The organism is Nocardia sp. NPDC004604 (genome assembly GCF_040609795.1).
GTDB lineage: Bacteria > Actinomycetota > Actinomycetes > Mycobacteriales > Mycobacteriaceae > Nocardia.
Map to the genome: position 1 here is coordinate 1 of NZ_JBEXLC010000073.1, position 43038 is coordinate 43038.

A 43038-nucleotide genomic window follows, 5' to 3' on the forward strand; every position below is an offset into this window, starting at 1 on the left:
GATCAGTGCCTGGCGGGACTATTTCGACCTGAACCAGTTCACCAGCCGGATGGGATGACTCCGGTTGGCTGCCCGAACTCCGTTGGATTTTCGGTGATTGCTACCGAGACCCCGAGGTACCACCTGTAGCAAAGGATTGCTACGGACAACGTCCCGTATTCGGCATGAGCGCGCATCGCCAGCGAACGCGCGCTACGCGGCTACAGGATGTGGTCTTTCATGGGGCCGCGTCTGCCCAAGCGGGTCTCGCTCGAGCATGGGATGCGGTACGAGGACGCCGCGCGTCGGCTTCATCTCCACCCCAACACGCTCCGACACCGCCTTCACCGCTTCGAACTGGTCACCGGTGGCAGCCTGCGCGACATGTCCACTCTCGCGGAACCGTGGTGGGCACTTGCCTGTTCGGGTGATGAGCGTTCGTATTACCTGCGGCCGAAATCCAGATTTCGTTCATGCTGTCGGCTTGTCGGCCCACCCTGAGGCGTCCAGGATGTCGTGCCAGGTGACCTTGGGGGCGTGGTCGGGGTATTGCAGCTGGTACACGTGCGCGGGAAAGCTCATCGGGGAGGCCATCTTCGCGGGGTTCGCGTGTATCTGGTTGGCGATCGTCTCGGAGAGGGCGTAGCCCAGGTTGTAGCGGGGATATGCCGCGTGCACACGGTCGGCGTATTCCGGTGAGAGTTTGTCGCGGAAGCGGCCGATGATGTCGGCTCCGATCCCCATCTGGGTCACTGCTTCGGTGGGCCCAAAGCGGTGGCACAGACCGTCGCTGGTGTGCAGCGCGATGGCATTCCATACAGGCTTCACGCGGTCTGGGGCCATGCCTCGGCCGGTGAGGAACTCCGCGGCGGCGTCGGCGCCGTCCACCTCGAAACGCTGGTTGCCGTTGGCATGCTCGGTCGCGCCCAGGTCGTGCAGGATGGAGGCAAGGAATACGAGTTCGTCGTCGTAGTCGGTACCGGCCCGCATTCCCATCGCGGCTGCGATCTCGCGACCGAACAGGTAGCCGCGCATCGCGTGGTTGTAGATGAACTCCGGTGACACCGATCGGGCCAGTTCATCGGCGGCGACTGCCAATCCCGTTGTCGGCACGCTGAATTCCGATCGCGCGTCAGCGTCGATGGTCATGTTTTCCTCAGATGTCAGTGGTTGAAGAACGGGTGGTCGACTGCGTAGAGCCATTGACCGTCGGGCTGGCGGCGAGCGACCTCCGTGGTCGTCGTGACCAGCGGCTGTTCACCGAAACCGACCACCGTGGCGTCGCTCGACATCAGCGCGATGTCCTCGATCACTGCGATCCTGCGCAGGTCGAGGGTGATCCGAGCACCGGCACTGACATAGTCGGCCAGCTGCTCGCGGATCGCGGCGTTGCCGCGGACCTCGGTCGCTGGGTTCGGCGCGAACAGTGCCCCAGCTTCGTAGAGCTCGACCAATCCGTCGAGGTCGCCGGCGGCCAGGCGTTCGACAAAAAGTTCCGCGAGCTGTTGCGGCGTGTCGGCGAACTTCGCGGTGGGTGCACTGTTCGCGGTGTGTTGACCTGTCACGTGAAGGCTCCTTTTCCGTTCGGTATCCCCGATTCTGGTGCGATCGACAGCGCCTCGACAGTGGCCAGAAAGACTAATATCGCTATGATCTGGCCATGAAGATCGTGGCGGTTCTCGCGCTCGACGAGGTGGTCGGCTTCGAGCTCGCTGTCCCCGGCCAGGTGTTCGGCGCCGCCAGTCTCCTCGCGGCAGTACCCACCTACGAAGTCCGTATCGTCGCCGCGGGACGCCGGGCACGCACCGATTCCCTTTTCGGCGCAGTCGATTTGCGCACCGACTGGGACTTGGACGCGCTCACCGAGGCGCACACCATCGTCGTTCCCGGCCGCGCGCCCACCCACGCCGATCCGCCGCCGAAGGTGCTGGACGCGCTGCGCGATGCGCACGCGCGCGGCGCGCGCATCGCGTCGGTGTGTACCGGCGCCTTCATCTTGGCCGCCGCCGGTCTGCTCGACGGCCGCCGCGCCACCACGCATTGGGAACACGCCGACACATTGGCGCAGCGATACCCACAGGTCGATGTCGATCCCGCGGTGCTCTATGTCGAAGACGGCACGCTGTGTACATCCGCGGGCGTGGCCGCAGGACTCGACCTGTGCCTGCAGCTCGTACGCCGCGATCTCGGCGCCGCGGCCGCCACCGATACCGCACGTCACACTGTCATGCCACCCCAACGCCAAGGCGGGCAGGCGCAGTTCATCGCCCACCCCGCCCCGGCCAACACCGACGTTCTACTCGGCGACACCCTGCAATGGATGAACGCCAACCTGCACCGTCCCCTTACCCTCGCCGACATCGCCGACCACGCGGCACTCAGCGTGCGAAGCCTCAACCGACACTTCCGATCCCACTTCGGGACCACCCCGCTGCAGTGGCTGCTCAATGCGCGGGTGCGCTATGCCCGCGAGCTGCTCGAAACCACGGACACCACCGTCGAAATCGTCGCTCGCCATGCGGGATTCGCCAACGCCACCGCCATGCGCCCCCACTTCGTACGCCAGACCGGCGTGCCACCGCTGAGCTATCGAGCGAATTTTCGGGCCGCGCATCCGGCCGCTCCGACGTCAGCACAGGAACCCGCCCTCACCGTACCCCCGATCACCGCAGACCCTACGTGGACCCGACGGGCCAGCCACCCGGGAAAGCGATGACATGCGTTGCGGCCCTGGGCAATCTTTCTGTTCTCGCTACTCCGAGACGACCTGGCGAGTCCACGCATCCTGCTGGACCTGCTTGATGAGCTCCTCGGTCGCCAGGGGCCACACGTTGCGATAGTTGCCCTTGTCCGCACCAATGACTTCGATCATCTTGTCGATCATGACCTGCGGATCGTATTGGCCCTGCATGATCTCGGAGAACACCTTCTCGATCGAGGACCTGGAGATGAAGTTCACCCTGTCGTCCTGCCAGTGGAAGGTGCTGTCGCCCAGTCGATCGTTGAATCCGGTGTCGTACGCGCCCGGATTGATGGTCTGCACCGTGATGCCGGTACCGCCTTGCGCCAATTCGTCACGCAAGGTCGCCGCGATGCCCTCGAGGGCATGTTTGCTCGAGCAGTAGGCACCCAGCCCATAGGCAGTGACCATGCCGCCCATCGAACTCACGATCACGATGCGGCCGCGGGTTCCCGCATCGACGAACTTGCGGATTGCCCGCTGCATCAGATTCAGATTCGAGAACACATTGGTTTCGAATGTCTCCCGTACCAGATCGACCGGAATCTCGGCCAATGGGCCACCGAAACCGGTGCCAGCGTTGCTGACGAGGGTATCGAAGTCGTACTGCATGGCACTCTCGACATCACGCTGATCGAGGATATCCAGCTTGTCCACGGTGAGGCGATCCGCCAAACCGAGTTCCCCGACCTGCGCACGCAACTCGGACACCTGCGGCCAGATCTGCGTGGTCGCGATCACCGTATGGCCCGCCCGTGCAAGCCCGATCGCTGTCCCCTTGCCCAAACCGCTTCCCGCACCGGTTATCAGGACCTTCTTCATCACTGGACCTCCTGGAAAAGTCGGGCAACGCCGGCCCTGGCGACGTCACCGTCTTGGACCGGCATCCCGCCGGACACGCCGATCGCCCCGAGCAAGGCACCGTCCTCGTCGTTGATCGCCACACCACCGGCGTACGGAACGAGACCACCGTTGGTGAGTTCGGTGGCAGGCGCGGGCCCGCCCGGCTTGCAGAATTCCCACAGGTTTTCACTGGGGCCGTTGAAGAGAACCGACGTCTTCGCTTTCGTCAGCGCAATATCGATCGAGCCGAGAATCGCACGGTCCATGCGCGCGAACGCGAGCAAATGACCGCCGCCATCCACCACCGCGATATTCATCGGCACACCGATCTCCCGCGCCCGCTCCTCGGCAGCGGCCACAATCGCCTGTGCCTGCTCGAGTCCAATAGGCACTGCATTCTCCAATTCTGTTCGCGCCCAACTTCTTCGATTGGGATACTTTCGATTTTGCGAGAGATCTCACCCACCGAGAAGCGGCTAAAACGCCCGATGCCGCTAGGATCTGGCCAGTCCAGAATCTGAGCGACACCGCTTGCGCGCCATCACGCCTCGCCTGGCGTGGTGTCCTTCGTCTCACGCGGCGCAGTTAGCGCTCTCGCCTTGGCCGCCACGCAGTCGCTCAGGCCGGAGATGCCGTGAACGGCACTCGGCGTAGAAAAGCTGACCATCAGGGGTGTTCGTTCGGCCCGCACCAGCGGCCGATTGCGGGACGACCAGGCACGCTCTACACGGCATGATGGTGCGTTCCTGAGGCTGAGATGATCTCGGCGCGTTGATCTTCGGCCGCACCGTGTTGGCCGATTCGAACCGCGCGGATGCGGCAGATTACAGCGTTTCGTGTAATCCCGGCGAGTTCTGCAAAAACGACGGGCGTCACCCCCGAACGGAGACGGGACCCTCAGGTCACCATGCCGAAGACGCCCCAGGCATGGCCGTTGACCATGTTCGTGGGTTTCAGTGCCACAGCTGCTTCGACCAGTCACCCCGAGGGCGATAATCACGGCCATCGCCGACCTGCTTCATCCCGCCGGGAACAACGTCCCCATGGTATGGATACTGTTCCGTCACCGCCGCCAGCAGGAACTCCAGGAAGCCGCCCTCGAACAGGTCCCACTCCCGCATCGAGTCGAACTTGGCGGCGACCGGCCACCGGTCCGGGTCCGGGCCGCGCATCAGCCAGAAGAACTGGTCGGCGTTCCAGTTGTTGCCCCACTTCAAGAGCCCGCCCTCGGCCGGGAACAGCGGATACGGGCACTCGTCGTAGTCCCCGCGTTGGTAGGCCTGGGCCAGCATGGCGCAGTATCCGTAGGGGTCCGTCGTGGCGTACAGGAATCCCTCGAAACCCGGCGGCTCCCCGATCTGGGGACTGAGCGCTGCTGATGGTGTGTAGATGTGCAGCTCGTCGCTGATGCTCACCATCCCGTACCGGTCGACGAACGCCCGGTAGTCCGCGGGCAGTTGGAAACCGATCGCCTCGGGCCCGAGCTCCCACGGAACCGGGACCACTCCGCCCACCAGCGGCGGCCCGATCACCAAGCCGAGCCTGTCCAGCATTTCCTCGATGTTCATGTCCGCTCCCATCAGCGGTCCATTCTCGCTGGAGGCCATCCATTTCCCAGAGTCGGAAACCCGGGGACAGGTTCCGCTCACCCAGATGGTCGCTGGTCAGCTCGCTCATCGGCATGTGCGTGTGTCGAGCTGTCATGTGCCCGAGGCCATGTAGGCGGCGAGGATGTAATTTGGATGCCGGTCGAGATTGGTCCGAGCACGGTCATAGCGCATCGTGGTACGCGGGTCGGCGTGGCGGGCAGCTATCTGAACATCGCGGAGGTCGACTCCGGCATCGAGCATGGTGGTGACGAAGGTGTGGCGCAGCATGTGCGGATGCATGCATGGCAGCCGCATCGCTGAATCCTGGGCCAGGCGCCGCAGTCGTCTTGTGGCGCAATGACGGTCCATGCGCCGTCCTCGGGTGTTGAGCAGGATCGGCCCGTGATCGCGGTCGCCGGTGGCGCGGTCGATCGCCCGTCCGACCGCCGGAGGTAGCGGGATCAGAACAAGCTTGGAGCCTTTGCCGACCACCCGTAGTACGCGGTGGCCGTGTTCCTCGCCGATATCGTCGGCATCGGACTTACATGCCTCGAAGATCCTCAGCCCGAGTAGACCGAGCATAGCTACGAGCGTGAAGTCGAAGCGGTTGGCTGAATCACGAGCCGCGGTGAGTAGCGCTTCGAACTGCAAATGTGAAAGTCCGAGTGTCGGTGACTCGTTCGATACCCGTGGACGGCGGACGTACTCGGCCGGCGAGTGGTCTATGACGCCGTCGATGACGCAGGTTCGATAGAACCCGGTGACTACTGCGGTGCGGCGGGCGACGGTGGAGGGTTTGTACCGGCGGGTCTCCTGCATCCATCGCACATACCGTTCGATCTCGGCCCGCACCGCCGTTAGCGGCAGGAGGTGATGTTCGCTGCACCAGCGGAAGTACAGGCGTAGGTCGGATCCGCAGTGCGTACGAGAGCTCCCGGTGAATCGAGCCAGATAGGCCGCGCAGGCCAGCCGCAGTACGAGATCGTCACCGGCGAAGGTGACGTCGATATCCGATGAGGCACCCATGCCCCACGATGCCGACAGAACCAGGCAATTGCACCCTGGTCGCGGCATGAGTGGACGCTACTGCCAGCCAAAGCTTGTGCCGGCAAGGGCTGACAGGTACCGAAATAAACCGTGATCGGCGCGGCGGCAGAGCTGGGCAATCGGAATCGGTCACCGAACCGGCAACCTCCTGACAGACATGGGATTTTGTGACGGCCTCGATTAGCATCGCCCGGCATTCGCACTCAACGACAGGGGTACCACCTCGTGACCAAACCCGCCTACCTCGCCCTCGGCCTACTCGCGGTCGCGCTCACCGGCTGCTCGACGCATCCCAACACCTCACCGATAGCAGCCCCGATATCCACGACGACGACCGCGGCCAAGTTTGGCGCACCAACCACCACCGCGACCGCGCCAGCCGACGACAGCCACGCCGGACCCGCCCACATCCCCACGTACGTATGCGATGAGGCCATCGTCGTGCCACCGCTGGGGTACAAGGATGGAGACACCGTCGTGATCACCGGCCGAGGCGACTGCCAACCTACTGAAGGCACTGTCGGACAAGACAACACGATGAGAGGTCCCTGGCAGATCACCCAACGCAGCCCGACACCGATCACTTACAACTGCGGAAAGCAACCTCCAGCGCTCATTGGCCTCGACGGCAAACCCATCGAGTTCGTCACCATCTCCGGCAACATCGCGAATGCTCCGGCCTACGTCAACGGCTACGACTGCATCCCGTAAGCGATCACACGCCGACCGGTTCGGTCAGCGCGATCAGCGGCATTATGCTGCGTCGGCCGAGGTGGCCTCCGGAGCAGGCATCGGTGTCAGAGGTTGATGTGATGATCGGACGATGCACGTTAGCCCCATTGAAGAGTCCTGGCGACGGATCGACTCCTGGCTCGCCACGCATGCGCCGCATACCTTCTCATCTCTGCGCCCACCCGCCTCGCAGGAGGCCATCAGCGCCGCGGCTACCGAGCTGGGGGTGGAGTTCCCCGCGGATCTGGTCGCGTATCTACGGCACCACGACGGAGTCTCCCCCGGGGAGCGGGGTTTCGTCTCCCCCGAGGAGGGAGGTTTCAGCTTCCCCGGCTTCGAGCCCTACACCCTCGCCCAGATCCTCTCCTCGGGCCGGAGCCACCAGGAGTCGTGGGCCAGGCACGAAGGGGACCCGCTGATGGAGGGCTTCTGGCACCACGATTTCGTACCCTTCGCCCGCAATTACAGTGCCGACGGGCTGGTCGTGGACTGCCGTCAAGGTGAGTCGTTCGGCGCGGTGGGCCACCAGCATGAGGCCGAGGGCGTGAGCTTCGGGGAATGGGGAAGTCTCGCGGCCTTCCTGGAGCAGGTCGCCGACTCCTTGGAGGGCGGAACCGTCATGACGGTGGGGCTATCGTATGTGCCTGTCGTCGACGACGGGATGCTGCTGTGGGAGTACGCGCCCGAACGGCGAGTCGAACCTCGGTCCCTGTTCGACCTCGCGCTCGCCGACCCGGTCACCGCCGCGCCACGCCGGACGACTTCCCACGCCACGCCGAACAAGCCCTGGCCCAGCAGCGGGTACGACAATTTCTGCCTGACCTTCGCGCAGGACTTGGACGAGACCGAACTCCTGCGCCGGTTCGGCGCGTTGCCCGAGACCCGGCACCCACGGTGGAGGGAGGAGAAAGAAATTCCAGACCACCAGCGGCAGGACCCTCGCGTGCTGCTGCCGGTGGTCCGCGTGGGAACCCACGGCGGTTGGGCGTTCGGCATCGAGGAAGGTCTTCATCTTTTCGAGGGCACACGCGAGGAGGTACTTCGCCGTGCCTCCCGCGGCACCCGCGCGGTGTCGGTCACCATGCAGGGTGAAAGCGGCCCTATCGCGGTGTCCCTTTTCGACAACGGCGAACTGGTGACGAGGTACGACACCCGATCGGTCGTCCCCCACGGCCCGCGCGACCCGTTCGAGGTCTTCCCCGGTCTGCCGACACCGCCCGGTCAGGAACCCACGCCACAGCAGTGGCAGGAACGGCTGATGGCGGTGTGTGACGCGCTCGTTCGCCGCTGTGGCATCCCACTGCCACCGCCCGGCCTGGACGGGGAACTCGACAGCGCGCGGATCCTTCCCCTGCTCCCGGACAACAACTTCGGGCTCCCGGAGCACAACTTCAAGACACCCGTGCCTGACCGGTTTGCCTCCCTCGTCGACGCCGCGACGCCCGAGCGCCTGCGCCGCGTACTCGCCAAACAGATGTCGTCCCTGGCCGCCGAGACCGGACTCGACACCTATGACGAGGTCACTGCCGCACTCTCCCTGCTGAGCGCGGGGGCTCACCCCGGCATTACCGACGATTCCGCCCTCGACCTGCGGCTGCGCCGCGTGCACGCCGAGGCGCAGGTGATATTCGCCGAATGGAAGGACCGGTCGGTCTGGCAGGACCGCGCCATGGCCGCACGCGCCCTGGCCGACGCGCTCAACCTGTCGGCCCGGGAATCTCTAGGCTTGGTCGTGGGCTGCCGTCAGGCCCCCCGTTGGCGGCAGGAGTTCCGCAAGCAGCTGACCAGCGACTGATTCCTGCACGATCCTCGGTCCAGTCGGGCAGGGACCGCGACGATCTTTCATCGGAGGGTAGCGCGCTGCCGGCCGTCCCGAGGATCGCGCCCGCGAGCGAATCGGCGGCGCGCAGCAGATTATGCGCGATCGTCGCGCACCGCACCGAGGCGGAGTTCGCGGCGCGCATTATCGAGCGGTCGCAGGTGATCTCCGCACCGGGGCGTACACCTGGTGACCAGCCAGATCCTGCCAAGAGGTTGACGCAGGACAGTTTTCCCGCGTCAGACGGACCGGACCCGCTGCCGTGGTACATCCACAGCCGGGTCCGGTCGCCGCAGACCAACGGCGTGATCTAGCGATTCTTCGGAACTTTGCGGTACGAGCACCTGTTCCGCGCGCCTCGGGGTATGGGTCAGGAGAGTTCGGCCAGGGCCGCGGTGATCACGCCGGTGACCTCATCGGGATGTGTCTGCATGACCAGGTGGGGGGCGTCGAGTTCGACAACCTTGCGCAGATCGGCGCGACGGTAGCCGAAGCGTTCCACCTCCGGATTGATGGTGTGGTCGGCGGTCGAGACAATTCCCCAGCCGGGCTTGGTCTGCCACGCCGCCGCCGACGCCGGCTCGGTGAAGGCGAACGCCGACAGCGGGCGTTGGGATACGGCGAATACCCGGGCTCGAGCAGGATCCACACCGGCGGCGAAAATAGCAGGGAACGCGTCGATCTCGACCGACACATCGGTACCGGGTTCGCCGCCCTCGACGGGATACGGGGCATACACCAGGTGGGCCGCGAGATCAGAATCCGGGAATCCGCCCTGCAGCTGGCCGAGACTCTCGCCTTCTTCCAGCGCGTATCCGGCGACGTAGACCAAGCCGATCACATTGTCGGCCATACCGGCGACGGTGATGACCGCGCCGCCGTAGGAGTGGCCGGCCAGCAGCACCGGGCCGTCGATCCGCTCCACGACCGCGCGGATGGCAGCGGCGTCGGCGGAAAGGCTCCGGTTGTAGACCGGCGGAACCAGTACCGGAACATCCTGTGCGAGAAGACGTTCGGTCACCGGGGACCAGCTGGCAGCATCGGCGAACGCGCCGTGGACCAGGACGATAGTTGGCTGGGCCGAGGCGGCCATAGCTTCCCCTTTTCATTGGGCGGAGTGGTCAATGGATGAGTCCGTGCACCAATGAGTTTCGGCCGACGATGCGCGACGCGCCCCTCGCTGCGGGCCGCGAATCCCGCGGATCAGGACACCGCCGCGTCGGCATCGGTCTCGAATGTGGTCGACCCGGTAGAGCGGAATCGCTGCTGATACTTCTGTGGCGAGACGCCGAGGCGCGTGACAAATGCCCGGCGCAGGGCCTCGCTATTGCCGAATCCGGCGGATATGGCGGCCTCGGTCACCGTGTGCCCGGCGTGCAGGAGATCTCGTGCGGCGCAGAAGCGGATGAACCCGACGTACTCCGCCGGTGCGCGTTCCAGCTCGGTGCGGAACAGCCGGGTCAGGTGGCGTGGGCTGATGTGGGCGTGGGCGGCCAGCGTTTGCACAGTGTGCGGGAAGGCCGGATCCGCACAGATCAGATCCACTACTCGCCGTACCAGTGCGCTGCGTGGCGCGGGTCCGGTCAGCGACGCCGAGAACTGTGATCGGCCGCCCGCGCGCTGCGTGTCGACGACCAGTGACTGTGCCACCCGCCGCGCGGCCTCCGAGCCATGGTCCTGCTCAACCAGCGCGAGCGCGAGATCGACCCCGGCCACTACCCCGGCCGAGCTGTACAGGTTCCCGTCGCGCACGAAGATCGCGTCCGGCTGCACGTCGATCTGCGGATAGTTGCGTGCCAGGGCCGGTACGAATTTCCAGTGGGTGGTGGCCTGCCTGCCGTTGAGCAGTCCGAGTTCGGCCAGCACGAACGCGCCGCTGCAGATCGAGGCGAGTCGGCGGGTGTTGGCCGCGAGGACGCGGGTGGCGGCCAGCACCTTGTCGGTGACGAATTGTGCGGGTGGCAACTCGCTGCCAGGGACCATGACCGTGTCGAATCGCCCAGCGTCGCCCGCCGCGCCGCTCACCTCGATGGGGCCGCCGATCGAGGTCCGCACGCTGGCGCCGTCGGGCGAGACCAGCACCACTTCATAGTCCGGAATCGACTGATTCGCTTCCACGAAGACCTCGGCCGGACCGACGAAGTCGAGCATCTTGATGCCGTCGTAGATCAGGATGCCGATGCGGCGGGGGGACTTTGCTGTGGGCGAGTATGACACGTCCACCAGTATTCTGGAGGAGTCCTGGTACCGCAGATGCCGGAAGGGCCTACACGCGCTGGCCGCCCATTCGCCGGTGTCCTTATTTCAGGGATTTGTGGCCCCACGAGCGGGGCGATCGTTGTCCCCTCCGCCAAAACTGATCGTGTGCACGTCGACCCGGCCAGATCCCGCTGGACCGATTGCTGTGCACGACAACGGAAACCGAGGAGAGTGGAAATGACAACGTCTGAGACAACGTTCGACCCTGCCCGGTATGAAATCGTCACCTCCGACGCGATCCAGCACGGACAACACTGATGGGTGCATTACGCCGAACCGTGGCCGATGATTTGCTCGAGGTACTCGTCCAGGCCGGGGTACAACGGATTTACGGGCTGGTCGGGGACAGTCTGAATGCGTTCAGTGACGCGGTGCGCCGCGACGGCCGCGTCGAATGGGTGCACGTGCACAATGAGGAGGCCGCGGCTTTCGCCGCCTCGGCCGAAGCGCAACTGACCGGTCGCCTCGCGGTGTGTGCGGGTAGCTGCGGGCCCGGCAACACCCACCTGATCCAGGGCGTGATGGACGCGCACCGCTCCGGAGCTCCGGTGCTGGCCTTGGCATCGCACATCGCCAGCCGCCAGATCGGCACCGGCTACTTCCAGGAAACCAAACCCGAGGCGCTGTTCGCCCAGACCAGCCACTACTGCGAGACGGTCGCCCACCCCAACCAGGTGGTTCGCCTGGCCCGCAGCGCAATTCAAAGTGCCGTCCTGGACCGCGGCGCCGCGGTACTGGTGCTGCCGGGTGACATTCTGGCCGATCATTCCAGCGGCCGACCCGCCGGGAACGTGACGATCGTGGCAGGGTCGCGGCGGGTCCCCGACGAGGGGGCCATCACCGAGCTCGTCGAACGCATCGGGAACGCCGAGCGCATCGCGATCTTCGGCGGCATCGGTTGCGCCGACGCCCGCGAACGCGTGCTGCGCTTGGCCGAGCGGTTGTGCGCCCCGATCGGGCACACGCTGCGCGGCAAGGAGATCCTGCAATACGACAACCCCTATGACGTGGGGATGACCGGCCTGCTCGGCTACGGCGCCTGCTACGAGGCATTGCACGCCGCGGACCTGGTGCTGTTGCTGGGCACCGACTTTCCCTACGACGATTTCCTACCCGAGCACAACAACATTCAGATCGACCTGGCCGCGGTGCGGCTGGGTCGGCGCGCGCCGCTGGCCCAGGGCATCGTCGCCGATATCGGCGCGGCCCTGGACGCGCTGCTGCCTCGTCTGCCGCAGCGCACCGACCGCACCTTCCTCGACGAGATGCTGCACGCTCATCATCGCGCGCTGCGGCACAGCATCGACACCTACAGCACCCACATCGCCACCCACCGTCCCATTCACCCCGAGCACCTCGCCGCACTCGTCGACGAATTCGCCGCTGCCGATGCGGTTTTCACCGTCGACACCGGTATGTGCTGTACCTGGGCGGCCCGCTACCTCACACCCAACGGCCGACGCCGGCTGATCGGCTCGTTCGTGCACGGTTCGATGGCCAATGCGCTGCCGATGGCCATCGGCGCGCAGGTCTCTCATCCCGGCAGGCAGGTCGTCTCGCTCTCCGGTGATGGGGGGCTGGCGATGCTGCTGGGTGAGCTGCTCACCGTCAAGACCCACCGGCTGCCGGTGAAGGTCGTGGTGTTCAACAACTCCAGTCTCGCCATGGTGCGACTGGAGATGATGGTCGCCGGTGACCCGCCGTTCGAAACCGATCACGACGAAGTCGACTATGCGGCGATCGCCGCTGCCGCAGGTTTCTACACCCGCCGCGTCACCGAACCCGGCGAGCTGCGCGCGGCCGTGCGAGCCGTGTTCGAGCACGACGGCCCCGCGCTGCTGGACGTGGTCACCACCCCGGACGCACTGGAAGTTCCCTCGCACCTCACCGTCGAAGAGGCACGCGGGTTCGCCCTCACCCTCGGCAAGACCGTACTGTCCGGTGGCATCGGAGAAGTCGTCGAGATGGCGCAACTGAACCTGCGAAACATCCCCCGCCCCTGATTGATTCGCGCGCTGCCGAGCAGAATTCGGCGCTTGACCTCGAAGCCATCGGCCGTGTTCCGGCGACCGGCCGATGCGCCACCGACAGGACTGGTTATGCGGAAATGCTCACCGCCGGAAAATGATTCACTGACCGAACGGTTAGTCAACTGTAGTTGGCTTGTGGGGTGGGTTTCGGCTATCGGGTTCGGTGTAGGGCGCGCAGGGTGTGGGTGAGTGCTTCGAGTGCGGCCGGGTAGGCGTGTTCGGGTGGTGTGCTGTAGCCGAGGACGATGCCCTGGGGGTGGTTGCCCGGGGTGTGCCAGCGGTCGCCGAGATATCCGACGGCTAGGTCGAATTCGGCGGTGACGCGTTTGGTCTGGTGTTCGGTGAGTTCGCTGGAGTCGAAGCGGACCAGCGTTTTGAGTCCGGCGGCGATGCCGTGGATCGAGAGGGTGCTGCGCGGTCCGGTTGACCATGGTCGCAGACAGTCGAGCAGCAGGTCGCGGCGTCGGCGGTAGCGTAGGCGGGATGCGCGGATGTGCCGGTCGTAGGCGTGGGTGGTGATGAGTTCGGTCAGGGTCAGCTGTCCGAGTGATTCGGTGTGCCGGTCGGCGTGACGTTTGGCTTCGATGACTGGTTCGAGGAGTCGTGGTGGCGTCACGATCCAGCCCAGGCGTAGTGCCGGACCCAGTGTTTTGGAGACGGTGCCGACGTAGGCGACGTGGTCGGGCGCGGTGCCTTGGATCGCTCCTACCGGTTGGCGGTCGTAGCGGAATTCGCCGTCGTAGTCGTTTTCGATGATCAGGCCGCCCCGGGATCGAGCCCATGCGACCAACAGGTGGCGGCGCTGTGGGTGCAGCGTCGCGCCGGTCGGGTATTGGTGTGCCGCAGTGACTTCCACAGCATCGATGGTTGTGAACTCGGGATCGGTGAGCAGGTCCGTCCGGGCGCCGTGTTCATCGACGGGAAGCGGGACGATCACAGCTCCGTGGTGGCGGGCGATTGCGCGGTGAAAGTCGGCTCCGGGGTCCTCCATAGCGATGGTAGGTGTGCTGTTTTCACCGAGTGCCGTGGTGAGCAGTGCCAGCGCTTGGGTGTAGCCGTTGGTGATCACGATGTGGTCCGGATGTGCGAGCACTCCTCGGCTGCGTCCGAGATATTCGGTCAGTGCGGTGCGCAGTTCGATGCGTCCGCGCGGATCGTCGTAGCGGTAGATGTCGGCGGGCAGGCTGGTCAATGCCCGACGGGCGGCGCGCAGCCAGGCCGTGGTGGGGAAGGCACACGCGTCGGGCCCGCCTGGACGCAGATCGTGGCGAATCCTGTCCGACACGGGGCCGGGGTGCGGCGGGTCTTGTTGGTGCATGGGAAGACGAGCGACCGTGGTGCCTGATCCTTGGCGGGCGGTCAGGTAGCCCTCGGCAATGAGCTGGTCGTAGGCCGCTCGCACGGTTCCACGGGACAGTCCCAGTTCGGTCGCGAGCTTGCGTGTTGCCGGCAGCCTCGACTCCGCGGCCAGCCGCCCGCTGCGGATGGCGGTACGAAGCGCATTCTCCAGGCCGGATTGCCGCCCCGTTGTCGCGTTGAGCTCCAAGTGTAGATCTACACCGGAATTGGGCCAATGTTCCGACATCACAATGGATCTTATCGGTAGACCAATCTCTTCCTAGGGTCGCCACCGTGAACGTGCTCGCACTCCTACCCCGAACACGATCGTGGGCCGACCGGTCGGTGACGCGGCCGACGATCCCGCTGGTGGCCTTCGCCTATAGCCTCACGATCGCCAACCTGTACTACTGCCAGCCACTGCTGCCGCAGATGTCGCGGTCGTTCGCGGCGGGATCCGCGACGGCGATGCTGCCCGCCCTCGGGCAGATCGGGTATCTGGTCGGGCTGGTGCTGGTCGTACCGCTGGGCGATATCGTGCGCCGCCGCAGGCTGATCTGTGCGCTGCTGTGTCTGGACGCAGCGGCATTGCTGGCCACGGCCACCGCTCCGGACGTCACGGTGGCCCTCGCCGCGGGCACGATGATCGGTCTCACCAGCGCCAGCGTGGTCAACGTTCTGGTGTCCTATGCCGCGGGCCTGGTCGACGACCAGCATCGTGGGCGGGCCGTGGTCACAGTCCTCAGCAGCGGCATGACCGGGGTGCTGCTGTCACGCACCGTCGCGGGCCTGATCGCCGAGCTGACCAGCTGGCGTACCGTGTTCCTACTCGCCGCCGCGACAACGGTGACCCTGTCCGGGGTACTGGCCCGGGCCATGGCACCAGAACCGGCCGAGCTGACGATCGGATACCGCAACCAACTCCGGACCACGATCCAACTCGCCTGCCACGAGCCCGTCCTGCGCCACCGAGCACTGATCGGCGGGTGTGTGTTCGCGGCATCCATGGCGTGCTGGGCGACCGTAGCGTTCCTGCTGGCCGGGCCGCCCTACAACTACAGTGCGTCGGTGATCGGGCTGTTCGGACTATTCGGGGCCACCGGGATCCTCTCATCGAAGCTGATCGGCCACATCGCAGACCGCGGATGGCAGCAACCAGCCACCGGCGTGCTGCTCACCGCCGGTATGGCCGCGTTCATCGTGCTGTGGGTCGCAGGACACCACCTGGGCTGGCTCATCGCCGGAATCCTCATCCTGGACGTGGCTGTTCGCGGCACCCACCTGCTCAACGCCAGCGTCGTCTACCGGCTGACAGAACATGCCCGATCACGCCTCGCCTCCACATATATGACCGTCTACACATTCGGTGGCATCCTCGGAGCCGCTGTCGGCGCGGCCGGATACCGCGAATCCGGTTGGGCCGCAGTATCGGCAACCGGAGCAATAGCCATGACAATCGGACTCGGCATCTGGGCCTACCAGCTGCGACGCGCACCCCGGCCGGTCACCACCTGACACCGTCGATTCGGCAAAGTGAACCGTCACGGCTGGAGGTCGGAGCGTCGCGAGCTTGCCGTGGTTGGTAACAACGGCGGATCATCCAACGACTACGCAGGGGTACCGTACAGCCGTCAAAATTCACCAGACCCATTGCATGTCTGTCCTTTTCAGGCAAGGCGGCAGGCGCAGGAGGAGAGTTCGTGGGGATCACGCAGATGTTGGGTAGGGGCCGCCGATGGCGCGTCGGCACCGGACTGGCGCTGGGCGTCGTGGCGCCCGTGCTGATCGTGACCGCGTGCACGGCTGACAAGCAGGATTCCGCCGCACCGGGCTCCAGCACTGTGACGGTCACCTCGATCAGTGCATCGCGGACAACGCCCCCGGCCACCACCGCGGCACCGGGCAACTCTGGCGACACCGGCGGACATCAGGGCAGTGCGGGTGGAGCAGGCACTGGACCGACGGCCGCCGGGCAGCCTGTCACCTCGGGTGGCGTCGACAACTGCGGAATCGACTACTGCGGCGCACCCACCGAAACCCAGCCGGCACCAGGTGGCACGGACACCTGTGGCGTGACCTTCTGCGGCACAACGAGCAATCCCGCTCCGACGCCCGGCGGCACCGATGTCAAGTGCACCGACAAGATCAACTACGCGGGCGATCCGCGGTCCAACGCCGAGATCAACAGCATCGGCGAACGAGACGGCAAGTGTCCCGAACCGATTCATCCGACGACAACCAGCAGTGCGGCACCCCCGCTCACGACCACGCTGGCGCCAACGACTGCTCCGTCGCCGACTACGACCCTTACGACGACAACGGCAACGCAGTAGTAGAAGGGCAGGTCTGGTGCCCGATGCCCAGTGCGCGGGCAGCGGGCACCAGACCGGTGCCGATTACGCGCACTCCGGCGCGTCGGCATCCTCGAACAGCGGCTTGCCGGTGGGTGGGGCGTAGACGACGTCGAGTACGAGCGGGTCGGGGCCGAGATTGCGGCCGATGTGCACGTTCCAGGCACCCTCGGGTTCGTAGATGAAGTCGCCGGTATGGAAGACCGGAGCCACGCAGTCGGGGCCGGGATGGGTGAGGGTGCCCGAGCGGACGAAGCCGAAGACCGGACCGTAGTGAAAGTGCCAGCCGGTGGAACCGCCTGGGGCAATGGTGATTTCGCGGACGACGAGGTCGGTGCCCGCGACGAAGGGCAGCAGTCCGGCCGGGATCTGGGCCTGGCCGAGGGTGACCGCGGTGATATCGGTGCCGGGCGTCGCGTTAGCGGTCGTCGCGCCGAGAATCGAACCGACCGACACGAGCGCCGCGATGGCCCCGCGCGCAAATGGCGTCATTGCGGCAGCTTATCCACCGCGACGCGGTCAGAAAAGGGCCTCGCGCCGCTGCCGGTTCGAGATCGCCACTGCCGCTGCGGCATTCGTTCGTTTTGTACTGCTTGCCCGGATCCGTGCGATTACCTGGCCCCGGGCTCGGACCGGAGTTCATGAATTGTTCGCGCCTGGGAAGCAGGGTCGAGTTGCGGGATGCGCTGTGGCCGTAGAGCATCGGATGCCGTGCCGTCCAATGCGCTGAACCCAGCTGGCGATCTACCCGATACCGGAATTCCCGCCGCCCTGGCCGCCCAGATGACCATGGCCGAGCAGCACGAGTGGCACCGGAACTATCTGCGCCGCCATGCCGTCTCGCGGCGCAATGTCCTGCGCGGTGCGGCCGCGGCCGCGGCGGTCGCGGCGGTCGGAACCTCGCCGTTCGGCAGGCGCGCCTATGCCGAGGACGCGCAGCTCGCGGTCGGCGGCCGGCATGTCGGGTACGGACCGGACGCGGCCAGCCAGCTCCGGTTCGCCGGTCAGCTTTCCCGGCCACCGGCCGGTACCAAGGTCTATCTGGACCACGGGCCGACACCCGCGCTCGGCGGCACCATCGAGGCCGAGGTGCGCAATCTGCTGACCCAGGTGCCCGCCGCCGACGGCGGAGTGCTCGCCGCCGAACAGTTCTACGTACACGCGCCGGTCGATGGTCTGCCCGGGCGACTGCCGCACTTCTATCGGTGGCGCACCTCCGACGGGTTCACCGGCGATATCCGCGCCGCCGCACCGGCCATGCCGAGTTCGCGCAGTGCGATCCTGCCCTTCCGATTCACCATGATGGGCGATCAGGGCACCGACAACACCCCGGCGCTGCCGCAGGGCACGGTGCCCGGCGATTACGACGACAAGTACTACAAGGCCGATAACGATCCGACCGCACCGCACGCGACCAATGTGCTGCGCCAGATCGCCGCCGCCAAACCGGATTTCCACGTTCTGGCCGGTGATATCGCGTACGCCGATCCGTCCGGTGCTGGCAAGCCGGGCGAATTCGTCGCACACGACGCGAAGGTCGACTCCGGCTTCGACAAGTACAACCCGTATGTCTGGGATGTCTACTTCGGCGCCATCGAAGTCAGCGCCGCCCAGACGCCGTGGATGTTCGCCACCGGCAACCACGATATGGAAGCGACCTACGGTCAGCACGGTTACGGCGGACATCTGGCGCGGCTGGACTTCCCCGGCAACGGGCCCGCTGGCTGCCCCTCGGCGTACTCGTTCACCTACGGCAATGTCGCGGTGCTCTCGCTCGACGCCAATGACGTCAGCTATGAGATCAAGGCCAATACTGGATATTCCGGTGGGGCACAGACGAGTTGGGTGGAGCGCACCCTTGCGGCCTATCGCGCGGATCCGGATATCGACTTCCTGGTCTGCTTCTTCCACCACTGCGCGTATTCGACCACCGACTCACATGCCAGCGACGGCGGCCTGCGCGATGCCTGGACCGCACTGTTCGACAGGTATCAGGTGGATCTGGTGCTGCAGGGGCACAATCACGTCTTCGAGCGCACGGATCCGATCCGCGCTGGCGCCGCGACCAGGGTCGCCGGTGACAATTCGATCGTCTACCCGGAGACCGACGGCACCGTCTATTACACCGTCGGCGGTGGTGGTCGCCCGCGCTACGACTTCCGGCCCGGCTCGCAGGAATCGTTCCGTGGCCACGAATTGCCGGACACCACGGTCCCGAACAGCTACGTCTGGACCTCCTCCGGAGAGAAGCAAGACGAGGCCGCACCGTGGTCGCGAGTGCGGTTCCGCAACTACTCGTTCCTGCGCGTCGATGTCCGGCCAGGCATCTTCGCCAGCGAAATGGATGTGGTGGCGGTGGACGAATACGGCCGGGAATTCGACAAACTCACCTTCCGCCGCCTCGTCCGCTGAACCGCTACTTCTGCTTCGGTGGGAGCGAGCGCGCGTAGCTCACCCCGCGGTCGATCCATTCGTCGAGTGCGTCATCGTCGGTGATCGCCGCGCCGTCGACGCGCAGCCAGTTGTGCATTTCCCGACCGCCCATCACCATCGTGCCGACGTAGTCGCGGGCGAGCAGTGCGGTGCTCTCCTGCGGGTCGACACGCACCAGTAGACCGCCCTTGCCGCTGGCCGCGACCGCCATATTGCCGCCGACCAGGAAGGCCAGACCGCCGAACATCTTCTTCTCGACCACGTCGGGTGCGGGTTCGATCAGCTCCCGGATCCGATCGGCGAGTTCCTTGTCATACGCCATACCGCATTGTCGACCAGGGCACCGACAACTTCGCGGCAAACAGCCGCTACGCGCCGATCGCGGCGGCGCACAGCGGCCAGGATTCGTGCAGGTCATGCTGCCAATAGGCCCAGCGGTGGGTGCCCCGACGCAATTTCACCGTGACGGGCACGCCAGCGGCGGCCGGCCGCCGAAGACGCGAGCTCGGAGTGCGCATAGGCATCGGCGGCGGGGTCACTGGTAGCGGCCAGCCGCTATAGGAACCCACCGAATTGCCGCCCGCCCAATGGACGAACCTCGATGGGAATTGTCGCGGCGCAGACCGCGAACAGGAACACCAGGCATCGAATGAGAGAGCGCAGCGAGCGAATCATCGGCACGGTGCCCATCGGGCGGGCCGCATGTGCGCAAGGCGTGGGCACGAGCCGGTACATGGGTCGAATTCCTATCACGGCCGCAGGTGTGGTCTCGGGATACGACGGGCGTGTTTGCTGGGAAATGACACGGCCCCGCCCTCCCGGTGCGGGAGGACGGGGCCGCGGGGCATCGGGTGAGAGGACCCGAACTCGGGGTCAGCGCCAGGTTTCGGGCGTGACGGGGGCGTCCCAGGCGCGGGCGTAGCGGCGCTTGTCCGGGGCGTTGGATTCCTTGGCGCGGTAGACGATGTAGGGGCGGGTCAGGTAGCCGACGGGAGCGCTGAACATGTGGACCAGGCGGGTGTAGGGCCAGATCGCGATGAGGGTCAGTACGACGAGTCCGTGGACCTGGAAGGTCCACGGGGTGCCCACCATCAGCTCGGGCTGCGGGTGCAGGGTGAAAAGGCTGCGAAACCAAGGGGATACGGTTTCGCGGTAGTTATAGGTGCCCCACAGCAGGTTGCTGCCCCAGGTATTGAGCAGGCCGGTGCTCAGGGCGGCGGCCAGCAGTGCGTACATGAGCCGGTCGTTGCGGGTGGTGGCCCTGCGGACGGCGGGGACGGTGATGCGGCGGTAGAGCAGGATGCCGATGCCGAGGATGACCGCGAGTCCGGCGACCGAACCCGCCGCCACCGCGACCAGGTGGTAGGTGTGTTCGGAGATGCCGACCGCCGTGGTCCAGGATTCCGGGATCAGCACGCCGAGCACATGGCCGCCGATGACACCGAGCATGCCGAAGTGGAACAGCGGGCTGCCCAGGCGCAGCAGGCGGCTCTCGTAGATCTGCGATGACCTTGTGGTCCAGCCGAATTGGTCATTGCGGTAGCGCCACAGGTGGCCGAGCACGAACGAGGTGAAGGCCACGTACGGCAGGGTCATCCAGCAGGTGGTGGTCATCGGCGGGCTTCCGATCCGTCGAGGAGGGCAGGGTCCATGGCGAAGGGGTCGAGGCCGACCTCCTCCTCAGGAGGTCCCTGCGCGGCGAGTTCGGCGATCCGGCGGCGGTCCGCGGTGGTCAGCGGCGGCAGGGTGGCGACCACCGCGGCGACCAATCCCGCGTAGGGGGATCCGTTGTCCGCCAACGACAGTCGCAGCAGTTCGAGCACCGGGACGTGTTCGCCCAGCAGGCGTTCGCCGCCGATCGGGTCGACGGTGGCGGCGAATTCCAGCAGCACCGGCAGGTGGTCGGGCAACTCCTCGTCGCCGAGTTCGACTCCGGCATGCCGGTAGGCGTGCTTGAACCGCAGCAGTGCCATGCCGCGCTTGCGGGTGTCGCCGTAGGCGTAGAACGTCAGGTGCATGCTGGAACGCCGCCGCATATCGAAGGTTTCGACATACTGCTCGGCCAGTGTGATCGGTGGGGTGGCGCGCAGGTGATGGACAAATTCCAGCAGGTGCGCACCCACCTCGTCCGGCAATTGCATTGCGGCATCGTCGATCTGGTCGATGGTCACCAGCATCTGCTCGCTCGGATAGTCGAGCAGCAGGGCGGCTATCCGCCACACCAGACGGCAATCGCGCTCGGACAGCCGGGCGACGGGCTCCGGCCTGCGGCGTACCTTCAGCAGTGCCATGACACGCCTCCGACGGCGGCTCGACCGGTGGCGTTCATTGGGCTGCTCGGGTGGGCGTAGGTGCGGCGGAACCGTTCGTCGCCGCCGAGCCATTCGTGCCGTTGGCCGAGCCATTCTTGGGCGCAACGCTTTTCGTCGAACCGTTGGTCCCGTGCCCATTGGCGCCATTGCCACTGGTCGCGGCGGGCACCAGTCCCTCGGTGCTGCGCCCATCCCAGTTCAACAGGTTGATCCGTGTCGACTTCTGTTCCGGCGTCGCATCATTGGCATCGGTGAGATGAAACTTCTCCACCATCGTGTCGAAGGCCGTCATACCCGGCCCGCCATCGGTATCGAGGCTGCATCCGGTGGCGAGCGAATCCAGCTCGTGTGCCTGGGACGTCGCGCCCTGCGGAATCACATACCGGTGTTCGTATTTCGCGATGGCCAGCAGCCGGTACATCGCCTCGATCTCCTCGGGCGCCAAGCGCACCGACGGCGCGATCGAGGGATCGGGTTCCATACCGAGATTCACCGACCGCATGAACGACCGCATCGCCGCCAGCCGCTGCAGCGCCGCTCGCACTGGTCCGATCTCACCGGCGGTGAACAGTTCGGCCAGGTACTCGACCGGAATCCGCAGTGCGTCGATGGCGCCGAACAGATTCGACGCGTCCTCGGCATCGTGGCCGGTCTCCGACAGCACATCCACCACCGGCGACAGCGGCGGCACGTACCAGACCATCGGCATGGTGCGGTATTCCGGATGCAGCGGCAGCGCGATCTGGTAGTCGACGATCAGCCGGTAGACCGGCGAGTTCTGCGCGGCCTCGAGCCATTCGGGCGAGATACCGGCGCGTTCGGCCTCCGCGATCACCCGGGGATCATGCGGATTGAGGAACACCCCGAGCTGTGCTGGATACAGGTCCTCGGTATCGGTGACCGAGGCCGCCGCCTGCACCGCATCCGCGTCGTAGAGCATGACGCCGATGTAGCGCAGCCGCCCGACGCAGGTTTCCGAACAGACCGTCGGGATGCCGACCTCCACGCGCGGGTAGCAGAATGTGCACTTCTCCGCCTTGCCCGTCTTGTGGTTGAAGTAGATCTTCTTGTACGGGCAGCCGCTGACGCACTGCCGCCAGCCGCGGCATTTGTCCTGGTCGACGAGCACGATTCCGTCCTCGGACCGTTTGTAGATCGCACCCGACGGGCAGGAGGCCACACACGACGGATTCAGGCAGTGCTCGCAGATGCGCGGCAGGTAGAACATGAAGGTCTGCTCGAACTCCAGCTTCACCTGATCGGAGAGCCTGGCCAACAGCGGATCCTTGCCGACCTGCTCCGGTCCGGAGCCCAGGTCGTCATCCCAGTTGGCGCCCCAGGTGATCTTCGTATCCTGGCCGGTGATCAGCGATTTCGGCCGCGCGACCGGGCTGGTGTCCAGCGCGGGCGCCGACAGCAGATTGTCGTAGTCGTAGCTCCACGGCTCGTAGTAATCCGAGACCGTCGGCAGATCGGGATTGGCGAAGATATTGAGCAGCCGCTTCAGCCGCGAACCGGATTTCAGGGTGAGCTTGCCGCGCTTGGTGAGCGTCCAGCCGCCGTTCCATTTGTCCTGATCCTGGTACTGGCGCGGATAGCCCTGTCCCGGACGGGTTTCCACATTGTTGAACCACATGTACTCGGTGCCGCCGCGGTTGGTCCACGCCTGCTTGCAGGTGACACTGCAGGTGTGACAGCCGATGCACTTGTCCAGGTTCATCACCATGGCCAGCTGTGCCATGACACGCATGTCAGTACTCCACTTCCTGCGAGCGGCGACGAATGGTAGTGACCTCGTCGCGCTGATTTCCGGTGGGCCCGTGGTAGTTCAGTGCGAAGGACTGCTGCGCATAACCGCCGATGAGATGCGATGGCTTGATCATGATGCGGGTGAGTGCGTTGTGGATGCCGCCGCGCTTACCCTTACCTGGCTGCTGATCCGGTGCGGCCCAGTCGAATCCGTTTCCGTTGCCGTTCGAAGTCGGCAGTCCCTCGATGCGCGGCACGTCCACCGCCCGGTCCTGGGCGTGGTACATGAATACCGTGCCCTCGGGCATCCGGTGGCTGACGATCGCCCGCGCGACGACCACACCGTTGCGGTTGACCGCCTCGATCCAATCGTTGTCCGCCACACCGATCTTCGCGGCGTCCCTATCCGACAGCCAGATCGACTGCCCGCCGCGCGAGAGCGTCAGCATGTGCAGGTTGTCCTGGTACGCCGAGTGGATCGACCACTTCGAATGCGGTGTGAGGTACCGAACGGTGACGCCATTGTCACCGACGGACCCCACCCCCGGCTCACTGAACAGCGCAGTCATATCGAGCGGCGGCCGGAAGATCGGCAGCTGCTCTCCGAGTTCGGCCATCCAGTCGTGGTCGAGGTAGAAGTGCTGGCGCCCGGTCAGGGTGTGCCAGGGCTTGAGTCGTTCGGTATTGATGGTGAACGGCGAGTACCGCCGTCCGCCGGTCTCGCTACCCGACCACTCCGGCGAGGTGATCACCGGAACCGGCCGGGATTGGGTGTCGGCGAAGGTGATTCGCTTGCCCTCGTGTTCGGCGGCGAGATCGGCGAGCTGGGTTCCGGTGCGCCGCTCCAGCGCCTGGAACCCTTCGACCGCGAGCCTGCCATTGGTGGTGCCCGAGAGCGCCAGGATCGCCTCGGCCGCGTGGGTGTCCTTGGCCAGCGACGGACGCCCCTGGGCCACACCGGAAACCACGGTGCCGTTCACACCGGCGAGGTAGGCCACCTCTTCGTCCGGATGGGTGGTGACGCCCTTGGTGGTGACGCCGAGCGTATCGATCAGCGGTCCGAGCGCGGCCATCTTCTCCGCGAGCTTGGGGTAGTCCCGCTCGACCACCACCAACTTCGGCATCGTCCTGCCCGGAATCGGTTCGCATTCACCGGTTTTCCAGTCGAGTACGCGTCCACCCGCCTGTGCCAGGGCATCCGGCGAATCGTGCTGCAGCGGAACCGCGACAATGTCCTTGCGCTTGCCGAGGTGCTTCTCGGCCATCCAGGAGAATCCGCGCGCGATCCGGTGGAACGCCTCGAAATCCGTCTTGGCCTCCCATGGCGGGGAGATGGCGGGGGAGAAGGCGTGCACGAACGGGTGCATATCGGTGGAGGACAGGTCGTGTTTCTCGTACCAGGTGGCGGCGGGCAGCACGATATCGGAGAACAGTGTGGTGCTGGTCATCCGGAAGTCCAGTGACAGTAGCAGATCCAGCTTTCCGGTCGGCGCCTCCGCGCGCCAGACCAGCTCCTGCGGGCGCACCCCCTCGGCATCGGTGGTCTGCAGATTGGAATCCGCGCCGAGCAGATGCTTGTGGAAGTATTCGTTGCCCTTCCCGGAGGACCCGAGCAGATTCGCCCGCCATACGGTCAGGCAGCGCGGAAAGTTCTCCGGCGCATCCGGATCCTCACAGGCGAAGCGCAGGTCACCGGACTTGAGCCCGTCCACCACATGTTCGGGCGCGGTCTTGCCCGCCGCCTCGGCCTCGTCCACCAGATCCAGCGGATTGCGGTCGAATGTCGGATAACTCGGCATCCAGCCGAGGCGACTGGCCAGCGCGATATTGTCGGCGGCGGTGCGCCCCGCGAATTTGCCACGGCCCAGCGGGGAGGCGAACGACTGTGCGGTGAACGGATCGTAGCGCCACTGGTCATTGCTGAGGTACCAGAACACCGTGCCCTGCATCTGGCGCGGCGGTCGCTGCCAGTCCAGCCCGAAGGCCAGTGTCGCCCAACCGGTTACCGGGCGGCATTTCTCCTGGCCGACGTAATGTGCCCAGCCGCCGCCATTGACGCCCTGGCAGCCGGTGAGCAGGGTCAGGGTGAAGAAGGCGCGGTAGATCTGGTCGGAGTGGAACCAGTGGTTGGTGCCGGCACCCATCAGGATCATCGACCGGCCGCCGGATTTATCGGCGTTATCGGCGAATTCGCGGGCAATGCGCTGAGCCTGTGCGGCGGGTACGCCGGTAATGGCCTCCTGCCAGGCCGGGGTGTAGGGCTCGGACGCGTCGTCGTAGCCCGTCGGCCAGGTGCCCGGCAGTCCGTCGCGCCCCACACCGTACTGCGCGAGCAGCAGATCGAAGACCGTGGTGACCCGCTTGCCCGCGACGGTGATCGTCGGTACGCCGCGCACCACCACGCCTGCGGTATCGGTGTCGAAACGCGGCAGCTGCACCGCGACCGGGCGCTGGTCGGCCCGGTCGTGCAGGGTCAGCAGCGGATCGACGCCTTCGAGATCCAGATTCCACTTCCCCGCGTCGCCCGCGGTGAAGCGGTGTCCGAGCGAACCATTGGGCACCACCGGATTACCCTCGGCGTCGAGCAGCACCATCTTGTGCTCGGCGGTCTCGTCGGTGTGGCCGATGTCGGCGGCGGTGAGGAATTTGCCGGGCAGCGCACCATCGTGGTGGTACTGGCCGTCGGCGTCCCAGCCCTGCGGATCGTCGAGGCAGACCAGGAAGGGCAGATCGGTGTAGCGCTTGACGTAGTCGAGGAACCGGGGCGTTGCGCGGTCGACGAAGAATTCCTTCAGGACCACATGACCCATCGACATGGCAAGGGCTGCATCGGTTCCCGGCCGTGCAGGCACCCATTCATCGGCGAATTTGGTGTTGTCCGCGTAGTCGGGCGAGACCACGACGACCTTCTGACCGCGGTAGCGGGCCTCGGTCATATAGTGCGCATCCGGGGTCCGGGTCACCGGGACATTCGATCCCCACATGATCAGGTAGCCCGCGTCGAACCAGTCGGCCGATTCCGGCACATCGGTCTGATCGCCGAAGACCTGCGGGGAGGCCACCGGCAGGTCGGCGTACCAGTCGTAGAACGAGAGCATCGAGCCGCCGAGCATCGAAATGAACCGGGCGCCAACGGCATGGCTGACCATCGACATGGCCGGAATGGGGGAGAACCCGGCAACACGATCGGGTCCGTACTTCTTGATCGTGTGCACATGCGCCGCAGCGGCGATCTCGGCGGCCTCCCACCACTCCGCGCGGACGAATCCGCCCTTGCCGCGAGCGGACTTGTAGCGCTGGGCCTTTTCCGGATCCTCGACGATCGCTGCCCAGGCCAGCACCGGATCCCTGAGCCGTTCCTTGGCCTCCCGGTACAGCTCGAGCAGGACACCGCGCACATACGGATAGCGCACGCGTGCGGGCGAATAGGTGTACCAGGAGAACGACGCGCCACGCGGGCAGCCGCGCGGTTCGTACTCGGGTTTGTCCGCACCGACCGACGGATAGTCCGTCTGCTGCGACTCCCAGGTGATCACGCCGTCCTTGACGTAGATCTTCCAGGAGCAGGATCCGGTGCAGTTCACCCCGTGCGTGGAGCGCACCACCTTGTCGTGTGACCAACGGTCGCGGTAGAACTCGTCGGCGCTGCGCCCGCCGACCTGATGCAGGCTGCGCCGATCGGCCGACACCTCGCCCCGGTGGAAATATTTGCCGAGACGCAGCAGTGCGTCACTCGCGTCGCTGGATTGCCGATCGGCCGAATCGGAGGACGCGGAAGCCGGAATGCGCGAATTAACCACGACGTCCCCTTCGAGCTGTGAAATCGGGCTGATGCACCGACTGTAAGGAGGTCACGACGCACGTCCAAACGAATCTCTCACAGCGCGCGCTGGCCGGTGGTGAGTTGTGAGGTCGGCGCAACGTGACGGTCACCGCGCGATTGCCCCCGAACACCGACAGCATCGAGGTGACCTGCGCGGATTCGCCCTGACCGGCCGAAACACGGCTTGCGGCAGGTGTTTCGGGGACTTGCCGGTGATGCTTTGGAAACCGCGGGTTCTCAGGTGGTTTACATTTGTTAACACACTCCGAGACACCTGCTGCGGCCCATTTCGGATCCGCGCGGAGCGGTCGAACGGCCCCGCGCGCACCATTTTCACGACCCGATTCGCTATTCGCTGCCAATTTGCCGATAGTTTCGGTGATTACCGCATGCGCGGATTATTCTTCGGCGCATGCAGCGATTCGAAGCGACCATCGAGTCCGCCGCCAGAGGCGGTGCCTACGTCGCGGTGCCCGCCGAGGTCATCGCGGCGCTCGGGGGCGGCGGCCGGATACCGGTCCGCGCCAGTTTCGACGGTATCGCCTACACCGGATCCATCACGTCCATGGGTGCGCGGCCGTGCCTCGGCATGCGCAAAGCGATCCGCACCGAACTGGGTAGGCAGCCCGGCGATACGGTCGAGGTCACCGTGGAGCGCGACGACGCCGAGCGCACGGTCGAAGTCCCTGCCGACCTGGCCGCCGCACTGGCGGTCGCCGGGGTGCGCGCGGCATTCGACGCACTGTCGTTCACGGCGCGCCGCGAACTCGTCAACGGTGTCGTCGCGGCGAAGCGGCCGGACACTCGGTCCCGGCGGATCCGGAAGGCGGTAGCCGCGGCCAGCTAGCCGCCGTCAAAGTTCCAGCGCGGCAGGCGAATACCTCAGGGCAGGGTCAGTTCGGCGAACGAGGCGATCCAATGATGCGGGGGCCGTGCGGGATTCGGCTCGCCGGGACGATGGACGCCGGTCACCGACCAGCCCGCGGCGACCGCCGCGTCGAGTTCGTCCGGATGGTCGGACAGGAACAGGATGCGGTCGGCGGATGTGCCGATGGCGCTCGCGATCTTCGCATACGACGCGGCTTCGCGTTTCGGCCCCGCGCTGGACAGGTCGAAATAGCCGCTGATGAGCGATGCCAGCTCGCCGCCGCGGGCGAACGTGAACCAATCCTGTTGGTTGCGTACCGATCCCGAGGAATAGACGTAGAGCGCCAGGCCAGCGGTGTGCCAGGCGGCGAGGGCGGGCGCGACATCCGGGAAGAATTCGCCGTGCAGCGCGCCATTGCGGAAGCCCTCGGCGCAGATGATGCCCTGCGCGGCCTTGAGCGGTTCGGCCTTCACGTCCGAGCCGAGCCAGTCGCGCAGGATCGCGGCCACCCCGTCGGTATCGGCATCGGGGCGTTCGGCGAGTTCGCGGGTGGCCGCGATAATGGGAGCGGCCGCGGCCGTGCGGTTTTCGGCCAGCCACTCGGGCAGCCGCGCACGGGTGTAGCCGTACAGGTCCTCGCGCACCGAGCTGGTCGGGCTGGTGGTGCCCTCGATATCGACGACGACGGCGGCGATCACGAGGCGGTCAGCAGTTGGTCGAGGGTCGGGAAACCCGCGCTGATGGGGTCGCCGGTGAAGTCGCCGACCCAGCCGTCGGCCTCCTCGAAGAATCGGATGGCGATGAAGTCGGGGCGGGTGCCCATATCGAACCAGTGCAGCGTGCCCGCCGGCACCGAGAGCAGGTCGCCGCCTTCGCAGACCGCCGCCACCACCTCGTCGCCGAGATGCAGGTAGAAGCAGCCGCGTCCGGCCGCGAAGAAGCGCACCTCGTCCTCGGCGTGCCGATGCTCATTGAGGAACTTCTCCCGAGCGCCCTTGGCGATCTGCGGCCACTCCGGATTCGCGTCGTCGGGGTGGATCCGGGCGATATCAATATGCTGGTAGCGGCCGGAGGCATTGAGTTCGGCCACCCGGTCGTCATATTCGGCCAGCAGCTGCTCCGATGCTGTTTCGGTGGCGTTGTCCAGCACCGGCCAGCGGTCGAAAGTGATTCCCCGGGCAGCCAATTCGGCGGCGATCACCGCATCGTCGGTGGTGCGCAGCAGGATCTTGTCGGCATTGTCGGCGGCCATAACCTGCAGCAACGTCATGATGTCAGTCCAATCTCGAGGATCTCGTTCGGATTGCGTGCTGGTCGTTTCGAGCGACCTACAGGCAGTCGTTAGCGGTGAAGGCCTGTCGACGGCCGGTGCGGGCCACCAGCTCGCACAGGGCTTCGAGGCATTCGGCACGGTCGCGTGCCTGGGAGAGATTGTCCCCCCAGGTGGTGATCCCGTGCCCCGCGATGGCCAATACCGGTGCCGCGGTGGGGTTTTCGCGCAGATATCGCTCGATATCGGTGCCGATGCGCGCGACGTCGGGCCAGTTCGGGAAGACGGGCAGGTCCAGGACGGTCGGATAGGTGCCGTCCGGCCGCTCGGCCACCAGGCCCTTGATGAGTTCGTAGTCGGCGATGCGCATGGTGGTCACCGCATCGGGCGAGCCCGAGCGGGTAGCGGCGGTCGTCGCGTACGGCGGATGGATGTGTACGACAGCCGTGGCGTCAGTGGTTCGGTACACCGCCGTGTGAATTGTGGTCTCCGCCGAGGGTTTGCGCCGCTGGTCCGACACCGGCGCGGAGTCCGCGATGCGGACGTTCACCATGTCACCTGCGGTCAGTTCGCCCTTCGACAGACCACTGCCGGTGATGACCGCGGTATTGCCGGTGCGCACCGAGATATTGCCTGCCGTGCCCGGCATCCAGCCGCGGCCGTACAGCTCGCGGGCGATATCGGCAATGGCCGCACCCGGATCGTCTTCGGCCGGTTCGGCATTCGCGCCGTGCACGATACCGAGTTCGGTGACGACCGCGGTCACCAACTCCGCTGGCGTCACATCGAAGGCCGGATTGAAAGCTTCGGTATCGGTGGGAGCCGTTGCGACGCCCCCGAATCCGGTCACCTCTGCCGCGGCCCGCTGCTCGACGACGATCTCGGCGCCGGTCGCGGTCTTCGGATCGCGCGTGGACTCCGGCGCCACCACGATGAACGGAATGCCGTGGTGGCGGGCCGCGATCGCGAGCCCATAGGTGCCGATCTTGTTCGCGACATCGCCATTGGCGGTCACCCGGTCCGCGCCGACCAGCACACAGTCGACCTGACCGGTCGCCATCGCCCACGCGGCGGCCGAATCGATGGTGAGCCGATACGGTATGCCCGCTTCGGCCAGCTCCCAGGCCGTCAGCCGCGCGCCCTGTAAGAGCGGGCGGGTCTCGTCGACCAGGACGTTCTCGATCGCACCGCGTTCGGACAGCACCCGCATCGCCCCGATCGCGGTGCCGAAGGCGCTGGTCGCCAGTCGCCCGGTATTGCAGTGGGTGAGCACCCGCAGCGGCCGGTCCGGGCACAGCCGTTGGACGAGATCGGCGGCATGGGTGGCGGCGGCCCGATTGACCCGACCGTCCTCGGCCAGCATGTCCAGGGTTTCGGCGAGTACCGCGTCCGCGCCGAGTGGCACCTTGGGCACCACCCGCCGCACCGCCCAGGCGAGATTGACCGCGGTGGGCCTGGCATCGGCGATCCGCGCGGCATCGGCCTCGGCCCGCGCCACCTCGACGACGCCGTCGGTCGTATGCGCGGCGGTGGCGATGACCACACCGAACGCACCGGCGATGCCGATGGCGGGCGCGCCGCGGATGGCCAGCGTCTTGATCGCGTCGATGACCTCGTCGACGGTGGTCAACCGCAGCTCGCGCACCTCGTGCGGCAGTTCACGCTGGTCGATGGTGACCAGCGCACCGTCGTCCCAGATCAGGGAACTGTCGTCCATCAGGCCCATCCTTCGGTATCGCGGAGTGGGGGTGTTGCCCCTGGTCAACGGTATCGGACCGCCGGTGGCGGCGGAAATCCGGCCGACGGGCTCCCGGCATCATTCCGCAGCGAACTCCGCCTCGCGCTCGACCGTCTCGCACATCGAACAGCTGCCATTTCGGCGCGTCGACAGCGGTGCCGGAACTTATGCGTCCGCGACGGCTCCGTGCAGCACCATGTCGACGGTGTGGTCGAGGTGTTCCGGTGTAACGGCCTCGCCCCGCAGCAGTACGCGGAACCAGATCGAGCCGGCCAGCATATCCATGATCGTCTTGGGGTCCGCGGTGGGCGGCAGCTCGCCTCGCTCGATGGCGCGCTGGAAGATGGGTTGTTCACGGGCGAGTCGGTCGGCGAAGAACGCCCGGGCGACCTGGCCGAGTTCTGGCCGCCGCGGCGCGGCAGCGAAGACGGGCGCGATGATCGGGGCAGTGCGGTCGGCGGTGAGCAGTTCGGCAATGCTGCGTGCCAGCCCGAGGAGGTCGCCACGCAGGCTGCCGGTGTCCGGCACGGCGAAGGTGAGCGGTTGGGCGGCGACGAGGGTGGCGGCCAGAAGCGCGTCTTTGGAAGGCCACCAGCGGTAGATGGTCGTCTTGTTGACGCCCGACTCGGCCGCGACCGACTCGATGGTCAGGCTGTCGTACCCCTTCTCGGTCAACAGTTTCAGTGTCGCCGCGAAGATCTCCTCTGCCTTGCGCGGCCCGATGGTGGGCCTCTTGTCGATATCCACCCCATCACTCTACAACGCAACGTTGCGTTGCTATGCCTGCCGAGCTATATTTACAACGCAACGTTGCGTTGCATTCATGGGTCGGAAGGGCAGCTCTGATGAGCCGCGCAATTCACCCATCACCGATGGCCGCAACGATGCCGCGAGTACGACGCAATCTCAGACGGTTGGTCGGTTAGCGAGCGCCGACACCAACGACCGTGACGATCTATTGCTGGAGGTAGTTACCATGCGCAAAGCTGTGACGTGGGGATTGTTCCTCGCTTGGCTGGCCAATGACACCGAGGAATGGTTCACGATGGCACCGTGGTCGCAGCAGAACGCGGCCAGAACGGGAAAGCGACAACTCGGCCCGGTGTGGCTGCGGGAGCCGGTCACGTCTGCCCAGTCGCACGTCGCGATCTCGCTGATGGGTGCGTTCGTGCTGGCCGCAGCGGCGCGAGGCGCCGCGACCGGCGGCCGTTCCCGCTTCTTCCAATCCACCCTCGTCGGCTTCGGCGTGCACGGATTCGGCCATCTCGCCCTCAGTGCCGCGCACCGCGGTTACACGCCGGGCGTGGCAACCGCGCCGACCGTGGTCATCCCGTACTCCCTGTGGGCCTGGCGGGAACTGGGCAGACAGGGAGTCCGCAGGAACGATGCGCGCACCTGGCTCGGCGCTGCCGTCCTGCTCCCCGCATCACTGGCGGCGGTCCACTCGACCGCACGTGCACTCACCCGACCGTCGTAATCGGACGCATCCCGTAGTAGCGGTCGAAGCCGCGTTGGGTGGGCCACGAATCCCGGTGCGCCGCCGGATCCACAGCGGCATCTCGGACCAGATGCCATTTGCCGACCGCATAGGTGGCATAGCCGTTGTCGCGCAGGACTTGCGGCGGCGTCAGCACATCGTCGGCGAGTTCGAGTCGCAGACCGGGATATCCGGGGTCGGCATTCGCGAGAAAGCCGAAACCTGCACGGTGGGTAGTGATTCCGGTCAAAGCGACGCGCGCGATGGTGAGCGCAGCGGGGTGGTGTGGTAGTTGGTGAGCCGAAGGCTGGTGGCGGCCAGGCGATCCAGCGTCGGCGCCTCGATCTCGGAGCCGAATGGGCCGATATCGCTGTAGCTCATACCATCGATTGGCACCACAACGACATTCGGTGCGCCCCGCCGTGCGGTCGGCGGATAGGTCCACGCAGGGGTGGAATCGGCGGTCGTGCGAGCACCGGAGAAACCTTCATAACGATGCCGTCCCCGCTCCCGATCCGGCCCGCCGCTGATGCCCGGAGCTACTGTGCTTCGGCGCGCAATTCCCACACGGCGGCCCGCAATGCATTTCGTATTTTCGGCGGCGAAAAGCGGCTCTGGCGCGTGACCGTGCTTAATTCGAACCGCGCGCAGTGCATTCGCGAGAATACGTGGGACGTTTATGGGGTGAGCGGCTGAAATACCGTGCCGTAATTAGCGTCCGGAGCCGGGAAGAACCGGAGCGGAGCCGGGGTGCGCGCAAACGGGCCGCCGGTCCAAGCGGGATCCGGCGGCCCGTTTCGGATCAGTGCTGTCCGGGTCGGCGCTGCTCAGAGCCGCGCCGTTCCGAACCCTGGTCCTGACGCTGCTGTTCCATCCGGTCGCGATCGCTCATCGAGCCGGATCGGTTCATGCCCTCCTGGCGCTGCTGTTGCTGCTGCCGCTCCATCTGCTTGGGCATTTTCTTAGGCGTCTTCTTCGACTTTTCAGCCATCTCCACTCGGTCCTTTCCGAAGTGATTTGGATTCGCCTAACAACGCCACAATAGCGAGCGGACATCAGCAGTGGAAGAAGAATGTCGATTCTTTACATCCGCAGTGGGAGGAATTCGACCGGGTCGTCGTCGGTGGCCTGGGCCGCGACGATGACCAGTCCGTCACGGTCGACGAGCCCGCCCAGATGGGTGGTGCGGACCTGGGGATCGCCCAGCCAGCCGCCGTAGGGGGCGATGCGGGCCGGGACGATGCGGGTGACGGGTCCGGAGATCGCGCTCGCATTGTGCAGCGGCCCGACCAGCGGGCGCAGCGGATGGCCGCCGGTCCGGCCTTCGACGAGGGCGGGGGACAGGGCCATGAGCGTGGCCAGCGCCGCGAAGGGGTTGCCGGGCAGACCGAGAACGGTTGTGCCGGTAGCCAGTTCGGCGACGACGGTGGATCCGCCGGGACGGATGGCCAAGCGGTGCACCAGGATTCGAGCCTGGGCACGCGCGATGGCGCCGCGCAACTGATCGGCCGCCCCACCGCCGGTGGCGCCGACGATCACCAGCAGATCGCAATCGTCGGCGGCGCCGAGCACCTCGTCGAAGCCGCGCGGAGTATCGCGCAGGTGCACCCGATCGATGGTGTGAACTCCGTACCAGGACAGCACCTTCGGCAGAATGAGCCCGATCGAGTCGCGGGTCTGGCCGGTCTGCAGCGGGCCGGTGCTGCGGATCTCGTCGCCGGTCATGATGATCCTGGCCCGGACCGGACCGCGCACGGCCGCCTCGGTCACTTCGACACTGGCCGCGGCGGAGATCAGGGCCGCGGTGACGGCGGTGCCCTCGGGGGCGACCAGATCGCCGCGATCGCGGTCCTCGCCACGGCGGCGGATATCCTCGCGCAGCGGGGAATCCGGTAGTCGGTGCAGTATGTCGTCCTCGTCGATGCGCGCGAATTCGTCACGAAGCACCCGGGTGGTGCCATCGGGCACATGGGCGCCGGTGGCGATCCGCACCGCCTCGCCGGAGAGCAACCCGACCGGCCGCCGCCCGCCCGCGAAGCCGATATCGCGGCGCAAACGCCACGGACCGTCACCGGAGACCGAGTATCCGTCCATTGCCGAGACGTCGAAGCGCGGCAGCGGCCCGACTGCGGTCAGCGCCGCGGCCAGGGTGGCACCGGGTACCGAGCCCAGCTCGGCCCGATATTCGGTGAGTCGAGAGACGGTGGTGCGCAGGATATTCCGTGCTTCATCGAGGGGCAGCGCGGTACCGGCGGCGGTCGACGGTGTGGGACGAGCACTCGGCGCGGCGGTTTCGGTGGCACCGGTATCCAAGGCCAGCCGGGCCCGGCGCACCTGCTCTTCGGTATCGCAATCGGCGATACCCGCCATGGTGACGGTGACCGTATCGGCCGGAATCAACGCCTTCATCGGCTGATTGATCAGCGAGTCCAGCCGCGCCAGCGCGCTCGCGAGTGCCGTGCGCCGCCATACACCGATCAGATACTGCGGCCGTCCGGATTCATCGGCCGCGAAGACCGCGTCCGCACCGGATTCGGTGCCGTGCCGAATCAGTTCCGGCACCGTCGTTTTCGACAGGAACGGCAGATCCGCCGCGAGCACCACCACCAGCGGGGCGGCGGTGGGACCGAGCGCGCGCAGCCCGACCCCCACCGCGGCGACCGGACCCGAGCCCGGCGGCACCTCCCGCACCTGAATGATTTCCGCGTCCAATTCGGGCCGGTGCGGTCCGACGACAACGGTTTGCCTGCAGGTCGTCACCGCCGCCAGCGCCGCATCGAGCATGGTCCGACCGCCGATGACAATGGCGGGTTTGTCGACGCCCCCCATCCGGCTGGCGCGCCCGCCCGCCAGCACGATCGCATCCGCGGCGATCACCGGTCGGCGCCCGGCGCGATGGCCCGTGGCATCGCGTCGCGATTCGATGCGGGGTGGCGGTCGGGCAACGGGTGGGCAAGCATGGCCGAAATGCTAATTCGTCGGCGGCACGGAACCGGGGAGGGCCGGGTGCCGCGGGCGACCGGCGGGCCGTCGCACCCGCTACACCGCCGAATGGTCGTGGGCCAGCCGGAGCAGCCGGAATTCGTTGGTCTCCGGATCGGCCAGCGCCAGGCCGGGTGCGCTGCCGATGGCGTCCGGGCCGACCTCGGTGGCGCCCGCCGCGCGGAGCCGGGCCAGCTCGGCGGCCGGATCATCGGCGGGGAAGAACGCCAGGTCGAGATGGACTCGATTGCGGCCGCGCTCGATATCGGGCGTACGAATGAATTCCAGCCAGCAGCCGAGCCCGGTCGCCGAACGCAGCCCCGCCACCTGCGCGCCGCCGTGCGCGACCGGCCAGCCGGAGGCGGTGGACCAGAACTCGGCCAGCCGCGCCGGGTCATTGGTGTCGACCACGATGGCGGCCACCGCGCCGGTGTCCACGTACTCCGCTCGAGGCTCCAGCACGCAGAATTCGTTGCCCTCCGGATCGGCGAGCACCACCCACGGCACCGTGCCCTGGCCGATATCGATGTGGCGGGCTCCCAGCGCGAGCGCGCGGTCGACCTGCACCCGCTGATGCTCGACTGAGCGACTGGCGAGATCCAGGTGGATGCGGTTCTTACTGCCCTTCGCACGCGTCGCCGGCCGGAAGGTCAGGGCCAGGTCGAGGCCGTCGGGATCGGGCGCCGCCACGTCGACCGCGTCGGGGCGGTCGATCGTCACCGTCCAGCCCAGTAAGTCGGCCCAGAAGTCCGCGACGGACCGGGGCCGGTCGGCATCGAATGCGACACACGCCAGGCGGGTGGACATGCCTCAACGGTAACCGCCGCCCGACGGCGACGGAGCCGTTTACGGGAGCGGGAAGCGCGCGGTGCGCAGGTCCACTCGACCGTCGCGGATCGGCACGCCCTCGGCGGCCAGCAGGCGCAGCTGGCGATCGGCCAGATGGGCGGCGGGACGGCCGCCCGCGCCGATTACCCGATGCCATGGCAGGTCCGCGGAGTCGGTGCGCATGATCCAGCCGACCGTACGCGGGGTGGACAATCCGGCGGCCGCGGCGATATCGCCGTAGGTGACCACCCGGCCGGGCGGCACCGTCGCGACGAGCGCCCGCACCCGCTCGACCTCGGCATCGGTGGTGGCCATCGGACTCACAGTACCGATCGGATCAGCGCCGCGGTCTCGGCCGGTCGGGCCTGGGCGACCATATGATCGCAGTCCCATTCGAGCATGGTCAGATTCGCGCCGAGATGCTCGGTGAGCGCGGCCCGGAACTCCGGCGTCACGAAGGGCGGTACCACCTTCATGGCCTGCACCAGGACCGTGGGCAGGTCGGCGGGTGGCAGCACATAGTGCCGGGCCAGCTGGCCCCAATAGGAATTGATGGCGGGCAGGCTGATCCGCCAGCCGACGCGGCCGTCGGCGGTCGGCATCAGATGTTCGGCGAGTTCGGCATCGAGCAGGCGCGGCTCCACCTCGCCCCAGCCGGTGGAGATCTTGTCCTGACGAGCGTGCTCGACGGTGTCGTAGTCCGGTGAGGCCAGACTGGACAGCGCGATATCCATCAGGCGCTCCGGCTCGAGCGCGATGGCCGAATCGAGCAGGATCAGTTTGCGAACCAGGTGCGGATGGTGGCGGACCAGGTGCAGTGCGCAGGCTCCGCCGAACGAATGCGCGACCACCACCACCGGCTCGTCGGCCTCCGCGGTCAGCAGTTCGACCAGATCCTCGACGATGGCCTCGAAGTTCCATGGCGGCAGCGCCGGCGAGCGGCCGTGTCCGCGCAGGTCGGGGGCGATGATCCGGATATCGGGCAGATGTCGGGTCGCCAGATCCTCCCAGCGTTTGCCGTGACCGGTCACACCATGCAGGGCCAGGACTTTCGGTCCGTCCGCGGGGCCGTACCGATACACATGAAGAGGCGACACAAGACTCATATTGACGTATATCGAAACCCATCGCAGACCGAGGCATGTGTTCGACCTCACCGACGCGTGAATCGGCCGCATGGTGTGTCGGGGGTGTCTGTTGCAATAGCCCGCGTGGTGCGATCGGATAGCGCGGTGCGACTTGTTCGCCGAAATATGGCGGCACCCCCGACTCTGGTCTGGGGTGCCGATGTCCGCGCGCTGTTCGACGCCGCCGCCATCGTCGGCCCGATTCGACCGGGCTGGCGGCCCTGGCAGGTGCTCGGCGGCCCCGGCACCGGTAAGACGGCGCTGCTGATCGATCTGGCCGCCGAGCGCATCGCCGCGGGCGCCGATCCGGAATCGGTGCTGGTGCTGACCCATTCGAAGCAGGCGGCGAGTACGGTGCGCGACGCGATCACCGCGCGGCTGAGCGGCCCGGACACCGCGGAGGGTGGTGTGCCCGGCGCCACCAGGGAGCCGCTGGTGCGGACGCTGCACTCTTACGCGTTCTCGGTCTTGCGCAGACATGCCAGCGCGCACGGCAATCCGCCGCCGCGTTTGCTGACCGGTGCCGAGCAGGACGCCGTCGTGCGTGAAATGCTGCGCGGCGATCTGACCGATATCGTGGCCGGGGCCGGCAACCTCTGGCCGGAAAGGTTGCAGCCAGCGCTCGGCCTCGGTGGCTTCGCCGAACAGTTGCGCGATCTCATGCTGCGGGCCACCGAACGCGGACTCGGACCCGAGGATCTGGTGCGGCTGGGCCGCGAGCACGGGCGGCCGGAGTGGGTGGCGGCGGGTAAATTCGCGGTCCGTTACGAACAGTCGATGCTGCTGCGCTGGTCGGTCGGGGTGGAGGCGCCCGAGGCGACCGCACCGGCATTGGATGCGGCCGAACTCGTCGGCGCGGCCTTGGACGCGCTGGCCGGTGACGCGGATCTGCTTGCGGCCGAACGAAATCGGATTCGATACCTGCTGGTCGACGATGCACAGCATCTGGATCCGCAGGCCGCGCTGCTGGTCCAGGTGATGGGTACCGCCGCGCACACCGCGGTCGTCGCGGGCGATCCGGATCAGGGGGTATTCGCCTTCCGCGGTGCCGACGCGCGCTTCGTCGCCGATCTGGCGGCGCCGGACGGACAGCGAATCATCCTGCGGGACAACCACCGATCGGGCGGCCAGGTACAACTGGCCGTCGCGCGGATCGCCGCGAAATTGCCCGGCAGTGCGCCACAACGCTTTTCGGCACCCGGTCATACGGTCGAGCCAACGGATGACGGCACCGAGGTGCGGGTGCGGGTGCTGGCCACCCCGGCCAAGGAGGCCGCCCTGATCGCCGATCATTTGCGGCGCGCGCACCTCACCGACGGTGTTGCGTGGTCGCGGATGGCGGTGATCGTCCGCTCGGTGCCGCTGTCGCTGGCACCGCTGCGCCGTGCCCTGCTCGCGGCCGGAGTGCCGGTGCAGCAGCCCACGCTCGACGCGCCATTGGCCCGGCGGCGCGGTGCGGCCTGGATGCTGCTCGCGCTGCGGTCGGTGCTGGCCGAGGAGGCACAGCGTCGTGGACGGCGGCGCTCGGCCGAGGCGATGTTCTCGGCGGAGGACGCGTTGGATCTATTGGCCGGACCATTGGGCGGAGCCGATCAGATCACCCTGCGTCGATTGCGTCGCGGTATTCGGCGCAGTGTGCTGGAGGCCGCACGCACTGAAATCAAGACCGCGCTTGGGCGCGTGAGTTCCGTGCCCGACGGTGAACCCGATTGGACCGCTGCGGATTTCCCGTCGGATGTTGGTGGGGATCTGCCGCCCGATGAGGCGGATTTCCTGCCTGATGGGGCGGATCTGCTGCCCGGTGCGGCGGATCTGCTGCCGGACGAGGCGGGTGTCGGCAATACCGATGTCCGACGCGATATCGCGACGGCCGAGCGGAGCATCGGCGAAACCGAACGGATCGCCGACGATGCGGATTGGTACGGCATCGAGCCGGAATGGAATCTGCGCGAGTCCGAATGGCAGGGCGAGCGTCCCGAATCGGACGCCGATGAGTACGAATCGGACAGCGCGACAACAGAAGACGCTGGCGCCGCTGGGAGAGATGCCGAAGCGGCCCGGCACGGCGCGGACCGCGTGGACGAGCCCAGCGGTGGTGCGACCGCCCATCCGAATGCGGCCGAATCGCGTACGGACGATGCCGAACGGGTCGTGCGGCGAGCCGATCAGAGTGGTGCGCAGTCGCAACATGCCGGGTCGGGCGAGGCCGAATCGAGTTCCGACGACGCCGATGGGATTGTGTGGCGAGCCGATCAGAGTGGCGCGGAGCCGCAACATGCCGGGTCGGGCGAGGCCGAATCGAGTTCCGACGACGCCGATGGGATTGTGTGGCGAGCCGATCAGAGCGGCGCGCAGCCGCAACGTATCGGCGGGCAGACCGGATCAGCCGAGGCCGCATCCGACCCGGCCGATTCCTGGCGCGCCTACGTCGACAAATCCTCCGCGGAGGTGTTGCGTGACCTGCTGGTCGGGCGCGTGGACCGCGCAATCACACAGCGGCTCACCGATGTCGAGGCCGCACCGCTGAAGCGGGTCTTCGACGCCCTCGACCGGGCCGCCAAGACCCGGCGCCGCGGTGCCGGTCTGGAGGATGTGCTCTGGGCGCTGTGGACCGGATCGCGGCTGGAGCGGCGCTGGGTCGCGCAGTCCGAGCGCGGCGGCGCAGCGGGCATGCAGGCCGACCGCGACCTCGATGCCGCGGTCGGATTGTTCGACGCCGCGGCCGCCTATGTGGACCGGCTGCCGCGCGCGAGTATTGGGGGCTTCGTCGAATACCTTGTACAGCAAGAGATTCCGCACGACACCAGAGCACTGACCGCGCCGGGGGATGCGGTCGCGCTGCTCAGTGCGCACGCATCGGCGGGCCGGGAGTGGGACGTGGTCGCGGTGGCTGCGGTACAGGAAGGCATTTGGCCGAATCCGCGCCCGCGCGGCACCCTGCTGCAGACCGAGGATCTGGTCGACCTCACCGCGGGCATTATCGACGCGGGTGATGTGGTCAGCCGCGCAGCCCCGATCATGGCCGAGGAGCGCAGGCTGCTGCTGGTCGCGTGCAGCCGGGCCCGGCGCTCACTGCTGGTCACCGCGGTGGAATCGGTATCGGGCGAACGCGATCTGGTGCCGTCCCGATTCCTCGCCGAACTCCTCGGCCATGACGATGACAGCGAGCCCGGCGCATTACCGATCGCCGATCCGGGGCGCGCCCTGGTCATGCATGCGCTGGTGGCCGAATTGCGCGGTGTGGTCTGCGATTCCGAGGCCGATCCGGCGCGCAGGCGCCGCGCCGCGCATCAATTGGCCCGGCTGGCACATGCGGGCGTACCCGGTACGCATCCGAACGAGTGGTACGGCACCACCGATCTCAGCTCATCGCGTTCGCTCTGGGACGAGGACGAGACCGCGGTCGCCTTGTCCCCGTCCACCGTCGAGCTGCTGCGCACCTGCCCGCTGCGCTGGGCGCTGGAACGACACGGTGGCACCGATGGTGACAACCCGCACGCCGTCAAGGGCAATCTGGTGCACACCCTCGTACAGGCGCTGGCGGGCAAGGTGCCCGAACCGCAGGTCCGCGCGGCATTGGACCGGGCTTGGGAGGCCATCGATCCCGGCACCGGCTGGCATTCGCGCCAGGAACTGCGCCGCACCGAGGCCATGTTGGAGACATTCATGGCCTGGGTGCGCAATACCCGCGGTGAGCTGACCCAGGCCGGGGTCGAGGTTCCGGTCGACTGTGTGCTGCCCCCGCGCACCGAAGAGGAACGCGCCGTTCGGATCCGGGGCCGGGTCGACCGGCTCGAGCGCGACGCCTTCGGGCGGTTCGTCATCGTCGATGTCAAGACCGGCAAGTCGCCGGTCACCAAGCAGGCCGCCGCCGACCATGCCCAACTCGCCACCTATCAGGTGGCCGCCGCCGCTGGCGCGCTCGACATCGCCGTGGAATCCGACAGTGCGCGCGATGAATCCGACACTGCGCGCGATGAATCCGCGGCCGAACCCGGTGGCGCGCGGCTGGTCTATGTTGCCAAACCGAGCAGCAAGGAGGGTGCCACCCAGCGCATGCAGCCCGCCCTCGATGCCGAGGCGCTCGAGAAATGGCGTGGCACAATTCACGATGCCGCGGCCGCCACCCAGGGCCCGAGCTATCTCGCCATGCGCAATGACGGCTGCAGGCACTGCTCGGTGGCGGGCAGCTGCCCCGTCCAGGACACCGGAAGGCAGGTGACCGACGAGTGAGCGAACGCAGTGAGCGAACCATGTGCCAGCGCGCGTCGCGCATGCCGGAGCTGAGCGTCAGCGAGGCGCAGGCATGAGCGGTACCGTCTCGCCGAACCGGCTCGCGGAGGCGCTCGGCCTCCCGCCGCCCACCGACGAGCAGGCCGCCGTGATCTCGGCCGCACCGGGTCCGACCTTGGTGGTGGCCGGTGCGGGCGCGGGCAAAACCGAGACCATGGCCGCGCGCGTGGTGTGGATGGTCGCCAATCGCCTCGTGCTGCCCGATGAGGTACTCGGTCTGACCTTCACCCGAAAAGCCGCCCAGCAGTTGACCTCCCGCATCCGCACCCGGCTGGCCCGGCTGGCCGGTTCCCCGCTGCTGCGCGAACTCGACACCGGCGGTGAGCTGCGCGCCCAGCTCTCCGGGGCGGAACCCGAGATCAGCACCTATCACTCGTACGCGGGGCGGCTGCTCACCCAACACGGTCTGCTGCTGCCGGTGGAACCCTCGGCGACCTTGCTGACCGAAACCCAGCTCTGGCAACTCGCGCACCAGGTGGTCCGCAACTGGGACGGTGACCTCGATACCGAACGCACCCCGGTCTCGGTCACCGAGGCGGTGCTGGCCCTATCCGGTCAACTCGCCGAACATCTGGTGGAGCCCGAACAACTCGCCGAGGCCCACACCGAACTCGAAAAGCTGGTGCACACCCTGCCCGCGGGTCCGCGTCAACGCGGCGGACCGAGCCAGGCCCTGCAGAACATCGTGCAGGTGCAGCGCGAACGCGTTGCGCTGCTACCCCTGGTCAAGCAGTTGGCCGAGGCGTTGCGCCGCCGCGGCGCACTGGATTTCGGCGCCCAGATGTCGCTGGCCGCCCGCCTCGCCGCCGAACATCCCGAGGTCGCCGCCGCCGAACGCGCCCGCTTCCGTCTGGTCCTACTCGACGAATACCAGGACACCGGCCACGCCCAACGCATCCTGCTCGCAGCACTGTTCGGCGGATCGCCACCGCAACCGCACACCAAACGGTCGCGAAAGGCCACCGCCCCATCGCAGTCCACCGTTGACACCGGGGCTGATCGGCTCTCGTTGTCAGATGCGCCGATCGACCGGGACGTTCGCTCCGGCGGCCCTGGTTCCGCCCGGGGTGAGTTCGATGCTGGTGGAGGCGGCCCTGGTTCCGCCCGGGGTGAGTTCGATGCTGGTGGAGGCGGCTTCGGCTCCACCAGAGGTGAGTTCAACGCTGGTGAAGGCGGCTCCGGCTCGCACCGAAGTGTGCCCGACGCTGGCGGAAGCGACTCCGGCGCCCACCGGGCCGACCCCGATGTTCGCCGGAGTGACGGCGGTCCGATGCGGGGGCATCGGTCGGATGCGGAGCAACGGGCAAGCAGTCGTGGCGAACAGCGACTGGCGGTGACAGCTGTTGGTGATCCGATGCAGTCGATCTACGGCTGGCGCGGCGCGTCCGCCGCCAACCTGCCCAGATTCGCC

36 protein-coding genes and 1 pseudogene are annotated in these 43038 nt (G+C 66.8%); 12 read left to right on the forward strand and 25 right to left on the reverse strand.

What is annotated here, in order from left to right; genetic code table 11:
* Positions 1-219: 219 nt before the first annotated feature.
* Positions 220-480: a helix-turn-helix domain-containing protein gene (locus ABZW16_RS25070; RefSeq protein ID WP_354958442.1), complete on the forward strand. Its 261-nt coding sequence runs from the start codon at positions 220-222 to the stop codon at positions 478-480.
* Here the strand turns inward: ABZW16_RS25070 and ABZW16_RS25075 are convergent.
* Complete coding sequence (locus ABZW16_RS25075; protein ID WP_354958443.1) at positions 451-1128, reverse strand: HD domain-containing protein; 678 nt, start codon at positions 1126-1128, stop codon at positions 451-453. The genes ABZW16_RS25070 and ABZW16_RS25075 overlap by 30 nt on opposite strands.
* 14 nt (positions 1129-1142) lie before the next feature.
* Positions 1143-1544 (reverse strand): nuclear transport factor 2 family protein, encoded by a 402-nt coding sequence (locus ABZW16_RS25080; RefSeq protein ID WP_354958444.1) that lies wholly within the window; start codon positions 1542-1544, stop codon positions 1143-1145.
* Between the two features lie 95 nt (positions 1545-1639).
* Between ABZW16_RS25080 and ABZW16_RS25085 the strand changes: the two genes are divergently transcribed.
* Complete coding sequence (locus ABZW16_RS25085; protein WP_354958445.1) at positions 1640-2695, forward strand: helix-turn-helix domain-containing protein; 1056 nt, start codon at positions 1640-1642, stop codon at positions 2693-2695.
* Positions 2696-2731: 36 nt separating this feature from the next.
* Here ABZW16_RS25085 and ABZW16_RS25090 read toward each other — a convergent pair whose 3' ends face one another.
* The 4 genes from ABZW16_RS25090 to ABZW16_RS25105 form a co-directional block, all read right to left on the reverse strand.
* Positions 2732-3541 (reverse strand): SDR family oxidoreductase, encoded by an 810-nt coding sequence (locus ABZW16_RS25090; RefSeq protein WP_354958446.1) that lies wholly within the window; start codon positions 3539-3541, stop codon positions 2732-2734.
* Positions 3541-3954 (reverse strand): heme-binding protein, encoded by a 414-nt coding sequence (locus ABZW16_RS25095; RefSeq protein WP_354958447.1) that lies wholly within the window; start codon positions 3952-3954, stop codon positions 3541-3543. The genes ABZW16_RS25090 and ABZW16_RS25095 overlap by 1 nt, the downstream gene beginning before the upstream one ends.
* 561 nt (positions 3955-4515) lie before the next feature.
* The gene (locus ABZW16_RS25100; RefSeq protein WP_354958449.1) at positions 4516-5130 is read right to left on the reverse strand and encodes a hypothetical protein; all 615 of its coding nucleotides are present in this window, start codon (positions 5128-5130) and stop codon (positions 4516-4518) included.
* 132 nt (positions 5131-5262) lie between these two features.
* Positions 5263-6177: a tyrosine-type recombinase/integrase gene (locus tag ABZW16_RS25105; protein ID WP_354958450.1), complete on the reverse strand. Its 915-nt coding sequence runs from the start codon at positions 6175-6177 to the stop codon at positions 5263-5265.
* A gap of 246 nt (positions 6178-6423) precedes the next feature.
* Between ABZW16_RS25105 and ABZW16_RS25110 the strand changes: the two genes are divergently transcribed.
* Both ABZW16_RS25110 and ABZW16_RS25115 read left to right on the forward strand, forming a co-directional pair.
* Positions 6424-6909, forward strand: coding sequence for a hypothetical protein (locus ABZW16_RS25110; RefSeq protein WP_354958451.1), 486 nt, complete (start codon positions 6424-6426; stop codon positions 6907-6909).
* 112 nt (positions 6910-7021) lie between these two features.
* Positions 7022-8725, forward strand: a complete 1704-nt coding sequence (locus ABZW16_RS25115; RefSeq protein ID WP_354958452.1) for an SMI1/KNR4 family protein — start codon at positions 7022-7024, stop codon at positions 8723-8725.
* Between the two features lie 394 nt (positions 8726-9119).
* Here the strand turns inward: ABZW16_RS25115 and ABZW16_RS25120 are convergent, their stop codons facing one another.
* Positions 9120-9842 (reverse strand): alpha/beta hydrolase, encoded by a 723-nt coding sequence (locus ABZW16_RS25120; RefSeq protein WP_354958453.1) that lies wholly within the window; start codon positions 9840-9842, stop codon positions 9120-9122.
* 110 nt (positions 9843-9952) lie between these two features.
* Positions 9953-10966, reverse strand: coding sequence for a GlxA family transcriptional regulator (locus ABZW16_RS25125; RefSeq protein WP_354958454.1), 1014 nt, complete (start codon positions 10964-10966; stop codon positions 9953-9955).
* Between the two features lie 299 nt (positions 10967-11265).
* Between ABZW16_RS25125 and ABZW16_RS25130 the strand changes: the two genes are divergently transcribed.
* Entirely contained in the window at positions 11266-13011 is a 1746-nt protein-coding gene (locus ABZW16_RS25130; protein WP_354958455.1) for a thiamine pyrophosphate-dependent enzyme, read from the forward strand.
* Positions 13012-13189: 178 nt separating this feature from the next.
* Here the strand turns inward: ABZW16_RS25130 and ABZW16_RS25135 are convergent, their stop codons facing one another.
* The gene (locus ABZW16_RS25135) at positions 13190-14623 is read right to left on the reverse strand and encodes a PLP-dependent aminotransferase family protein (protein WP_354958456.1); all 1434 of its coding nucleotides are present in this window, start codon (positions 14621-14623) and stop codon (positions 13190-13192) included.
* Between the two features lie 47 nt (positions 14624-14670).
* Here ABZW16_RS25135 and ABZW16_RS25140 point away from each other — a divergent pair, with 47 nt between their 5' ends.
* Positions 14671-15891, forward strand: a complete 1221-nt coding sequence (locus tag ABZW16_RS25140) for an MFS transporter (protein ID WP_354958457.1) — start codon at positions 14671-14673, stop codon at positions 15889-15891.
* 185 nt (positions 15892-16076) lie between these two features.
* Positions 16077-16709 carry a hypothetical protein gene (locus tag ABZW16_RS25145; RefSeq protein ID WP_354958458.1) on the forward strand — a complete coding sequence of 211 codons (633 nt, stop codon included), beginning with the start codon at positions 16077-16079 and terminating at the stop codon, positions 16707-16709.
* A 63-nt stretch (positions 16710-16772) separates the two neighbouring features.
* Here ABZW16_RS25145 and ABZW16_RS25150 read toward each other — a convergent pair whose 3' ends face one another.
* Positions 16773-17219, reverse strand: a complete 447-nt coding sequence (locus tag ABZW16_RS25150) for a cupin domain-containing protein (RefSeq protein WP_354958460.1) — start codon at positions 17217-17219, stop codon at positions 16773-16775.
* 219 nt (positions 17220-17438) lie between these two features.
* On the opposite strand from ABZW16_RS25150, the gene ABZW16_RS25155 reads away from it, so the two are divergent.
* Positions 17439-19139 (forward strand): metallophosphoesterase, encoded by a 1701-nt coding sequence (locus tag ABZW16_RS25155; RefSeq protein ID WP_354958461.1) that lies wholly within the window; start codon positions 17439-17441, stop codon positions 19137-19139.
* Between the two features lie 4 nt (positions 19140-19143).
* Here the strand turns inward: ABZW16_RS25155 and ABZW16_RS25160 are convergent, their stop codons facing one another.
* From ABZW16_RS25160 to ABZW16_RS25180, 5 genes are all read right to left on the reverse strand, one after another.
* Positions 19144-19482 (reverse strand): TfoX/Sxy family protein, encoded by a 339-nt coding sequence (locus tag ABZW16_RS25160; protein ID WP_354958462.1) that lies wholly within the window; start codon positions 19480-19482, stop codon positions 19144-19146.
* Between the two features lie 551 nt (positions 19483-20033).
* A complete protein-coding gene (narI, locus tag ABZW16_RS25165) occupies positions 20034-20774 on the reverse strand; it encodes a respiratory nitrate reductase subunit gamma (protein WP_354958464.1) in 741 nt (246 codons plus the stop codon).
* Positions 20771-21451, reverse strand: a complete 681-nt coding sequence (gene narJ, locus ABZW16_RS25170; RefSeq protein ID WP_354958465.1) for a nitrate reductase molybdenum cofactor assembly chaperone — start codon at positions 21449-21451, stop codon at positions 20771-20773. The genes narI and narJ overlap by 4 nt, the downstream gene beginning before the upstream one ends.
* Before the next feature lie 34 nt (positions 21452-21485).
* Positions 21486-23222 (reverse strand): nitrate reductase subunit beta, encoded by a 1737-nt coding sequence (gene narH / locus ABZW16_RS25175; protein WP_354958466.1) that lies wholly within the window; start codon positions 23220-23222, stop codon positions 21486-21488.
* 1 nt (position 23223) lies between these two features.
* Entirely contained in the window at positions 23224-27021 is a 3798-nt protein-coding gene (locus ABZW16_RS25180; RefSeq protein ID WP_354958467.1) for a nitrate reductase subunit alpha, read from the reverse strand.
* Positions 27022-27456: 435 nt separating this feature from the next.
* Here ABZW16_RS25180 and ABZW16_RS25185 point away from each other — a divergent pair, with 435 nt between their 5' ends.
* On the forward strand, positions 27457-27891 hold the full coding sequence (locus ABZW16_RS25185) for a YdeI/OmpD-associated family protein (protein WP_354958468.1): 435 nt from the start codon (positions 27457-27459) through the stop codon (positions 27889-27891).
* A 35-nt stretch (positions 27892-27926) separates the two neighbouring features.
* Here the strand turns inward: ABZW16_RS25185 and mtnC are convergent, their stop codons facing one another.
* From mtnC to ABZW16_RS25205, 4 genes are all read right to left on the reverse strand, one after another.
* Positions 27927-28610, reverse strand: coding sequence for an acireductone synthase (gene mtnC, locus ABZW16_RS25190; protein WP_354958470.1), 684 nt, complete (start codon positions 28608-28610; stop codon positions 27927-27929).
* Entirely contained in the window at positions 28607-29182 is a 576-nt protein-coding gene (locus ABZW16_RS25195) for a cupin (RefSeq protein ID WP_354958471.1), read from the reverse strand. The genes mtnC and ABZW16_RS25195 overlap by 4 nt, the downstream gene beginning before the upstream one ends.
* A gap of 58 nt (positions 29183-29240) precedes the next feature.
* A complete protein-coding gene (gene mtnA, locus ABZW16_RS25200) occupies positions 29241-30899 on the reverse strand; it encodes an S-methyl-5-thioribose-1-phosphate isomerase (protein ID WP_354958472.1) in 1659 nt (552 codons plus the stop codon).
* Positions 30900-31085: 186 nt separating this feature from the next.
* Positions 31086-31667 carry a TetR/AcrR family transcriptional regulator gene (locus ABZW16_RS25205; protein ID WP_354958474.1) on the reverse strand — a complete coding sequence of 194 codons (582 nt, stop codon included), beginning with the start codon at positions 31665-31667 and terminating at the stop codon, positions 31086-31088.
* A 229-nt stretch (positions 31668-31896) separates the two neighbouring features.
* Here ABZW16_RS25205 and ABZW16_RS25210 point away from each other — a divergent pair, with 229 nt between their 5' ends.
* A complete protein-coding gene (locus ABZW16_RS25210) occupies positions 31897-32397 on the forward strand; it encodes an HXXEE domain-containing protein (RefSeq protein WP_354958476.1) in 501 nt (166 codons plus the stop codon).
* A gap of 10 nt (positions 32398-32407) precedes the next feature.
* Here ABZW16_RS25210 and ABZW16_RS25215 read toward each other — a convergent pair.
* The 6 genes and pseudogenes from ABZW16_RS25215 to ABZW16_RS25240 form a co-directional block, all read right to left on the reverse strand.
* A pseudogene (locus tag ABZW16_RS25215) lies at positions 32408-32778 on the reverse strand (sulfatase-like hydrolase/transferase); the annotation flags it as partial.
* Positions 32779-33199: 421 nt separating this feature from the next.
* Positions 33200-33388: a hypothetical protein gene (locus ABZW16_RS25220; RefSeq protein WP_354958477.1), complete on the reverse strand. Its 189-nt coding sequence runs from the start codon at positions 33386-33388 to the stop codon at positions 33200-33202.
* Positions 33389-33480: 92 nt separating this feature from the next.
* On the reverse strand, positions 33481-35274 hold the full coding sequence (locus ABZW16_RS25225) for an NTP transferase domain-containing protein (RefSeq protein WP_354958478.1): 1794 nt from the start codon (positions 35272-35274) through the stop codon (positions 33481-33483).
* 162 nt (positions 35275-35436) lie between these two features.
* Positions 35437-36186 (reverse strand): VOC family protein, encoded by a 750-nt coding sequence (locus ABZW16_RS25230; protein ID WP_354958479.1) that lies wholly within the window; start codon positions 36184-36186, stop codon positions 35437-35439.
* Between the two features lie 39 nt (positions 36187-36225).
* Complete coding sequence (locus ABZW16_RS25235) at positions 36226-36522, reverse strand: MGMT family protein (protein ID WP_354958480.1); 297 nt, start codon at positions 36520-36522, stop codon at positions 36226-36228.
* Between the two features lie 5 nt (positions 36523-36527).
* Positions 36528-37313, reverse strand: coding sequence for an alpha/beta fold hydrolase (locus ABZW16_RS25240; protein ID WP_354958481.1), 786 nt, complete (start codon positions 37311-37313; stop codon positions 36528-36530).
* 147 nt (positions 37314-37460) lie between these two features.
* Between ABZW16_RS25240 and ABZW16_RS25245 the strand changes: the two genes are divergently transcribed.
* Complete coding sequence (locus ABZW16_RS25245; RefSeq protein ID WP_354958484.1) at positions 37461-41567, forward strand: PD-(D/E)XK nuclease family protein; 4107 nt, start codon at positions 37461-37463, stop codon at positions 41565-41567.
* A gap of 73 nt (positions 41568-41640) precedes the next feature.
* Positions 41641-43038: ATP-dependent helicase (locus ABZW16_RS25250; protein ID WP_354958483.1), on the forward strand; the 1398-nt coding region annotated here is incomplete at its 3' end.

Coding starts and splice junctions, on each gene's coding strand:
- ABZW16_RS25070 (WP_354958442.1), top strand. CDS start 220: ATGGGGCCGCGTCTGCCCAAGCGGGTCTCGCTCGAGCATGGGATGCGG.
- ABZW16_RS25075 (WP_354958443.1), bottom strand. CDS start 1,128: ATGACCATCGACGCTGACGCGCGATCGGAATTCAGCGTGCCGACAACG.
- ABZW16_RS25085 (WP_354958445.1), top strand. CDS start 1,640: ATGAAGATCGTGGCGGTTCTCGCGCTCGACGAGGTGGTCGGCTTCGAG.
- ABZW16_RS25090 (WP_354958446.1), bottom strand. CDS start 3,541: ATGAAGAAGGTCCTGATAACCGGTGCGGGAAGCGGTTTGGGCAAGGGG.
- ABZW16_RS25100 (WP_354958449.1), bottom strand. CDS start 5,130: ATGAACATCGAGGAAATGCTGGACAGGCTCGGCTTGGTGATCGGGCCG.
- ABZW16_RS25105 (WP_354958450.1), bottom strand. CDS start 6,177: ATGGGTGCCTCATCGGATATCGACGTCACCTTCGCCGGTGACGATCTC.
- ABZW16_RS25115 (WP_354958452.1), top strand. CDS start 7,022: ATGCACGTTAGCCCCATTGAAGAGTCCTGGCGACGGATCGACTCCTGG.
- ABZW16_RS25120 (WP_354958453.1), bottom strand. CDS start 9,842: ATGGCCGCCTCGGCCCAGCCAACTATCGTCCTGGTCCACGGCGCGTTC.
- ABZW16_RS25130 (WP_354958455.1), top strand. CDS start 11,266: ATGGGTGCATTACGCCGAACCGTGGCCGATGATTTGCTCGAGGTACTC.
- ABZW16_RS25135 (WP_354958456.1), bottom strand. CDS start 14,623: ATGTCGGAACATTGGCCCAATTCCGGTGTAGATCTACACTTGGAGCTC.
- ABZW16_RS25150 (WP_354958460.1), bottom strand. CDS start 17,219: ATGACGCCATTTGCGCGCGGGGCCATCGCGGCGCTCGTGTCGGTCGGT.
- ABZW16_RS25160 (WP_354958462.1), bottom strand. CDS start 19,482: ATGGCGTATGACAAGGAACTCGCCGATCGGATCCGGGAGCTGATCGAA.
- narI (WP_354958464.1), bottom strand. CDS start 20,774: ATGACCACCACCTGCTGGATGACCCTGCCGTACGTGGCCTTCACCTCG.
- narJ (WP_354958465.1), bottom strand. CDS start 21,451: ATGGCACTGCTGAAGGTACGCCGCAGGCCGGAGCCCGTCGCCCGGCTG.
- narH (WP_354958466.1), bottom strand. CDS start 23,222: ATGCGTGTCATGGCACAGCTGGCCATGGTGATGAACCTGGACAAGTGC.
- ABZW16_RS25185 (WP_354958468.1), top strand. CDS start 27,457: ATGCAGCGATTCGAAGCGACCATCGAGTCCGCCGCCAGAGGCGGTGCC.
- ABZW16_RS25195 (WP_354958471.1), bottom strand. CDS start 29,182: ATGACGTTGCTGCAGGTTATGGCCGCCGACAATGCCGACAAGATCCTG.
- mtnA (WP_354958472.1), bottom strand. CDS start 30,899: ATGGACGACAGTTCCCTGATCTGGGACGACGGTGCGCTGGTCACCATC.
- ABZW16_RS25210 (WP_354958476.1), top strand. CDS start 31,897: ATGCGCAAAGCTGTGACGTGGGGATTGTTCCTCGCTTGGCTGGCCAAT.
- ABZW16_RS25220 (WP_354958477.1), bottom strand. CDS start 33,388: ATGGCTGAAAAGTCGAAGAAGACGCCTAAGAAAATGCCCAAGCAGATG.
- ABZW16_RS25230 (WP_354958479.1), bottom strand. CDS start 36,186: ATGTCCACCCGCCTGGCGTGTGTCGCATTCGATGCCGACCGGCCCCGG.
- ABZW16_RS25235 (WP_354958480.1), bottom strand. CDS start 36,522: ATGGCCACCACCGATGCCGAGGTCGAGCGGGTGCGGGCGCTCGTCGCG.
- ABZW16_RS25240 (WP_354958481.1), bottom strand. CDS start 37,313: ATGAGTCTTGTGTCGCCTCTTCATGTGTATCGGTACGGCCCCGCGGAC.
- ABZW16_RS25245 (WP_354958484.1), top strand. CDS start 37,461: ATGGCGGCACCCCCGACTCTGGTCTGGGGTGCCGATGTCCGCGCGCTG.